At 65.4% G+C, this 55,943-nt stretch carries 50 protein-coding genes and 1 tRNA gene (2 of these 51 running past the window's edge); 20 read left to right on the forward strand and 31 right to left on the reverse strand.

Features of this window, described 5'->3' with window-relative positions:
* The 6 genes from ASE52_RS24880 to ASE52_RS02450 all read right to left on the reverse strand — a co-directional run.
* Positions 1-22, reverse strand: partial view of a DUF3987 domain-containing protein gene (locus ASE52_RS24880; RefSeq protein ID WP_082606732.1) — the beginning only. It extends 2,390 nt beyond the left edge of the window; only the first 22 of its 2,412 coding nucleotides appear in the window; its start codon is at positions 20-22; its stop codon lies off the left edge, out of view.
* Positions 6-308, reverse strand: coding sequence for a helix-turn-helix domain-containing protein (locus tag ASE52_RS02435; RefSeq protein WP_158004137.1), 303 nt, complete (start codon positions 306-308; stop codon positions 6-8). Before ASE52_RS02435 ends, ASE52_RS24880 begins: the two co-directional genes overlap by 17 nt.
* Positions 309-319: 11 nt before the next feature.
* On the reverse strand, positions 320-562 hold the full coding sequence (locus ASE52_RS02440; RefSeq protein WP_057223534.1) for an AlpA family phage regulatory protein: 243 nt from the start codon (positions 560-562) through the stop codon (positions 320-322).
* A gap of 102 nt (positions 563-664) precedes the next feature.
* Positions 665-1,258 carry a hypothetical protein gene (locus ASE52_RS25445; protein ID WP_140426123.1) on the reverse strand — a complete coding sequence of 198 codons (594 nt, stop codon included), beginning with the start codon at positions 1,256-1,258 and terminating at the stop codon, positions 665-667.
* 104 nt (positions 1,259-1,362) lie between these two features.
* Positions 1,363-2,607, reverse strand: a complete 1,245-nt coding sequence (locus ASE52_RS02445; RefSeq protein WP_057223536.1) for an integrase arm-type DNA-binding domain-containing protein — start codon at positions 2,605-2,607, stop codon at positions 1,363-1,365.
* Between the two features lie 175 nt (positions 2,608-2,782).
* Positions 2,783-2,859: transfer RNA gene (locus ASE52_RS02450), tRNA-Arg, on the reverse strand.
* Positions 2,860-3,065: 206 nt separating this feature from the next.
* Here ASE52_RS02450 and ybaL point away from each other — a divergent pair.
* Entirely contained in the window at positions 3,066-4,817 is a 1,752-nt protein-coding gene (gene ybaL, locus ASE52_RS02455; protein ID WP_057223538.1) for a YbaL family putative K(+) efflux transporter, read from the forward strand.
* Positions 4,818-5,099: 282 nt separating this feature from the next.
* Here the strand turns inward: ybaL and ASE52_RS02460 are convergent, their stop codons facing one another.
* From ASE52_RS02460 to ASE52_RS02475, 4 genes are all read right to left on the reverse strand, one after another.
* Positions 5,100-6,896 carry a M14 family metallopeptidase gene (locus ASE52_RS02460; RefSeq protein ID WP_085940287.1) on the reverse strand — a complete coding sequence of 599 codons (1,797 nt, stop codon included), beginning with the start codon at positions 6,894-6,896 and terminating at the stop codon, positions 5,100-5,102.
* Between the two features lie 209 nt (positions 6,897-7,105).
* Positions 7,106-8,215 (reverse strand): endonuclease/exonuclease/phosphatase family protein, encoded by a 1,110-nt coding sequence (locus ASE52_RS02465; RefSeq protein ID WP_057225104.1) that lies wholly within the window; start codon positions 8,213-8,215, stop codon positions 7,106-7,108.
* A 51-nt stretch (positions 8,216-8,266) separates the two neighbouring features.
* Complete coding sequence (locus ASE52_RS02470; RefSeq protein WP_241776899.1) at positions 8,267-8,851, reverse strand: nucleoside-diphosphate sugar epimerase; 585 nt, start codon at positions 8,849-8,851, stop codon at positions 8,267-8,269.
* A gap of 67 nt (positions 8,852-8,918) precedes the next feature.
* Entirely contained in the window at positions 8,919-10,754 is a 1,836-nt protein-coding gene (locus ASE52_RS02475; RefSeq protein ID WP_057225107.1) for a DEAD/DEAH box helicase, read from the reverse strand.
* 243 nt (positions 10,755-10,997) lie between these two features.
* Here ASE52_RS02475 and ettA point away from each other — a divergent pair, with 243 nt between their 5' ends.
* On the forward strand, positions 10,998-12,659 hold the full coding sequence (gene ettA / locus ASE52_RS02480) for an energy-dependent translational throttle protein EttA (protein WP_010460919.1): 1,662 nt from the start codon (positions 10,998-11,000) through the stop codon (positions 12,657-12,659).
* A 60-nt stretch (positions 12,660-12,719) separates the two neighbouring features.
* A complete protein-coding gene (locus ASE52_RS02485) occupies positions 12,720-15,155 on the forward strand; it encodes a DUF1631 family protein (protein WP_057223542.1) in 2,436 nt (811 codons plus the stop codon).
* A 111-nt stretch (positions 15,156-15,266) separates the two neighbouring features.
* On the opposite strand, the gene ASE52_RS02490 is transcribed toward ASE52_RS02485, so the two are convergent.
* From ASE52_RS02490 to ASE52_RS02500, 3 genes are all read right to left on the reverse strand, one after another.
* Positions 15,267-16,589, reverse strand: a complete 1,323-nt coding sequence (locus ASE52_RS02490; protein ID WP_057223545.1) for a TAXI family TRAP transporter solute-binding subunit — start codon at positions 16,587-16,589, stop codon at positions 15,267-15,269.
* A gap of 132 nt (positions 16,590-16,721) precedes the next feature.
* Complete coding sequence (locus ASE52_RS02495) at positions 16,722-17,255, reverse strand: EF-hand domain-containing protein (protein WP_057223547.1); 534 nt, start codon at positions 17,253-17,255, stop codon at positions 16,722-16,724.
* Positions 17,256-17,264: 9 nt separating this feature from the next.
* Positions 17,265-18,062, reverse strand: a complete 798-nt coding sequence (locus ASE52_RS02500; protein WP_057223549.1) for a lectin — start codon at positions 18,060-18,062, stop codon at positions 17,265-17,267.
* Positions 18,063-18,287: 225 nt separating this feature from the next.
* Between ASE52_RS02500 and ASE52_RS02505 the strand changes: the two genes are divergently transcribed.
* Positions 18,288-19,856 carry an EAL domain-containing protein gene (locus tag ASE52_RS02505; protein WP_057223551.1) on the forward strand — a complete coding sequence of 523 codons (1,569 nt, stop codon included), beginning with the start codon at positions 18,288-18,290 and terminating at the stop codon, positions 19,854-19,856.
* A gap of 50 nt (positions 19,857-19,906) precedes the next feature.
* Here the strand turns inward: ASE52_RS02505 and ASE52_RS26390 are convergent, their stop codons facing one another.
* The 9 genes from ASE52_RS26390 to ASE52_RS24890 all read right to left on the reverse strand — a co-directional run bounded on the left by ASE52_RS26390 (position 19,907) and on the right by ASE52_RS24890 (position 30,234).
* Positions 19,907-21,496, reverse strand: a complete 1,590-nt coding sequence (locus ASE52_RS26390) for a methyl-accepting chemotaxis protein (protein WP_057223554.1) — start codon at positions 21,494-21,496, stop codon at positions 19,907-19,909.
* A gap of 371 nt (positions 21,497-21,867) precedes the next feature.
* Positions 21,868-23,418, reverse strand: coding sequence for a methyl-accepting chemotaxis protein (locus ASE52_RS02515; RefSeq protein WP_082606736.1), 1,551 nt, complete (start codon positions 23,416-23,418; stop codon positions 21,868-21,870).
* A 382-nt stretch (positions 23,419-23,800) separates the two neighbouring features.
* A complete protein-coding gene (locus tag ASE52_RS02520; protein ID WP_057223556.1) occupies positions 23,801-24,808 on the reverse strand; it encodes a P1 family peptidase in 1,008 nt (335 codons plus the stop codon).
* Positions 24,809-24,885: 77 nt separating this feature from the next.
* Positions 24,886-25,248 carry a copper-binding protein gene (locus ASE52_RS02525; RefSeq protein WP_057223558.1) on the reverse strand — a complete coding sequence of 121 codons (363 nt, stop codon included), beginning with the start codon at positions 25,246-25,248 and terminating at the stop codon, positions 24,886-24,888.
* Positions 25,245-25,778 carry a DUF411 domain-containing protein gene (locus tag ASE52_RS02530; RefSeq protein WP_140426124.1) on the reverse strand — a complete coding sequence of 178 codons (534 nt, stop codon included), beginning with the start codon at positions 25,776-25,778 and terminating at the stop codon, positions 25,245-25,247. Before ASE52_RS02530 ends, ASE52_RS02525 begins: the two co-directional genes overlap by 4 nt.
* A 29-nt stretch (positions 25,779-25,807) precedes the next feature.
* Positions 25,808-26,305 (reverse strand): cupredoxin family protein, encoded by a 498-nt coding sequence (locus tag ASE52_RS02535; RefSeq protein ID WP_057223560.1) that lies wholly within the window; start codon positions 26,303-26,305, stop codon positions 25,808-25,810.
* Positions 26,306-26,318: 13 nt separating this feature from the next.
* Positions 26,319-27,713 carry a copper oxidase gene (locus ASE52_RS02540; protein WP_057223563.1) on the reverse strand — a complete coding sequence of 465 codons (1,395 nt, stop codon included), beginning with the start codon at positions 27,711-27,713 and terminating at the stop codon, positions 26,319-26,321.
* A gap of 1 nt (position 27,714) precedes the next feature.
* Positions 27,715-29,181 carry a TolC family protein gene (locus ASE52_RS02545; RefSeq protein WP_057223565.1) on the reverse strand — a complete coding sequence of 489 codons (1,467 nt, stop codon included), beginning with the start codon at positions 29,179-29,181 and terminating at the stop codon, positions 27,715-27,717.
* Positions 29,182-29,733: 552 nt separating this feature from the next.
* The gene (locus tag ASE52_RS24890; RefSeq protein ID WP_082606737.1) at positions 29,734-30,234 is read right to left on the reverse strand and encodes a hypothetical protein; all 501 of its coding nucleotides are present in this window, start codon (positions 30,232-30,234) and stop codon (positions 29,734-29,736) included.
* 368 nt (positions 30,235-30,602) lie between these two features.
* On the opposite strand from ASE52_RS24890, the gene ASE52_RS02560 reads away from it, so the two are divergent.
* Positions 30,603-34,151 carry an EAL domain-containing protein gene (locus ASE52_RS02560; RefSeq protein ID WP_057223570.1) on the forward strand — a complete coding sequence of 1,183 codons (3,549 nt, stop codon included), beginning with the start codon at positions 30,603-30,605 and terminating at the stop codon, positions 34,149-34,151.
* A 29-nt stretch (positions 34,152-34,180) separates the two neighbouring features.
* Here ASE52_RS02560 and ASE52_RS02565 read toward each other — a convergent pair whose 3' ends face one another.
* Complete coding sequence (locus ASE52_RS02565) at positions 34,181-34,840, reverse strand: YitT family protein (RefSeq protein ID WP_198928051.1); 660 nt, start codon at positions 34,838-34,840, stop codon at positions 34,181-34,183.
* A gap of 309 nt (positions 34,841-35,149) precedes the next feature.
* Here ASE52_RS02565 and ASE52_RS02570 point away from each other — a divergent pair, with 309 nt between their 5' ends.
* The 4 genes from ASE52_RS02570 to ASE52_RS02585 are packed head-to-tail and all read left to right on the forward strand — an operon-like array spanning position 35,150 to position 39,666.
* Positions 35,150-36,001, forward strand: a complete 852-nt coding sequence (locus tag ASE52_RS02570) for a DUF3348 family protein (protein WP_241776900.1) — start codon at positions 35,150-35,152, stop codon at positions 35,999-36,001.
* Positions 35,998-38,424, forward strand: coding sequence for a DUF802 domain-containing protein (locus tag ASE52_RS02575; protein ID WP_057223574.1), 2,427 nt, complete (start codon positions 35,998-36,000; stop codon positions 38,422-38,424). Before ASE52_RS02570 ends, ASE52_RS02575 begins: the two co-directional genes overlap by 4 nt.
* Positions 38,421-39,080, forward strand: a complete 660-nt coding sequence (locus tag ASE52_RS02580; RefSeq protein WP_057223576.1) for an OmpA family protein — start codon at positions 38,421-38,423, stop codon at positions 39,078-39,080. The genes ASE52_RS02575 and ASE52_RS02580 overlap by 4 nt, the downstream gene beginning before the upstream one ends.
* Positions 39,073-39,666, forward strand: coding sequence for a DUF2894 domain-containing protein (locus ASE52_RS02585; protein WP_057223578.1), 594 nt, complete (start codon positions 39,073-39,075; stop codon positions 39,664-39,666). The genes ASE52_RS02580 and ASE52_RS02585 overlap by 8 nt, the downstream gene beginning before the upstream one ends.
* Before the next feature lie 38 nt (positions 39,667-39,704).
* Here the strand turns inward: ASE52_RS02585 and ASE52_RS26455 are convergent, their stop codons facing one another.
* Together ASE52_RS26455 and ASE52_RS02595 are read right to left on the reverse strand one after the other, a co-directional pair.
* Complete coding sequence (locus tag ASE52_RS26455; RefSeq protein ID WP_347230955.1) at positions 39,705-40,556, reverse strand: DUF3703 domain-containing protein; 852 nt, start codon at positions 40,554-40,556, stop codon at positions 39,705-39,707.
* A gap of 27 nt (positions 40,557-40,583) precedes the next feature.
* On the reverse strand, positions 40,584-41,246 hold the full coding sequence (locus tag ASE52_RS02595; RefSeq protein ID WP_010460960.1) for a cation diffusion facilitator family transporter: 663 nt from the start codon (positions 41,244-41,246) through the stop codon (positions 40,584-40,586).
* A gap of 69 nt (positions 41,247-41,315) precedes the next feature.
* Between ASE52_RS02595 and ASE52_RS02600 the strand changes: the two genes are divergently transcribed.
* The 4 genes from ASE52_RS02600 to ASE52_RS02615 all read left to right on the forward strand — a co-directional run bounded on the left by ASE52_RS02600 (position 41,316) and on the right by ASE52_RS02615 (position 44,580).
* On the forward strand, positions 41,316-41,777 hold the full coding sequence (locus ASE52_RS02600) for a Cd(II)/Pb(II)-responsive transcriptional regulator (RefSeq protein WP_057223580.1): 462 nt from the start codon (positions 41,316-41,318) through the stop codon (positions 41,775-41,777).
* A 195-nt stretch (positions 41,778-41,972) separates the two neighbouring features.
* On the forward strand, positions 41,973-42,773 hold the full coding sequence (locus ASE52_RS02605; RefSeq protein ID WP_010460964.1) for an ABC transporter permease: 801 nt from the start codon (positions 41,973-41,975) through the stop codon (positions 42,771-42,773).
* A gap of 59 nt (positions 42,774-42,832) precedes the next feature.
* Entirely contained in the window at positions 42,833-43,870 is a 1,038-nt protein-coding gene (locus tag ASE52_RS02610; protein WP_057223582.1) for an MlaD family protein, read from the forward strand.
* The gene (locus ASE52_RS02615) at positions 43,867-44,580 is read left to right on the forward strand and encodes a hypothetical protein (RefSeq protein WP_241776901.1); all 714 of its coding nucleotides are present in this window, start codon (positions 43,867-43,869) and stop codon (positions 44,578-44,580) included. Before ASE52_RS02610 ends, ASE52_RS02615 begins: the two co-directional genes overlap by 4 nt.
* Positions 44,581-44,591: 11 nt before the next feature.
* Here the strand turns inward: ASE52_RS02615 and ASE52_RS02620 are convergent, their stop codons facing one another.
* The 3 genes from ASE52_RS02620 to ASE52_RS02630 all read right to left on the reverse strand — a co-directional run bounded on the left by ASE52_RS02620 (position 44,592) and on the right by ASE52_RS02630 (position 45,960).
* Positions 44,592-44,921, reverse strand: a complete 330-nt coding sequence (locus tag ASE52_RS02620) for a hypothetical protein (RefSeq protein WP_057223584.1) — start codon at positions 44,919-44,921, stop codon at positions 44,592-44,594.
* Between the two features lie 175 nt (positions 44,922-45,096).
* Complete coding sequence (locus ASE52_RS02625) at positions 45,097-45,279, reverse strand: hypothetical protein (protein WP_010460972.1); 183 nt, start codon at positions 45,277-45,279, stop codon at positions 45,097-45,099.
* 354 nt (positions 45,280-45,633) lie between these two features.
* Positions 45,634-45,960, reverse strand: coding sequence for a hypothetical protein (locus ASE52_RS02630; protein ID WP_057223586.1), 327 nt, complete (start codon positions 45,958-45,960; stop codon positions 45,634-45,636).
* A 307-nt stretch (positions 45,961-46,267) separates the two neighbouring features.
* Here ASE52_RS02630 and ASE52_RS02635 point away from each other — a divergent pair, with 307 nt between their 5' ends.
* The 3 genes from ASE52_RS02635 to ASE52_RS02645 all read left to right on the forward strand — a co-directional run bounded on the left by ASE52_RS02635 (position 46,268) and on the right by ASE52_RS02645 (position 49,315).
* Complete coding sequence (locus ASE52_RS02635; protein WP_057223588.1) at positions 46,268-46,831, forward strand: hypothetical protein; 564 nt, start codon at positions 46,268-46,270, stop codon at positions 46,829-46,831.
* Positions 46,832-46,934: 103 nt separating this feature from the next.
* Positions 46,935-48,626, forward strand: coding sequence for a HAMP domain-containing sensor histidine kinase (locus ASE52_RS02640; RefSeq protein ID WP_057223589.1), 1,692 nt, complete (start codon positions 46,935-46,937; stop codon positions 48,624-48,626).
* Entirely contained in the window at positions 48,623-49,315 is a 693-nt protein-coding gene (locus ASE52_RS02645) for a response regulator transcription factor (RefSeq protein WP_057223592.1), read from the forward strand. The genes ASE52_RS02640 and ASE52_RS02645 overlap by 4 nt, the downstream gene beginning before the upstream one ends.
* Positions 49,316-49,457: 142 nt before the next feature.
* On the opposite strand, the gene ASE52_RS02650 is transcribed toward ASE52_RS02645, so the two are convergent.
* On the reverse strand, positions 49,458-49,868 hold the full coding sequence (locus tag ASE52_RS02650) for a nuclear transport factor 2 family protein (RefSeq protein ID WP_057223594.1): 411 nt from the start codon (positions 49,866-49,868) through the stop codon (positions 49,458-49,460).
* 77 nt (positions 49,869-49,945) lie between these two features.
* Positions 49,946-51,544: a bifunctional 3-(3-hydroxy-phenyl)propionate/3-hydroxycinnamic acid hydroxylase gene (locus ASE52_RS02655; RefSeq protein ID WP_057223596.1), complete on the reverse strand. Its 1,599-nt coding sequence runs from the start codon at positions 51,542-51,544 to the stop codon at positions 49,946-49,948.
* 136 nt (positions 51,545-51,680) lie between these two features.
* On the opposite strand from ASE52_RS02655, the gene ASE52_RS02660 reads away from it, so the two are divergent.
* Together ASE52_RS02660 and ASE52_RS02665 are read left to right on the forward strand one after the other, a co-directional pair.
* Positions 51,681-52,790 (forward strand): alcohol dehydrogenase catalytic domain-containing protein, encoded by a 1,110-nt coding sequence (locus ASE52_RS02660; protein ID WP_057223598.1) that lies wholly within the window; start codon positions 51,681-51,683, stop codon positions 52,788-52,790.
* 151 nt (positions 52,791-52,941) lie between these two features.
* On the forward strand, positions 52,942-53,484 hold the full coding sequence (locus ASE52_RS02665; RefSeq protein ID WP_029413709.1) for a cupin domain-containing protein: 543 nt from the start codon (positions 52,942-52,944) through the stop codon (positions 53,482-53,484).
* Between the two features lie 43 nt (positions 53,485-53,527).
* On the opposite strand, the gene ASE52_RS02670 is transcribed toward ASE52_RS02665, so the two are convergent.
* The gene (locus ASE52_RS02670; protein ID WP_057223600.1) at positions 53,528-54,115 is read right to left on the reverse strand and encodes an NADPH-dependent FMN reductase; all 588 of its coding nucleotides are present in this window, start codon (positions 54,113-54,115) and stop codon (positions 53,528-53,530) included.
* Positions 54,116-54,149: 34 nt separating this feature from the next.
* Here ASE52_RS02670 and ASE52_RS02675 point away from each other — a divergent pair, with 34 nt between their 5' ends.
* Positions 54,150-54,866, forward strand: a complete 717-nt coding sequence (locus ASE52_RS02675) for an FCD domain-containing protein (protein WP_029413710.1) — start codon at positions 54,150-54,152, stop codon at positions 54,864-54,866.
* Between the two features lie 437 nt (positions 54,867-55,303).
* Positions 55,304-55,943, forward strand: partial view of a fumarylacetoacetate hydrolase family protein gene (locus tag ASE52_RS02680; RefSeq protein ID WP_057223603.1) — the 5' portion only. The gene runs 221 nt beyond the window's last position; the window shows 640 of its 861 coding nt (coding positions 1-640); it begins with the start codon at positions 55,304-55,306; the stop codon falls past the right edge of the window.

Genomic DNA, 55,943 nt, shown 5'->3' on the forward strand with positions numbered 1-55,943 from the left:
ATCCATCAATGGCGCTCTGCATGGTTGCCCCCCTTGGGTTCCAGCACGTAGAGCCCCACGCGGTGTTTACCGCCGCCTTCGGTTTCTACCGTCTGCCAGTGCGTGCGGATCACATCACCGGCATAGCGCAGTTGCATCACCCGTGCGCGCGGGTCGTAGCAGCCCAGATAGCGTGAAGCCTCAAACGTGCTGAGTGCAAAGCGGGCCAGCGCAGCCCGGATGCGTGTGCATTGCGCCGTGGCGTCGGTGCCCGGATGCGCGGCCAGAATCTCGGCCAGTGCCTGCCGCTTGGTTGCGTCGGTGTGCATGGTGTGCACCTTTACGCATCGGCGGTGTGTTGGTTGATCCATGCGCGCACGTCGCCCACCTTCCATGCCGTCACGCGCTCAGACAGGCGGTGCGGCTTAGGGAACGTGCCTGCTTTTACTTTACGCCATAGCGTGGGCGCGCTGAAGGGCAGGGGGGCTGGGTTGTCTGGGCGCTTGGGGCTCTGCACCAGTTGCGCCTCGCGGATGAATGCGCTGTCTGGGAGCTTGTCGAAAGTTGCGATATGGATTGACATTTACTGCCGCCTTATGAAGAAGTGACGGCTTGAATGTCTTTGGATCAAGTCCTAGCTTGAAGTCCTAATGCAGTGCACAGGCTAGCCTCTGCATTGCACCGGCTAACCAGCGGGTGGGGTATTTCTAAGGGCTTTTCTGGCGGATGCATAAGACATCCCAAGTGCCCCGCACTCCTCTTCGGCGCATCTATCGCGGTTTGTATATTTGCCAGACGCCCAAAGCTCGCGCATTTTTTGGGCCTTTTCTCGGGAGCCGCCTGCCTTGTCGTGAAGGGCATTCGCCGCGCGCTGTGCTTTCATTGCTCTTTCCAACTTACTTGCATCTGCGGCTTGCAGCTCTAGCCCTAGGCATTTCCCTGCTGCAGTTTTGATTTGGGCTACCGATTGCCACGCACCAAGCATCACGAATCCAAGATCATGATCTTCTTGCAGGTCACTCAGGATGCGATCTGCGATGAGGTCGGCCAAAGCTACTTGTAGAAGCAGCTGATTTCGCCGGGTGTTGTCGAGTGGTAGCTCTTCGGGCTGAACGCCAAACGCTACGTCCATCATGAGTGCTCTTGCGGTTTGTATCTCGCTCTGAGTTGCGCTGAGGTATCTATAGAGTTCAGCCGCATCGCTTTTGCTGTCGTGGAGTGATCTTTGGATCAATTCATAGAGGTATTTTTTCGTTGATTCGTCTAATGATTCGTTCATGAATAGCGCTCCCTTGTGCTCCCTAAAAAGGTGCCAGCCCAGCCCGTCAGGGGAAACGGTTTTTCGGGGATCAGCCTAGGGCTGGCGAATCGGTCAGCGTTGAATCAGGCCGCGCTATGCAAGGGGATCACATCGGCCCCTTTGCGCAGCTTGTCCAAATAATCCGCCCACTCTTTCATCATCTTGCGCCGCTGCTCCATGAATTCCGCCCGGTCGTAGGCGGTCCCCAGAGGCCCGGATTTGCCGTGCGCCAGTTGGGCTTCGATCACATCGGCGGATATGCCGTGGATGCGCTCAATCATCAGCGTGCGCGCCATGGCCCGGAACCCGTGGGCGCTCATTTCGTCGGAGGCAAAGCCCATGCGCCGAAGGGCTGCATTGATGGTGTTGTCGCTCATGGCCCGTTCGCCCGTGCGCAGGCTGGGGAACACGTAGCGGCCATGGCCGGTGAAGGGCTGCAGCTCTTTCAGGATGGCGATGGCCTGCGGTGCCAGGGGTACAAAGTGCGGCCTGCCGTTGAGCTTCTGGGCCAGCCGCCGCTTCATGTCTTGCGATGGAATGGTCAGCAGGGCTTTGTCGAAGTCGATCCACGCCCATTCCATCTGCCGGATGTTGCCGGGGCGCTGAAAGAGCAGGGCAGACAGCGCCAGCGCCGCCTTGGTCATGGGCTGGCCGGTGTAGCCGTCTATGGCCCGCAGCAGTTCGCCCGCCTTGGCAGGCTCCAGCACGGCGGCCATGTGCTTGACCACGATGGGCTTTAAGGCGCCGTGCAGGTCGGTCACGGGGCTGCGTTCGCAGCGCCCCGTCTGCACACCGTAGCGGAACACCTGCCCGGCGGTTTGGCGCAGGGTGTGGGCGGTTTCGTTGGCGCCGCGCTTTTCCACCTTGCGCAGTGCGTCCAGCAGCACCGGGGCGGTGATGGCGGGTAGTGTCAGCTTGCCAATGTGCGGGAACAGGTCTTTCTCCATGCGCTCGATCCACCGCGCCGCGTAGCGGGGGCTCCAGCCGCTGGCCTGGGTGGCGTGGAATTCACGGGCCACGGCTTCAAAGGTGTTGGCTGCTGCTACGCGGGTTGCCAGCTTTTCGGCCTTCTTGGCTGCGCTGGGGTCGAGTCCTTCGGCCAGGAGTTCGCGGGCGTCGTCACGGCGCTTGCGGGCTTTGGCTAAAGAGACTTCGGGGTACACGCCTAATGCAAGTGTTTTGCGTTTTTCTGCGTGGGTGTAGTCCATCCGCCAATACCTGCCGCTGGCTTTGACCAACAGGTACATGCCCCCGCCATCGGCGTACTTGTCCCCGCTGGCTTTGCCGCTGTGCTTCACCTGCCGAACGAATGTGTCTGTGAGTGCCATTGCTTCCCCTGCTAACGGTATCTGGGGTGCGGTACTTCAGAGATACCGTCAGAGATACCGTTTTTTTGACGGTATCTCATGGTACGTAGTGAAATGGCTTGAGACAACAAAAAACCCGCAACGCTAGGAAACGTGCGGGTTCTGAGAGGGTGTGAGACTGTTTGAAATGCTACTTTGGCCTGCCCGGAGGGACTCGAACCCCCGACCTATAGCTTAGAAGGCTATTGCTCTATCCAGTTGAGCTACGGGCAGTAAACAGGCTTTCGGCGAAGATGTGCTTACTTGCTTTGCGGAGCGTTCCGCAACCGCGCCGTGGCGCAGAGCGCGAATCATAACCTGCGGCCGGAGCCTTCCCTGCGATGACCATCCTGATATTGGCAGTAGCAGAAGCACGGCGGATGCGGGTATAACAAGGTCACATACCCACCAACGGTTTTCCTTGATCCGTCGCCCGCACCATGCCGCACAGCGTCACGCTCATACATACCATCGCTGCCGCGCTCGGGCTGGCCCTGGCGTTGGGTTTTGTGGCGACTCGGTTGCGGTTGCCAGCGTTGATCGGGTATCTGCTGGCGGGCGTGGTCATCGGGCCTTACACACCTGGCTTTGTGGCGGATGCCGCGATGGCCAGCCAGTTGGCCGAAATCGGTGTGATGTTGCTGATGTTCGGCGTCGGTCTGCACTTCTCCTGGGGTGACCTGCTGGCCGTGCGCAAGATTGCGGTGCCTGGGGCCGTAGTGCAGATGATGGTGGCCACGGCGCTGGGCATGGCTTTGGCCACATGGTGGGGCTGGAGTCTGGGCGGGGCTCTGGTGTTTGGCCTGGCGCTCTCGGTGGCCAGCACGGTGGTGCTTTTGCGTGCCCTGGAAACCCTGGGAATTCTGGACAGCCACACAGGCCGGATTGCCGTGGGCTGGCTGGTGGTGGAAGACCTGGCCATGGTGCTGGTGCTGGTATTGCTGCCGCCGCTGGCTGGTTGGCTGGGCGGCAATGGGGGCGAGGGTGCCACGGCCCAGGGCGTGGACGGCACGGCGCTGTGGAAGACTCTGGGATGGACGTTGCTGCAGGTCGGGGGCTTTGTTGCGCTGATGCTGCTGGTGGGGCGCCGCCTGTTTCCCTGGGTGCTCTGGCAGGTGGCGCGCACGGGGTCGCGGGAACTGTTCACGCTGTGCGTCGTGGCGGCTGCGGTGGGCATTGCGTTTGGGTCTGCTGCGCTGTTTGGGGTGTCGTTTGCGCTGGGGGCTTTTTTCGCAGGCATGGTGATGCGCGAGTCGGAGTTCAGTCACCGGGCTGCGCAAGAGTCCTTGCCGCTGCGCGACGCTTTTGCCGTGCTGTTTTTTGTCTCGGTGGGCATGCTGTTTGATCCCGCCGTGCTGTGGGACCGGCCGTTTCAGGTGCTGGCGGTGGTGGCGATCATCATGCTGGGCAAGACGCTGGCGGCTGCCGCGCTGGTGCTGGCATTTCGCTACCCACTCAATACGGCGCTGACGGTTTCCGCAAGCCTGGCCCAGATTGGGGAGTTCTCTTTCATTCTGGTGGCGCTGGGCTCCTCCCTGGGGCTGCTGCCACCCGAAGGGGCCAGCCTGGTGCTGGCAGGGGCGCTGATTTCGATGGCGCTCAATCCGATGCTCTTTCATGCCATTGCACCGTTGCAGGCTTGGCTGCGGGCTCGCTCGGCACTGGCGCGGCGGCTAGAGCAGCGTGACGATCCCCTGGCCGAACTGCCCATGAGCACTGACGCCCGCTATCTTGCACGGCAGGTGGTTTTGGTGGGGTACGGCAGGGTGGGACGCCGCGTTGCCAACCTGCTGGTGGCCAACGACATCCCGTTTGTGGTGGCCGAGCAAAACCGTGAACTGGTGGAGTCGTTGCGGGAGTCTGGCATCGCGGCAGTTTTTGGGGACGCCGTGGACCCTGCCGTCCTGATACAGGCGCATATCGCCCGGGCCGCCATGCTGGTCATTGCAACGCCAGATACCCTGAATGTGCGGCAGATCATCACCACCGCGCGCACACTGAACCCCCATATCGAAACCGTGGTGCGCAGCCACAGTGGAGATGAGGCGCGGCGGCTTGCACAGGAGTGCGACAGCACGGTGTTTCTGGCCGATGAAGCGCTGGCCCAGGCCATGGCCCACCATGTGCTGGAGCGTACCGAAGCACGCCGTGCGCGACACACCAGCCCTGCATCGCTACACAGTCGGGTCTGAATTACAGTATTTTTGGCTGTTGGCGCTTGATAGATAAGCGCTGATAGCTACTAATTTTATAGTGACTGTCGATGGTGACTGTGATTGCACGCTCAATCGGGTCGGCCCAGCTCCTACGCCTTCCCGCGCGCTTGCCGCAACACCTTGCGTGGTTCGTCGGTCAGGGGCGTGCGCAAGTCTTTGGCTACCTCCAGCCCGCGTTGCACGGCGGGGCGCCGCATCAGCACGTCGAGCCATCGGTTGGGCCGCCTGCGTGAAGTTTCAGAAAGCCTCCCGCTAGTCCTAATTGGTATCTTCAAATACCAGGGCTGGGGGCGCCATGACACGTGCGGTATTCGCCAGCTCATCGATCAGGTGGTTGGCGAAGTAGCTGTTCTGCGTGTCGGGTTCGAGCGCGGCCACGGCCAGGTTGGCGCGGGGCTGGTTCAGGGGCACGTAGAAGCTGCCGGCTGGCACGTCGATGGCGCTGCGTACGGGCGACACCTGCACGCGCACGATGCCCGTACCGCCTGCGATGGTGCCGATCACGTCCTGCCGGTCACCGGAATCCCGGCCCGTTTCGCGGTAGATGTCGGCCAGCGCAGACCCTGGCTCGGCCACGCGCATCACCTGCAGGCCCAGCAGCCTCAGACGCTCGACGGCGGCGGTAGAGCTGGCCGACAGCCAGTAGCCACACGGCCGGGCACGGGTTTTTGTCGGGCGCAAGGTGAGGGATGAGTTCCAGTCCACGCGGATCAGGCGGTCTGCGCCTGTCTCTGGGTCGAGGAAATCCAGTTCGCGCTGGGTGGGCGTGGCGGCGGCCTCGACCACCACCTGGTCGCGGCAAGCCTGGGCGCTCACGTCGCGCGCCACAAACGAACGAACCTGCTCCAGGTTGGCCGCCCGCTCGGCGGTGCTGCGCAAGGCGCTGGTGATGGCCGTGACCTGCGAGTGCACGCGTCGCTGGATGTGCATGCGCCCGATGCCCACGCCACGTGTCTCGATCAACAGGCTCACGGTGTTTTTCAGGCCATTCACGTTGCGGCCGGTGTCGGGCTGCGTGCCGCCCATGGAGACGCGCTTGTCGTCTGGAAGGGTGGAGGTGGTGTAGTACCAATCGCTTGTCAGTCCCTGGGTCTTGAGTGCCGCGACCATGGGCTGGTGGTACCACTCCTGCGAAGCCTTGGTCAAAAACTCGGGGTAGTTGGCCGTGGTGGTGTACTGCAGCAGTGCGTCGTAGCGCTGGATGGCGTTGAATTTTTGCAGGTAGCGGCCCACCACCGTGTACTCATGGGCATCCACCACCAGGATAGGGCGGTAGTCGTTCACCACCTTGGCCAGCGCACGGGCCTCGGGGGTGTTCAGCAGCAGGTGGTCGCGGTTCATGTCCACGCCATTCGCTGTGACCCGGGTGCCCACGGCCGCACCATCGGGGTTGGCACGGGGCACCACCACCACGTTGATCCTGTCCAACAAAGGTTCAAGCAGGCCCTGCGTCAGTTCGCGGCTGATCACCAGCAGCGCCTCGCTGCCTGCGGGCTCGTCTCCGTGCTGCTGGCCGATCATGACCACCGTGGGCCGACCGCTTGTGTCCAGGTTGGCGGGCTCGGTGCCCGTGGCGCGGGTGACCAGCAGGCCCAGAATGGGTTCTCCGCGTTGCGACGTGCCTAAGTTGAGCAGCTTCGTGCGCGTGGAGCTGCGGGGCGCAGGGTCGGCCAGCGCATGCAGCCATTGGCCGAGTTCGGCATTGGTGGTGAAGGCCCTGCGGTCCGGCCCCAGGCCGGGCGTGCTGTATGCCATGGGTGGATCGGGGAACCGAGCCGCCACCGCCGCGCCATAGGGGGGCGCCATGGGGCCTTCGTTTTGCACCACCAGCGGGGCGGGCGGCGGCAAGGGGCTGGCTACCGCACCCTGGCGCTGCGCCTGAGCCTGGGGTGCCTGGCCCAAGGGCGCGGGCACTACCGTACCTGGTTGTACGCGGGGCAACGGGGCCGGCGCGCTCGTTCGTGTTGCGGGCGTGGATGGCCATGGGGGCAGCGGAGTGCTGGAGCACGCCGTCAGCAACGCGGCTGCCAGCAGTGCAGATGCCTTCCACGGCATCCGCAGCCGGTGGGCGTGTGGGGGCTGGGCCGAAGAGGCTTCTGGTGAGGCGCTGTGGCGGGTGGAGTGCATGTTCATGGTGATCTTTGCCATTGGGCCCTGGTGGGACGGCTTTGTTACGTGGATGTTACCTGCCCGTCAATGCCATGCCGTGTCAGCGTACATCCCGTTGCAAACCCATGATGAAGGAGCCAAAACCCTCTACAGCGTCACAATTTTGGGGCAGGAGGGAGTGGGCTGGTGGGCTGGGTCGCAGCCGCCGTGGCGGGGGTGGGCGGCGTGGGCAAGGGATTCGTCTGCGGCGCCATCTTCAAGCGCAGCAGTGCGCGCACGAAGCCGTGGTCCGAGCGGGAGCGATCACGCCCTTCGTGGAGGTGGTCGTTGAAATAGTCCACGCGCCTCACATCGCCCACGCTGTTCCTGCCGTTGTGCACGAACTCCTCGCTCACCAGTATCTGGTCGAGCACGCTGGGCGAGCCCTGGTGGATGTGTGAGTACGCCACGTCCTTCTTCAGTGCCGCATCGCCCTGCAGATCGTAGGCATTGAACAGCGCCACATCGCGTGCCGAGCGGTCATAGGCAATCTCATTGGTGGCGCAGATGAGCTGAGTGGTGACGCTGTCGGGCGTGTCATTGAAGTCGCCCATGACCACGAGCGGCACGCTGGTGCGGTGCAGCAGGTCAATGACCAGGCAGCGCAGTGCCATGGCCTCGGCGCCCCGCATGATCAGGGAGCGCAGCGATGCCAGTGCCATGACCTTGCGGTCGTCCCGGTCTTCGGCCGGGTTGCCCTGCGCATCCTGCAGAAACTTGGGTCGCTTGGATTTGAGGTGGGTCGTCAGCACATTCAGGCACTGTCCATGCTTCATGCGCAAGGTGGCAACCAGTGGCGGCCGTTCGAAGCGCGTATGCAGGCCCAGGCCTGGAACGTCCACCTGGAAGCCCGGTGGAAACTCCGCAAACGATTGCAAGGCATCCACTTTGAGCCGTGTGGCGATGCCCACGCGGGGGGTACCCTGTGCACCGCCATGCGTGGCATCGTTCTCCGCCCCGGGAACCTCCACGAAGTCATAGCGCAGGCCGCTGCGGCTGAGGGCGCCCTTGAAGGCGGCGTCGTCCCACACCTCCTGTACGGCCAGCACATCGGCATTGAGCATGCGAAACCGGTCGCCCAGCCAAGTGAGCTTGCGATCAAACTCTGTCTGGCTGTAGAGGTCCTGATTCTCGTAGAACAGGCGGCCGGGATTGGCCAGGTTGAGCACATTGCAGGTGGCCACCATCAGAGTGGCCAGGGGCTGGGGTAGGTCGTTGGGGCGCATGGGCCACAGCATCGCACAAGGAGCTGCTGCAGCCCGGGGCCAGGCTGCAAATCAGAAGGCCTGCAGTGCGCTGCCTGATAGCACGTGCAGCCCGGCCGGGCGTGTCTGTACAGCATGGACCAGGGCTCGGGCCACATCGACACCCGGGCGGGCACGGTAGTTGGCAGGGATCAGTGGGTCCAGCAGCTTGAAGGCCTTGATGGACAAGGACTCTGCGGGGCGCGCGGCCTGGCCCAGGGCTTGGCGTTCGCCCAGTAGGAGGGAGGGGCGTGCGATCACCAGCGTGGTGAAGCCCAGGCTTTGGAGCGCCTGCTCGACCTCGCCCTTGACGCGGTTGTAGAAGATGCGGGAGCGGGCGTCGGCGCCCATGGCGGTCACCACGCCGCAGCGGGAGGCACCAGCCGCCAGAGCCGTGCGCGCGGTGGCGATCACCGCATCCTGGTCCACGGCGCGAAAGGTCTGCTGGCTGCCGGCCGCTGCAATGGTGGTGCCGAGCGTGATGTACACGTCGTCCACATGCGGCAGGCCACGCAGGGCGGGCTTGGCCGCCAGTGCTGCAAAGTCCACGGCGTGCAGGTGCAGCCGTGGGTGTTGGATATCCGGCGTGCGCCGACCCAGGGCATGCAGTGCATGCACCTCAGGCGGCAGCGCCTCGTTGCAGGGCGCTGCGCTTACGTTGATTGTGCTTTCGGATGCTGACGGATCAGCGGCCAAAAGAGCCGCGAGAACCGCCCGGCCCACGAGACCCGTTGCCCCTGCCACCAGAACCACCCGTGCCGCCTCCGCCATAGCCGCCACCTCCACCGTTGCCACCACGATAACCACCGCCACGGCGACCGCCGCCGCCCATGCTGTCCACGCTCGTGCGCATCGGGTCGGGTTGGCCGCCAGCGCCACCGGCGGCATGGCCGGAGTTGCGGTGGCCCGGGTTTGCATGGCCCATGTGCGTGCCCAGGTGGGCATTGGCGCGTGGGGGTTGCGAATCATCGTAGCGGTTGCCGCCTTCATAGCCGCCACCGCCACCGTTGCCACCGCCGCCGGAACGGCCGCGTGCAGGAGCCTGGCCGCCAGCGCGTGCGCCGCCGCCCTGGCCGCCGCCACCCGCACGGCCGCCACGCGGACCATTGGCACCACCACCGCCGCCGGCTGCGGCACCGCCGCCAGCGCGGCCGCCACGGCCACCACCACCATTGCCACCGCCGGCAGGGCGGGGGCCGCGATCACCGCCACCACCTCCGCCAGCACCCTGGCCGGCCTTGTTGGTGCGGATGCGTTCCATCATTTCGCTGCGGGCGGCCTTGGCGGCAGCCTGCATCACGTCGCGGCTCGGGGGCTTGCCTGCGCCGCCCCAGATGGTCTGGCGGCCCATGGCGATGGGCTCGGCCTTCTCACCGGCGTCGGGGCCGAAGCCTTCGATGATCTGGACGGGGATCTGCTGCTTGGTGAAGCGCTCGATGTCCATCATGAAGCCTTCTTCGTCCATGCAGACCAGGCTCACGGCTTCACCGCTGTTGCCGGCACGGCCGGTGCGGCCGATGCGGTGGACGTAGTCTTCCGAGACGTTCGGGATTTCGTAGTTGACGACGTGTGGCAGCTCGTCGATGTCGATGCCGCGTGCCGCGATGTCGGTGGCCACCAGGGCGCGGATGTCACCGCTCTTGAAGCCGGCCAGGGCTTGCGTGCGGGCGCTCTGGCTCTTGTTGCCGTGCAGCGCCATGGCGTTCACGCCGTTCTTGGTCAGGAACTCGGCCACGTTGTTGGCGCCGAACTTGGTGCGGGTGAACACCAGCACTTGGCTCCAGTTGTGCTGCTGGATGATGTGCAGCAGCACCTGCTTTTTCTTGCCGCGGCCCACGGGGTGGATCACCTGGGTGATGCGCTGCACCGTGGTGTTGCTGGGCGTGACCTGGATGCTCTGGGGGTTCTTGAGCAGCGTGTTGGCAAGGTCGCGGATCTCGTCGCTGAAGGTGGCCGAGAACAGCAGGCTCTGCTTTTCGCGGGGCACCAGGGCCAGCACCTTCTTCACGTCGTGGATGAAGCCCATGTCCAGCATGCGGTCGGCTTCGTCGAGCACCAGCACCTGCACGGTCGACAGGTCCAGGAAGCCCTGTTGCTGCAGGTCCAGCAGGCGGCCGGGGGTGGCCACCAGGATGTCCACGCCTCGCTTGATGCGGTCGATCTGCGGGTTCATGCCCACGCCGCCGAAGACGACGGTAGAGTTGATGTCGAGGTACTTGCCGTATTCGCGCACGGACTCTTCCACCTGGGCGGCGAGCTCGCGGGTGGGCGTCAGCACCAGGGCACGGATGCCCTTTCCGCCGAACTTGTTCTTGGGCGCAGCGCTTTGCGAAAGGCGGTGCAGCAGGGGCAGGGTGAACGCGGCGGTCTTGCCGGTGCCAGTCTGCGCGCCGGCCAGCAGGTCGTGGCCTGCGAGCACGGCGGGGATGGCCTGGGCCTGAATGGGCGTGGGGGTTTCGTAGCCCGTTTCGTGCACGGCCTTCAGGATGGCAGGAGCCAGGTTCAGTTCGTCAAATGTCATGTCGTTGAATGCGCCCATCCGGGGCGCTGGGTATCGGCCTGTCGTACAACCGGGGGGTTGCCGAGCCAGTCTCAAGCCGACGAGGTTCAAGGGTGGGAGCCTGGAAGCTGATGCTTCCTTCGTCCCCAGCAGTGTGCTGATGTGGCAGGCAACTGGAGCCCGCTACGGTGGGTATTGTCGCATGGCCCGATAATCTCGGTTTGCACGCAGAATTTCTGCTCACTTTTGCAGGTTTGACACTCAATGGCCCAATACGTTTTTTCCATGAATCGCGTCGGCAAGATCGTGCCCCCTAAGCGGCAGATTTTGAAAGACATTTCCCTGAGCTTTTTCCCAGGTGCCAAGATTGGCGTGTTGGGTACCAACGGTTCGGGCAAGTCCACCCTCCTGAAGATCATGGCGGGCCTTGACAAGGAAATCGAAGGCGAAGCCATCCCCATGGCGGGCCTGAACATCGGTTACCTGCCCCAGGAACCCCAGCTCGACCCCACGCAAACTGTGCGCGAGAGCGTGGAAGCGGGCATGGGCAAGCTATTTGCCGCCAAGGCCCGTCTGGAAGAGGTCTATACCGCCTACGGCGCCGAAGATGCCGACTTCGACGCGCTGGCCGCCGAACAGGCCGAGCTGGAAGCCATCATTGCCACCGCCGGTACCGACTCGGAACACCAGCTTGAAATTGCTGCCGACGCGCTGCGCCTGCCTCCGTGGGACGCCAACATTGGCGTGCTCTCTGGTGGTGAAAAGCGCCGCGTGGCCCTGTGCCGACTGCTGCTGTCCAAGCCTGACATGCTGCTGCTCGACGAGCCAACCAACCACTTGGATGCCGAATCGGTAGACTGGCTGGAACAGTTCCTGCAGCGCTACTCGGGCACCGTGGTGGCCATCACCCACGATCGTTACTTTCTCGACAACGCCGCAGAGTGGATTCTGGAACTGGACCGGGGCTCCGGCATCCCATACAAGGGCAATTACTCCGACTGGTTGACCCAGAAGGGCGCCCGTCTGGAAGCCGAACAAAAGGGTGAAGAAGCCCGCGCCAAGGCCCTGAAGAAGGAGCTGGAGTGGTCGCGCCAGAACCCCAAGGCCCGCCAGGCCAAGAGCAAGGCCCGTCTGGCCCGCTTTGAGGAATTGAGCGACTACGAATACCAGAAGCGCAACGAAACCAACGAAATCTTCATCCCTGTGGCGGACCGCTTGGGCAGCCAGGTGATCGAGTTCAAGAACGTCACCAAATCTTTTGGCGACCGTGTGTTGATCGACAACTTGAGCTTCAACATCCCTGCAGGCGCCATCGTTGGCATCATCGGGCCCAACGGCGCCGGTAAGTCCACGCTGTTCAAGCTGATCGCCGGCAAGGAAAAGCCGGATTCGGGTGAGGTCGTCATTGGCTCCACCGTCAAGATGGCCTTCGTGGACCAGCACCGTGATGACCTGTCCAACGACAAGACAGTGTGGGAAGACGTGTCCGGCGGACTCGATATCCTCAACGTCGGCAAGTTCCAGATGGCGAGCCGCGCCTATTGCGGACGGTTCAACTTCAATGGCGGCGATCAGCAAAAGAAGGTCGGCATGCTCTCCGGGGGGGAGCGCGGTCGCCTGCACTTGGCCAAGACCCTGATTGCCGGCGGTAACGTGCTGATGCTGGATGAACCCTCCAACGATCTGGACGTGGAAACTCTGCGGGCTCTGGAAGATGCGTTGTTGGAATTTGCCGGCACCATGTTGGTAATCAGCCACGATCGCTGGTTCCTGGACCGGATCGCCACACACATCCTGGCCGCCGAAGGTGACAGCCAGTGGACGTTCTTTGACGGCAATTACCAGGAGTACGAGGCTGACAAGAAGAAGCGACTGGGTGAAGAGGGTGCAAAACCCAAGCGAATGAGGTTCAAAGCCCTCAAATAAGGCGTCAGGTCAAGTAGCATTGCATCTGGAAACCTGTCGTCCGATCGATTCCTCCCCACCATGTCCCAGTCCGCTTCTCGTTCGAGAACTGTTTTTCGCGCCTGTGTCGTCAACGCCGTGCGTGGGGGCGAGGCGTTGATGCAGGAGCTGGTCAAGGTTACTCAAGGGGCCTTGACCGGCGAGGAGTCTGTCGTCCGCAATATCCAGCAGCGCAATCTGGTCAGCGACAGCCTGAGGTTTCTGAACCAGCACGAAGCGGCGTTGGTCAAGGGCTATCCCATGGCGCTGCTGGAGATCTTTGCCGAAGGTCCGTCTACGGCCAAAGGCCGCAGTTCGGCCGAAGACACTGGCATGGACTTTGGCGAGCTCTCGCTCATGGATGAGAACGAGATGCAGGCGCAGGTGGAGCTCTCCAAGGCGCAGCAGTCGGCGCTGCATGCCACCGATGCAGTGCTCGCAGAACTCAATACCCTGGTGAGTTCCGCGCAGGGGCTGCGCAGTGTGCAGCCCGAGCGCAATCCACTGCGTCCCGAAAGCTATATCCGCGCCCTTCAGCAGGTTGTCGGCGATACCGGTGTGTCGCCGGAAGTGCGCCAGCTGTGGATGCAGCACATGCGTGACCTTTTGGGCAAGCTGCTGGTGGATGAATACAAGAAGACGGCGGCGAGCCTGCGCGAACACGGGGTGCAACCCGTGGGTTACGCCGTGCTGGGAACTCCCGCTGGCAATTCCGGCCGAGGCGGCGGCTATGGCGGCGCCGGCCCGAATACCGGGATGGGCACCGGCTATGGTGGCGGCTACTCAGGCTATGGCAACTCCATGGCTACGCCAATGGGTGACTATGGCACCACCGGGTACGGTCGGGGCGTCGGCCCGTCGACAGGCTGGAGCGGCGACTCCATGCAATCGCAGATGGGGCCTGGGGCGGCTGCAGAAGAGGCACTGCTGACAGTGGGAATTCTGCGCCAGATGTTGGCAGGCGGCGATCCCTTTGACCCGCGTGCATATGGTGCCATGCCATCACAGCCGGTAGCGCTGCAGCCCGTCTGGGTGGCTCCCGCTGGCGTGGGCGGCGGCGCGCAAGTGGCGGCCCATGGTGGCTATCTTCCTGCGGGGGCTGCTGCAGAAGCCATCGAGGACATGGCCCAGCTCGAACGCCTGGTGGGCAGGCTGGCCAGTGGCAGCCAGGCGGCTTCGCTGTCGGCACCTTTGACGGGGTGGCGGGGACCGGGCGTGGCCCCCGTGGTTTACGCCGCAATGCCGATGGATGCGGCCACCCAGTCACCGGCGATGGCCATGGAAGTGGTCGGCCGCATGATGCAGAACATTGCCCAGGATGCCCGCCTGTTGCCGCCCGTGCAGCAGGCCGTGAAAAGCCTTGAGCCCGCGCTCAAGCAACTGGTGTCACACGACGGGCGGTTTTTCACCGATGGATCTCATCCTGCACGCCGTTTGCTCGACGAACTGACGCAGCGCAGCCTGGCCTTCACTGCCGAGTCCACACCAGGGTTCAGCCGCTTCATGCGACTGGTCCAAGGGGCGGTGGATCACCTGACCGCCAACGAAATCAAGGATGCAGGGCCTTTCGATACCGTACTCAAGGCCCTGCAGTCTGCCTGGGAGACCCAGGAACAGAAGATCAAAGCCCATCAGGAGGCGCAGCAAAAAGCCCTGTTGCAGGCGGAGCAGCGGGAAATGCTGGCCGAAAAAACGGCGGCAGACATCCGCAGGTTGCCAGACCTGGAGAACGTCCCTGCCGACGTGCTCGATTTTGCTGCCGGCCCCTGGGCCGACGTGATCGCTTTGGCGCAGGTGTTGAAGGGGGGCGATGGCCAGGACGAAGATCCCGGGGGTTACCTGGCGCTGGTGCCGGTGCTGCTGTGGAGCTCACAACCCGACCTGACCCGCCAGGAGCCAGATCGCCTGAACGAGGCCATCCCCGGCCTGCTGGCCAAGCTGCGCAAGGGGCTCAAGACCATCAACTACCCCGCAGTTCAAACCAGCGCGTTTCTGCAGCGGCTGGTGGGATTGCACCAGTCGGCCTTTGAAAAGCCTGCCCCCGCGCCAGTGCCGGTGCCACAGCCAGAGCCCGAGGTGGTGGTCGAAGCCGCACCTGCAGAAGCACCATCTTCTGCCGCTGCCCCTGAAGACAGCGCCCAGGTGCCGGTGGATGCACCTGATCCCTATGCTGATTTTGTGATTGGCGCGTGGGTCGAGCTGGTCACCAATGGCAGGGTCGTGCGCACGCAACTCACCTGGGCAAGCCCGCACGGCACGTTGTTCCTTTTCACCGCACCCGATGCAAGCACGCAGTCCATGACCCGGCGCATGCGAGATAAGCTGGCTGCGGATGGCTCCTTGCGGGTGGTTCCGGCTGTGCCCACGACAGCCCGTGTTCTGGACGCTGTTGCAGCAGGATCATCCCGGAAGGGGGCCAGCGGCGCTCCTTCCTCCAAAGTGGCCTCGCTGGGCTCCAAGTCTTCCAAGACCCGCTAGTGCGGGCGCCCTCCAGGCGTTCCGAAATCACGTTGACGGTTCGCCCCACCTGCTGTCCCGTAGAAAAGAGGCGCTCAATCCACCGATGCACCTTGGTGCGCCCAGGTGCACTCAGCTGCGGAGCAACTTTTTGCGGACCAGGTGGATGTGATTGCGCAGCGCGTACAGCTCGTCGGCGTAGGACAACGGTACGCTCACCTTTTCGGCCTGTGCCTCCAGTGCATTGAGGGCCTTGAGCAGTTCTGCGGAATCTGCCTTGCCAGCCTCCATGTCGTTTTCAATCTCACGAAGCCGGCCATACCAGCGGAAAACGCGTGATCGCACCCTGAACTGGTACAGCGGTGGCACGACGCGCGACAGTGGCAGCATGATCGCCAGCAGGATGCCCAGCACCAGCCACATGCGCTCGATCAGGTTTGCCATCCAGAACGGCAGGTAGCGCTGCAGCATCGGCACCGGCTCGTTCATGGCCCGGTCGCCTTCCTTGGCCATTGGCAGCTCGCTGTTGCGTGAGTTGGGGAACTCCCGGGCCCGGTTGAACCAACCCGATCCGCCATGCAGCTTCTGCGCGTTTTGCGCAAACAGCGTAAGCAGGGCCGGATGTGTGGCATCGCGTGCCAGCAGCGAGGTGGTGGATGCCACCAGCCGCACATCCCGTGCAGGCACGTTGGTGGCCAGATCCACCACGCCGCGAGGCAGCGTGACGGGCGTCAGGAACGGAAAGCGCCGTGCATAGGCCTCGTGCTGGGCAAAGTCCAGCAACTGCACGCCGGGTGTCTGCAGCAGCATCTGCACCATCAGCGACTCCGGGGCCGATGCAAACACCAGCGCATCGAGCTTGCCTGCCAGAAAATCCACGGTGGCGGGCGTTTGCTCCAGCCGGAACATCTGCACGGAGCCTGGCGACACCTTGTTGGCGTCGAGCAGGCGCTCCATCAATTTGGGCACGCCACTGCCGTCCGAGCCTACATTGACCCGCCAGCCACGCAGCTGCCGCAGGCTGTCGATGCGCGGTGTGTTGTACGCACGTTCGGCGGAATCTGTGCGGTAAAACAGCCACACGGGTTCTACAAAGAGGCTGCCCAGGGATACCAGCTGGTCGGCGTCATCGGGCTGCAATTCGGCTGTGCCTCCCTGCACAAACGCCACATCGGCCTTGCCTTCCCGCAGTAACTGGAGATTGTGCGAAGAGCCATCGCTGGGCAGTAGCCGCACTTCGATGCCGTCCACGGCCAGCGCTTTCTGGTACCGCTTGCCAAATTCCTCGTAGGCGCTTTGCGCCGGGCCCGTGGCCAGTGTCACGGTTTTTGGCGGATTGGGGTTGAGCCACCAGTAAGCCAGCACCAGCAAACCCACTGCCAGAAATGCGAGAGGACCGGCTGACACGATCAGATCGCGCAGAGAAAGCAGTGTGTTGCGGAAAGCCTGGGACATGGGACGGGTATTGAACATGGGATGGAGCAAACCCGGGCCTCGGCGACCGCGCCGAGACCAGTGTGTTTGCTCATGCTGTGGTGGTGTGCGTTTCTGGCCAATGCGGCCAGGAACGAAAAAATGGCTCCCGGCCTATGGCTTGCTGCTGCGCCGCTGGCGCTCGTAGGCCACGCATTCCTGTAGGGAGAGCTGATCGTTCTGGTCCGCATCTGCCGCCTCAAAATAGGCCATGCGGGTCCCCACCACCTCCTTGAACGACAGCTTGCCATCGCCGTCCTTGTCAATGGCGGCAAGCCGCCTCAGGCGACCTTTGCCCATGCGTGGCACCTGGGCCAGGTCGGCGAGCTGGACATAGCCAGTCGCATCGGGCGAGAGGCTGTGCCAGCTTTGCACGATGTCCTGATGAAACTCTTCCAACGACACACTTCCATCGTGGTTCAGGTCGGCAGACGAGCAGATCGCCTGGAGCCGGTCGGTGCGCGAGGGGCGTGCCGGTTTCTGGCTGGCTGCAGTCGCGGCTTTGGGTGGAGATGTGGGCGAGGACACTGGAGCGTCTGCCGCCTGGGCGGCTGTGGTGAGCCCCAGGGTGAAGGCGCCTGCCACGGCAGCGCCGCAAAGCAGGTGCATGGCGCGCAGAGCATGCTGGGTCATTGTCTTGATCATCATTGGACCCCCTTACCACCACCAGCGCTGGCTGGGGCTGCGGTTGCAGGGCCAGACCATGGTGTGTGCGCCCGGGCGAACTTGGCCGGCCTCCACATCCAGGCATTTGCCGGTGAGCTGGCTCACGATCTGCCCGCCCCGGGTGCTCCAGCTCTGGCTGCGCGAGCCCGAGCAGGACCACAGCACCACCCGCGCGCCATCGCGCGGGTCGCCCCGGTCTACGTCCACGCACAGGTCGCGCACCCGGATCTCACCGCCGCGCCCCACGGCAAACCGTTGAGACGCCGTGCCGTTGCATTCATACACTTGCAGCGTCGTGCCGGGCTGGAACTTGCCGCCGCGTACATCCAGGCACAGGCCGCCTCCCGCACGGATCTCGCGGCCCCAGTCGCCACCCTGATGGGGGTAATCCGGGTACTCGGGGCGCCGGTCGTTGTCGTGCCGGTTGTGGTTGGCCAGCAGGGCAATCCCCGCGATGGCTGCCACTGCTGCCACAGCCGCTCCAGCGTTGGAGCCACTGTTGTTGCCGGGGGCGTAGCTGCGCGTGACCTTGAAGCGCCCGCCGCAGCCGCCGTTGGTCCACAGCTCGCGGTTGGTCAGGTCATAGCCCCAGGTGCGGTTGAAACGACAGACGCCCTGCGTCTGCTCCACCAGATCGACCTGGGTCACATCGTCCGCCAGGCGGTAGGAGGTATAGCCGCCGCTGGACTGCAAATCCACCACCTGGTCCTGCGCCTGCACTGCCTGGACGCTCATGAGCAATGGCAGGCACAGCAGCCACGCGGGTTTCCGAAAGGCCGGGTCTTTCATGGTTTTCTCTCCTCGTTGCGATAAGGGGCGGGGGGCTGGCAGGGCTCGCCGCAGGGCGCCACCCTCTGTCTGCATCATAGGATGGCCTGCAGCCATCGCGTTCGGTTGTAGTTCGCGCCATCGGTTGAAATCCCGTTGGCCCCACGGCGCCGGTTCGTGCATGATGGCACCGCGCCAGGGCAAGACTGTGTCTGCCTGTGTCATTCCCAACCACTGCCGTGCCCGATGAAACGCTTCTATGTCGTTGCCTCCATCCCACTGCTGCTGGCGGCGCTGATTCCGATTGCGGCCTCGCTGTGGGTAGCCCATCGCAAAGCCAAGGACGATCAGATCACCTACCTGACGTCGTTGGCGGACGAAGTGCTGCGGCGCGGCGTGGCCTCGCGCCAGCAGCTGGTGGCCGCGCTCAACGCGCTGGACCGGGACCCGCACCCACCCTGCAGCCAGGCCAGCCTCACGCGCATGCAGCAGCTCGTGGGCACCTCGTTCTACCTGCAAGGCATGGGGTCGGTGATGGACGGCACCCTGGTCTGCAGCACGCTCACCCAGGGCAGTGACCTGGTGCCGCTCACCGGGAACCACATGGTCACCGCCACCGGGATTGCCAGCTGGATTGGCGCCCGCCCGCCTTTTGCGCCTGATCAGCCCTTCAACATCTACGCCCGCAACGGCCACGCGGTGATCATCCACCCCGGCATCGTGATCGACATGCCGGTGCTTCACGCCGATGTCTCGCTGGGGTTGCTGATCAGCGCGCCGCAGGCGCTGATACGGTCCAAGGGCCCGCTGGATGCGCAGTGGCTGGCTTTGTACACCCCCCATGCCAGCAGCCAGGTCGAAAGCGACACCCACCACATCGTTTTCCGGGCATCGAAAGACAACAACATTGCAGCCATTGCCGCAGCCCCCAAGGCCCAGGCCTACGGCGGGCTCTGGGCCCAGGCGCTGATCCTTGCGCCGCTGGGCCTGGTCGCCAGTGCCCTGTTTGCACTGGGCGTGGCGGTGCTGACCCGGTGGCAGCTGTCGCCGCGTGTGCGGCTGCGGGCAGCCCTGCGTCGGCGCGAGTTTTTCATCCTCTACCAGCCCATCGTCGATCTGCAAACGGACCAATGGGTGGGGGCAGAGGCGCTGCTGCGCTGGCGCCGCCGCAATGGCACCCTGGTACCGCCCGACGAGTTCATTGCCGAAGCCGAGAAGGCCGGGGTCATCGCTCCCATCACGCGCTACGTGATCGACATGGTGCTGGCCGACCTGCCTGAGCTGCTCAAGGCCCGCCCGGGTTTTCATGTGAGCCTGAACCTCTCTCCCCAGGACCTGGTGGCCGACGGGCCCGTGCAATACCTGCAGCGGCGTTTCAGCGCCATGGAGTTTCCGGCAGGCGCGCTGATGCTGGAAGTCACCGAGCGGGGGCTGGTGGACATCGAAGCAGCGCGTCCCGCGCTGCTGGCGGCGCGGCAGATCGGGGCGTCGATTGCGCTGGATGACTTCGGCACGGGCTACTCCAGCCTGTCCATGCTGGAGTCCATCGACATCGACACCCTCAAGATCGACCGCATCTTCATCGCCAGCATCGGCGCGCAGGCTGCCATCAGCCCGGTTACCACCCACATCATCGAAATGGCCCACACGCTCAAACTGGCGCTGATTGCCGAGGGTGTGGAGACGCAGGACCAGGTGGACTTCCTGATCGCGCGCGGCGTGCGCCAGGCCCAGGGCTGGAAGTTCGCCCGCGCAATGCCCTTGGAGGAACTGCTGGTGGGGCTGCGCGCGGCACCGCCCTCCCACACGCAGTAACGCCACCCAACCCCCCTCCCAACCTGCGCCAGGTTTTCAGCAGCGCCTGTTCACTTGAGCATTAGTGCCGACCCGCTGCCGTGAATCCGAAAGACCGCCACGGCATTCACGAGGTCGTCGGCCTGCCCGCGCAGGCTCGATGCGGCGGCCGCCATTTCCTCCACCAGTGCGGCATTCTGCTGGGTCGCCTGGTCCATCAGCGTGACCGCTTCACCCACCTGCGTGACCCCCGCGCTCTGTTCAGAGCTGGCAGCGCTGATCTCGCCCATGATGTGCGTCACATTGCGGATGCTGGCCACCACCTCGGTCATGGTTTGGCCTGCCTTGTCCACCAGGGCAGTGCCGTGCTCCACGCGCCCCACGCTTTCGGTGATCAGTTGCTTGATCTCTTTGGCGGCAGCGGCGCTGCGCTGGGCCAGGTTGCGCACCTCGCTGGCCACCACGGCAAAGCCCCGGCCCTGCTCGCCTGCGCGGGCGGCTTCCACGGCGGCATTCAGCGCAAGGATGTTCGTCTGGAAGGCGATGCCGTCGATCACGCTGATGATGTCGTTGATCTTGCGGCTGGAGTCGTTGATGTCCTTCATGGTGGCAACCACCATGGCCACCACTTCGCCCCCCTGCTGCGCGACGGTCGAGGCCGAATGCGCGAGCCGGTTGGCACTCACCGCGTTGTCCGCGTTCTGCCTCACGGTCGAACCCAGCTGCTCCATCGACGCTGCGGTTTGCTGCAGCGCACTGGCCTGCTGTTCGGTGCGCATCGACAGGTTGTGGTTGCCCTGCGCGATCTCGGCGCTGGCGGTAGAGACACTCTCCGACCCCTGGCGCACCCCCGCCACCAGATTCGACAGACTTTGGCGCATGGCCTCCATCGAGGCAACCACAGTGGCGATTTCGTCCTTGCCCTGCGCTACAAGTGGCGTTGCTAGGTTGCCCCGTGCAAACTCCTGCGTGGCCCGGCTGGCCTCGTTCAGGGGCCTGACGATGGAGCGCATGGTGGCGATGCCCAGTACGCAGGCAAACACCACCATCGCCACACTCAGCACAATTAGCTGCAGGCGCAGCGATTCAAACTGGCGCACCGACTGCTCGCTGGCCCGTTTGCTGATGGCGTCACTCTCGGCCAGAAATGTGCCGATGTTGCCCACCAGCTTGGTCAGCAGGGGGCGGCATTCCGTGTTGATCTTCTGGATCGCTGCGTCCTTCTCGCCCTGGCTGCCCAGCCGCGTGATCTCCAGCGCGATCGGCCCATAGGCGGCTTCCGTCTCCTTGATCTGGGCCAGCAGGCTGCGCAGGGGCGCTGTTTCGGGCGGGGCGGTCTGGAGGGCCTGTTCCACGCTCTTCAGGGCCCGCCCCATGCTGTCGTGCGCTGCCCCGATGAGCCGGAGTTCGGCGGCGGCATCTTCTTTCGACCCCGCAATCATCAGGTTGCGGGCCGAGATGGCCCGCGCGTTAGCCGCATCCAGCACCTGGATGCCCAGGCTCTTGACCACATTCAGGTGATTGACCTGGTTGTCCAGGCTCTCCTGCGTCTTCGCTTCTCCGTGCAGGCCCATGATGGCCACCAGGATCAAGGCACCGGTGATAACCACATAACCAATGCCAAGTCGCGTCTTGATGCTCAGGTTTTGCAGGACATTCATGCCATGGGCCCTCCAGCTGGTGATAACGATGATGCACTTTTGCGGGCTCAAGCGTCACGTTCTTAGGCTTTTGTGAACCAGCAGCCACATGTGCTCAGGCAACGCGGGGCGCCACGGCGGGTCACTGCTGAAGCCGGTGGCGTGTCGTGGTGATTGATGTTGAGCGACTTTCCAGTCCAGTCAAGGTTTTTTTGACCGCGCACAGGAGGCCCCGCAAGCCATGCGCTGCGCTGCTGAATCTCTTCGTTGCATCGCCGCGCCAAGCCAGTGGTGGAGCTGCTGGTTGGGTGGTCGGGCTAGTCAGAATGGATGGCCCCAATCACCCATCGATTGCCCCGTGCATAGGATGACGGAATGGCATCTTTCCCGGCTCAACCTGCCTTGAGTCTGAAGCGCGCCACGACCTCGATCAGCCGCCCAGCCTGGTCGCGCAGCGACTCAGAGGCGGCAGCAGATTGCTCCACCAGTGCGGCATTCTGTTGGGTCATGCTGTCCAGTTGAGAGATGGCTGTGTTGACCTCGACCACGCTCTGGGTCTGTTCTTTGATGGCGCTGGCGATTTCGCCAATCAAATGGCTTACCTGCTGTACCGAGCCCACCACTTCATCCATTGTTCGGCCAGCTTCGCCGACCAACTGCGCTCCGCCTTCCACTTGATCGACCGAGCTTGAGATCAGCTCTTTAATCTCCCGTGCTGCCTGCGCGCTGCGCTGCGCGAGCGTTCGCACCTCGGTGGCCACCACTGCAAACCCGCGCCCTTGCTCCCCGGCCCGTGCCGCCTCCACTGCTGCATTCAATGCCAGGATGTTGGTCTGAAACGCAATGCCATCAATCACACCAATGATGTCTCCAATCTTGCGCGACGAGGATTGAATGCCGTCCATGGTGCTCACCACGCGTGCCACCACTTCGCCGCCCCTGACCGCCACGGTCGAGGCTGCCGACGCCAACTGGTGAGCCTGCTGCGCAGACGTTGAGCTGTGGCGCACTGTTTCGGTGACTTGCTGCAGCGCTGCAGATGTCTCCTCGATGCTGGCGGCCGCCGCCTCGGTGCGTACTGACAAGTCCTGCCCGCCGTTGCTCACCTCTTCACTGGCAGTCGCGATGCTGTCGGCGCTGCGACGCACGTTCGTGACGGATTCGTTCAGGGCCTGTTGCATGCGGGCAAGGGCGCGCAACAGGTCACCCAACTCATCGCCGCGCGACGAATGCACTTCACCCGTCAGGTCGCCATCAGCGATGCGATCGGCCGTGCCCGCTGCAAAACTCAGGGGGATGGTGAGCGAACGTGTCAGCACCCAGCCAATTGCGGCACCGAGGGCCAAGGCCACTGCAACCATCAGCCAGATGCCCCAAAGCACCGCGCGATAACTCTCGGTGCCTTTTTGCTGTGCCTTTTCCACCCCTTCATCGTTGCGCTGGTTGAGCTTGCCAATGGCGTCGGTGGTTGCGCGAAACGCCTGCCGTGAATCACCCCGCAGGTACGCCAGGGCCTCTTCACCCTTGCCGTCCCGCACCAGGGCCAGCAGTTGGCTCTGGGTACCTTTGTAGCGTTCGACCGCAGCTTTGAAGGTGTCAAAAAGCTTGCGCTCTGCGTCGTCGTCCAGGGTGTTTGCGTAGGCCTGCAGCAGCTTGGGTACCAGGGTCCACTGCTTGTCTATGCGCGCACTTTCTTCTTGCAGGGCTTTGTCACCGCCACCAAGCAGCACCTGCAGCTCCGCACGGCGCATTTGATTGAGCGCTTCGTTGAGGCCTGCCAACTGCTGGGTGCTGGGCAACCAGTTGGTGGCGAGGTCCTCCACGCTGCCTTGCACCCGATTGACGCGGTTCACGGCAAACAACCCCATGGCCAGCACCAATGTCAGCAAAAGGCCAAAACCCAGGCCCATGCGCAAACCGACTCGCAGATTTGACAGTCGCATGCTTTTCTCCTCAAAAAAATTGGCTAGAGTCAGATCGAGAACATGTTCCTAACAAGTAAGTAGCAAGTAGCGCAAGCACCGAGGGCCTCGGTGCTTACCGCGCAGGGAATGCGCGCTCCGTGCATGAAAAGGCCTGCGAGGAAAAGCGCCCACAGCCGCAGCTATTGAGAGCATCCGCAGCGCCGCAGATCACCCCATGCCCCGATTGAACTCGGAACAGCGATATGCGCAAAGTTGTTTTGCGCACAGTATCCGCCGGCCAGATGGTTTTGGATAGGTGTGGAGGCGTGGGCGCAAAGCAGCAGCCCATGGCCCCTGCTGGATCTGAGGCTGAATAGGGAAGAGGTGGCGTTCAGCGCGAAGGCGACGCCATCGTCGCGGCCTACCGCAGGTCGGCGGCAGCGGGGAGATACAGGCCTTCGGCGGTGGTGATCGCCCGTGCCGCCCGTGCCGCCCGCGCCGTGGCGATGGCCGTGGCCTCGGCCGCCATGGTGGCCAGCACCATCATGCCCAGGCTCTTGCCGCTGCGGCCCGTGCCCAGGCTGAAGAGGGTGTCGCCGTCGGACATGGTGTGCACCGGGTTGATGCTGCGCGCCAGCCCGTCGTGGGCGGCCACGGCCAGGCGGTGGGCCTGCACCTTGGTGATCACGGCATCGGTGGCCACGACGCCGATGGTGGTGTTGGTGCCCGCCAGTAGCGGCTGGGGCGGGTCGCCGCGCAGCAGGGCGCGGCGCGTGTCGCGCAGGCGCAGGCCGTCGTCGGTGCGGGCCCCGGCGATGACTTGCGCGGTATCAGGGTCGATCACATCGCCCAGTGCATTGCAGGCGATGAGGGCGCCCACCGTGACGCCGTCCACGGTGACGGACGCCGTGCCAATGCCGCCCTTCATGGCGCGCTGGATGCCGAAAATCTTGCCCAGGGCCGCGCCGGTGCCCGCGCCCACGTTGCCTTCGGCGGGGTCAGCGGAGGAGGCGGCCTCGCACGCCGCATAGCCTGCTGCCGCATCGGGGCGCACGCGCATGTCGCCTACCAGCAGGTCGAACAGCACGGCGGCGGGCACGATGGGCAGGCGGCCCACGGCCACGTCAAAGCCCACGCCGCGCTCTTCGAGCCAGCGCACGGCGCCTGTGGCGGCGTCCAGCCCCCAGGCGCTGCCTCCGGCCAGCATGATGGCGTGCACCTGGTCCACCAGGTTGGAGGGGTGCAGCAGGTCCGTCTCGCGTGTGCCGGGGGCGGCGCCGCGCACATCCACGCCGGCCACGGCGCCTTCGCGGGTGATGATGACGGTGCAGCCCGTGGGGCGGCGGGTTTCGGTGAAGTGGCCGACCTCGATGCCGGCCACGCGGGTGATGCTGCCAGCGTCGCCAGCCAGTGCGTTGGAGGAACTCATGGCCGTTGATTATGGTGCCCGGGCGCAGTGCCCTGCTTGCGCAGCATCAGTGGCCTGATGCTGCGTTTGGAACCGCATCAGGGCGCTTTCTCAATCTGTTGGACGTGGTAGGCGCCGTTGACCTGCTCGGCCCGGAAACGCACCTTGTCACCCGGTTTCAGATCGCCCACCACGCTGGCGTCCGCCACGCGGAACACCATGGTCATGGGCGGCATCTCCAGGTTCTTGATCTCGCCGTGCTTCAGCGTGAGGCGCAGGGTGCGCGGGTCCCAGCGGGTGATTTCGCCTTCGCTCAGCTCTGCTTGTGGTGCGGGTGCTGCAGGGTGGTGGCTGCTGTGGCTGTCCGATGCGTTTGCGGCCGGGGCTTGCGCCAGCGCGGGCCCTGCGGCCAGCAGAACCAGGCTGGCCGCCAGCGGGATGGAGAGAAGTGCCTTCTTCATGTCGATGCCTTCTTGTTATAGCTGTTGAACACGCGCGTGCTGCCGTCGTGGGCCACCAGCAGCACGTCGTATGGGTCGCGCCGGTCGCCATACACGGCGCCGTCCATGCCCGGGGATCCCACGGGCATGCCCGGCACCGCCAGGCCCAGTGCCTTGGGTTTCTGCTGCAGCAGCTTGCGCACGTCGCTGGCGGGCACATGGCCTTCGACCACATAGCCGCCGACCAGCGCGGTGTGGCACGAACCCAGTTTTTGCGGCAGGCCCAGGCGGGCGCGCACCGCGTTGTTGCCGGTGGCGTGCACCTTCACGGCAAAGCCGTTGGCCTGCATGTGGTCCACCCAGTCCTGGCAGCAGCCGCAGTTCGGGTCTTTCCAGACCTCGACGGACGTGGTGGCCGCCGTGCCTGGCGTGGCGCGGGCGGTGGTGGGCAGCAGGGCGATGGCCAGGCCCGCGCCCGCCACGGGCAGGGCGGCGGCCAGCCATTGGCGGCGGGTGGGCTGGGCAGGTGTGGTGCGTGGTGTGGGTGTCATGGTGTTGCTCCGGCGTGGATGGGTGCGGGTCATGGTTTGCGCGGGCGAACGGTGATGGTGCCCGTCATGCCCGCCTGGTAGTGGCCCGCGATCAGGCAGGCAAAGTCGAACTGGCCCGCGCGGTTGAACTGCCACACGATGTCGCCCTTCTTGCCCGCGCCCACGTGGGCCATGTAGGGCTCGTCGTGTTCCATGCCGGGGTGCTTGACCATCATCTCGGCGTGCGCGTCCAGCTCGGCCTTGGTGCCGATCACGATCTCGTGCAGCACTTGGCCCTTGTTCTCTGCGCGCAGCCGCACGGTCTCGCCCTCACGCACTTCGATGTGGCGGGGCGTGAAGCGCATGTCGTCCGTCATGCGGATGGTGATGGCGCGGGCCACGGTCTGGGTGTCGCCTGCCATGCCCCAAGGCTTTTGTTCCTTCACCACCGGGGCATTGCGGTTGTGATGGGGCATGTTTTCATGACCAAAAGAGGCGTTTCCGCCCGCTAGTAAAGCGCAAATAGCTATCAATTTAATAGTATTCATGGTGTGTCCTGTCTCAGTGCTGGTGGCCGCTGGCGGCGGGTTTGCGGGCGCTGGCTGCGCCTGGGGCGGTGCCCGGCGCCGTGGTGCGCGCGGGGCGGGGTGTGCTGGCAGGGGCGCCTTGCCATTCGTAGGCCTGCGTGCCCGCTGGCTGGATGTAGTCGCCGGGGTCGCGGTAGTCGCCTGCCGCCAGCCCCGCACGCACCTTGAAGGTGGTGAACATGCCGCCCATCTCCAGCGGGCCATAGGGGCCGGTGCCGGTCATCATGGGGAAGGTGTTGTCGGGCAGGGGCATCTCCATGGCACCCATGTCGGCCATGCCGCGCTCGCCCATCACCATGTAGTCGGGCACGATCTTCTGGATCTTGCCTACCAGGCCCCGGTGATCCACGCCGATCATGGTGGGCACGTCGTGCCCCATGGCGCCCATGGTGTGGTGGCTCTTGTGGCAGTGCAGGGCCCAGTCGCCGGGCTCGTCGGCCATCAGCTCGATCTGCCGCATCTGGCCCACGGCCACATCGGTGGTCACCTCCGGCCAGCGCGCGCTTTTGGGCACAGGGCCGCCGTCGGTGCCGGTCACCTCGAACTCATGGCCGTGGATGTGGATGGGGTGGTTGGTCATGGTGAGGTTGCCCACGCGGATGCGCACGCGCTCGCCCTGGCGCGCCACCAGCGGGCTGATGGCGGGGAACACGCGGCTGTTCCAGCACCAGATGTTGTGGTCCAGCATGGTGTTGACCTTGGGGGTCTTGCTGCCGGGTTCCACATCAAAGGCGTTGAGCAAAAAGGCGTAGTCGCGCTGCACCTTGGAAATCTGGGGGTGCGTTGCCCCCTTGCCCACATTCGGGTGGGTGATCCACAGGCCCATCATGCCCATGGCCATCTGCACCATCTCGTCGGCATGCGGGTGGTACATGAAGGTGCCGGGGCGGCGTGCCATAAACTCGTACACGAAGGTCTTGCCGGGCTGGATGGCGGGCTGGGTGAGGCCGCCAACGCCGTCCATGCCGTTGGGCAGGCGCTGGCCGTGCCAGTGGATGGTGGTGTGCTCGGGCAGGCGGTTGGTGACGAAGATGCGCACGCGGTCGCCTTCGACCACCTCGATGGTGGGGCCGGGGCTTTGGCCGTTGTAGCCCCACATGTTGACCAGGAAGCCGGGCGCCACCTCGCGCACCACGGGTTCGGCCACCAGGTGGAATTCCTTGACGCCTGCATTCATGCGCCAAGGGGCGGTCCAGCCGTTCAGGGTGACCACGGGGTGGTAGGGGCGGCCCGTGGGCGGGTGCAGCGGCGGGGCGGTGTCGGCGCTGGTCTGCATGGCGGGCTCGGGCAGCGCGGCCAGGGCCACGCGGCTCACGGAAGCAGCGGCCACGGCCGTGGCGGCGCCGGAGAAGAAATTGCGGCGGTTCATGTCAATGGCCTTGTGGGGTGGAGGAGGCTGCTGCGCCCGAGGTGAGGCCCTGCAGGGCGCCCGGCGATGTGCCGGTGAGGGCCAATTGCAGGTCGGTTTCGGCCAGCCAGAAGTCGCGTTGCGCTTCGATGGCGTTGGCCACGGCCTGGGTGCTGTTGCGGGCTTCGGCCAGCATGTCCCACACGCTGGCCAGCATGCCGTTGTAGCGCAGCGTGGTCTCGTCGCTGATGAGCTGGCGCAGGGGCACGACCTCGGCCTGCTGCTGGCGCGCCAGGTCGAGCGCGGTGCGGTAGGTGAGCCAGGCGGCGCGTACCTCACCGCGGGCGCGTACGGCGGTGTCTTGCAGCTGGGCGGCGCTTTGCTCGACCTCGGAATGGGCACGGGTGCGGGCTGCGCCGCCCCAGTCGAACAGGGGCAGGGGCAGTTCCAGCTCCCAACCGCGTGTGATCTCGCGGTGGCCACTGTCGCGCTCGGTGGTGGTGTTCCGGCTGTACGCCAGGCCGATGTCGCCAAACATGGCGCCTGCACGGCTCCAGCCCTGGCGGGTGGCCAGGGTGTCGAGTTGGCGGCGCGCCGCCTGCACATCCAGCCGTTCGCGCAGCGCGGTGGCCTCAATACCGTCTGCGGGCAAGGCGGTGGTGGGCAGTGGCGGCAGCTGGTTGGCCAGCTGGTATTGCGTCTGCAGCCCCCACACGCCCATGCGGCGGTTGAGCTGTTCGCGTTCGGTGGCGGCGGCCAGCCGGGCGCGGGCGCGCTGGCGGGTGGCCTCTTGCAGCACGGCCTGTTCGCGGGCCTGCTGCAGGCGGCTCCAGTTGCCCACCTGCACCATGCGGCGGGCCAGTTCGGCCCCGGCCTCTGCGGCTTCGACCATACGGTCATGCGTGGCAGCCACCTGCTCGGCGGCCACGGCCCGCACCCAGGCGCGGCGGGTATCTGCGGCGAGTGACACCACGTCTTGCGCGGCTTGTAGCGTGGCGATCTGCAGGCGCTCGGCCTGCCGGGCGGTGCGCCAGGGCAGGGTGATGAGGTCGAGCAGGCTGAAGGCCAGGGTGCGCTCGATTTCGCGCTCGTGGCCGTTCGTGAATCGGCCCAGCGCAAGGTGCGGGTTGGGCAGGGTGATGGCCTGCACGCGCTCGGCATCGGCCACACCCAGTGCGGCCAGGCGGGCTTGCAGGCCGGGGTTGTTGAGCAGGGCAATACGCACGGCCGCGTCCTGCGTGAGGGGTTGGGCCAGCCAGCCATCAACAGACTGCTGGGCTTTCTCACGGGCACCCGTATGGGTGGCTGGCAGGGCAGCTTCGATGCCTGCGGTGCGACCTGCGGTGAGTGCGGCCACGTCGCTGCGCAGACCGTCGGGGGAAACGCTGGCGCACCCTGCCAGCACCACTGCCGCGCCCAGCAGAGACAGACGCAGGGGACGGTGCAGCGGCCTGCTGCCCGGTGCGACAGGGCATTGCAATGTGTTCATGGCTTGCTCCCTGCTTCCGGGGGGTGGTGCGGAGGATTTCCGGGCTTGCCACCTCGGACCTCATGGCTGCCGTGGTGGTCTTGATGCGCATGACCTGGCATGGCCCCGCGCGGTATGCCTGCGGTGGGCGGCTTGGTGCCTTGACGGGTTCCCCGCGCCAGGATGTCGGCATGGCCGCGCGGGAAGGCCGCGACGGATTCATTGGCTTCGTGCCAGGTGTGGGGCGAAGGCTTGGAGTCGGCCTGAGGAACGGGCAATGCCACCGGCGGGTGAGTCAGCTGGGCCGTAGGTGCCGCGGGATTTGCAGCGTCAGTCCCGATGACCAGACGGCCTGCTTGATTGGGGGCCTGGGCCAGCGAGGGCAGGGGTGAAAGCGCAGGCGTCAGCAGCGCAAGGCATGCAGCTCTCCGCCGCAATGACAATAGGAAAGGTGAGACAGGGGCGCGCACGGCGATCTCCAGACAACGAACGAACAGGACATGGCGTTGCGGCCTGAAAGCCCCTTGATCGAGGGGGTTCAGGCGACGGCAGACGCACTTCGGGCGTCGGAGGTCAGGCGATGGGTGGTTTGATGGCCAGCGCCGCAGGGGCACTGTCAAACTGCGCGGCGGCCAGGGGCTGCGGGGCCGCTGTGGAGAGGTGGGTTGGTGTCAGCGCGGCAGGCGCGTCCAGCATGGAAGAGTGGCAGATTTCGCAAGCCGAGCAGGCTGCGGAGTGGTGGTCGTGCGCGGTACAACCTTCCACGCTGCCATCGCACGGGGACGCTGCCGCAGCATGCTCGGCATGGTCATGGTCATGGTCATGGTCATGGTCCGAAGCGGGTGTATGTCCACTGTCCGGTATTCCCGCATCCATGGCCAGTGTGGACTGGAGAGTTCCCTGCATGGGTGGGGTGGCGTGCGCCTCGCCAGGGACTGGGTGGTGGCTGTGTTCTTGCGACTGCAGCACCTCGATGGGCTGTAGAGGAGGCAATACCCCGGCGGCCATGGCGGAGCCAGCAAGGCCTCTGAGGACCAGCACCACCATCAACATGAAATACAAGCCGCGACGCATACCTCCATGATACGGCGGCAGGCGACAAGGTTCCCTGCAGGTTGTCTACCCCGCGTCTGACGGCATTGCCCACGTCGCTGGGCACTCCGGGCAAATAGGGAGGCGGGCTGGGGCAGATCGGCTTACGATGTAACAATGCGTTAGGTGCACCCCTCGGCCCGGTGGTGCACCGGTATGACTGTGTAGGGCTGGATGGCCAGCGTAGCTCGCTGCGGTCGGTGGTGTGCGGCCTCTGGTGGCCCCCCGCGTTGCTTTTCTTGCCCATGGCTCAGTGATAGGGTGCAAAAAATGACGCCTTGTGGCCACCCCATCCGCGCTGCCGCTGGTGTGGGCGGGTTGTACAGGCCATCCCAAGACGAAAGGTCGGTATGCCTTCCTGGCTGGTGGGAACCTGGAGTACGTTGTCTGCGCGTATCCGCTGGCTGGTCCTGGTGGCGACGCTGCCTGCTGTGCTGCTCGCGGTCTACCAGGCGCGGGCGCACCGCATGGACGCCATTGCCGCTGCCGAAAATCAAGCCTTGAGCACGTTGCGGGCCGTGGCAGCCAGCCAGCAGCGCCTGATACAGAGCACGCGCGATTTCCTGCAAAAACTCGCCGCCATGCCCCAGGTGCACCGGCCGGGTGACCAGGATTGCGGAAAGTACCTGGCCGAGGTGCTCTCGCTCAACGCCACTTACGTGAACATCGGCGTGCCGCAGGCCAATGGGGAACTGCTGTGCAATGCGCGGCCGCTGAAGGCCCCCGTGAACGTGGCGAACCGGCCTTATTTTCAGCATGCCATCACCGCCCGGGAGTTTTCGGTCGGGGCTTTTCAGATCGACCGGGCTGCCCAGGTGGCCAGCGTCAATTTCGCGGTCCCGGTCATACCACCGGGTGGCCAGGAGGTGGTGGGTGCCGCAGTGGCCGTGGTGTCGCTCGAGTGGTGGAGCCTGCGGCTTGCAGACCTGAGCCTGCCCCCAGGTGCCGTGGCGCGTGTGACCGACCCCGATGGGCGCGTGGTGGCGCGTTTTCCGCCCGATGCGGGTGAGCTGGGAACCCAGTTGGCCGATGCCGATTTCAGCGCCGCGCTGCAACGCTCTGCCGAAGGGGTTTTGCAGCGCAGCAATGCCGCAGGCTCGCACCAGCTGATGGTGTTCCAGCCCCTGATCGAGTCGGGGGGGAAAACGGTGGCCACCATGAGCCTGACCGTGCCCTTGGACCAGCTCTACGCCACCGCCAACCGCAACATGTGGACCGAGGTGGCTTTTTTGCTGGCGGGCCTTGCGCTGTCCTTCCTGTTGGCCCAGCAGGGTGTGCGGCGTGGGGTGATGAAGCCGTTGCGGCGCCTGTTGGCTGCTACGGACGAACTGGCCCAGGGTCACTATGCGCCCCAGGCCCCGGCGACCGGCCTGGCAGAGCTGACCGAGCTGGGCCGGCGTTTTGACCGCATGGCGCTCACCCGCCAAAGTGCCGAGGCACAGTTGCGCGAAAGCGAGGAAAACCTAGCCATCACCCTGCATTCCATTGGCGACGGGGTGGTGGCCACGGATGCGCAGGGCTTCGTCACGCGCATGAATGCGGTGGCCGAGCGCCTGACGGGCTGGCCGTTGCCCGAAGCACGTGGCAAGCCGCTGACCGACGTGTTTCGCATCGTCAATGCCAGCACGCGGGCACCCGTGGTCGACCCGGTGCGGATGGTGGTGGCCAAGGGCGAGGTGGTGGGGCTGAGCAACCACACCACCTTGCTCGCACGGGACGGGGCGGAGTACCAGATCGCCGACAGTGCGGCGCCCATTCGCAACGCACAAGGACAGATCGTGGGTGTTGTGCTGGTGTTCAGCGATGTATCGGAGTCGTACCGGGTGCGCAAGCAGCTGGAGGACAACGAAGCGCGCTTTCGCACCCTGACCGTCCTGTCGTCTGACTGGTACTGGGAGCAGGATGCCCAGTTCCGCCTGACCCATGTGGACGGTAGCGACAAGGACCGCTTGCTGCAGGAGGCGGCGGTGCACATGGGCAAGACACGTTGGGAGCTGGCGGCGCCTGGGGTGAGCGAAGCGCGCTGGAAAGAGCACCGCGAACTGCTGGAGCGCCACCAGGAGTTCCGCGATTTCGAGTTTCAGCGCAAGGACCTTTCCGGCCGGCTTCACTGGTTGTCGGTGAGCGGCACGCCGATCTTTGACCTGAGCGGCACATTCTGCGGTTACCGGGGTGTGGGCAAAGACATCACGGCGCGCAAGCGCGATGAAAACGAATTGCGCATTGCCGCGATTGCCTTCGAGTCGCAGGAAGGCATGGTTGTGACCGACCGCGAAACCGTCATCTTGCGCACCAATCGGGCGTTCGCCAAGATCACAGGCTACAGCGCCGAAGAAGCGGTGGGCAAGCGCTCCAGCCTGCTCGCCTCCGGCCACCATGACAAGGTTTTTTTCGATGCCATGTGGGACAGCCTCGCAAGCACCGGTGAATGGAAGGGTGAGATATGGAACCGCTGCAGAAGTGGCGAGGTCAACCTGCACTTCATGAGCATTACCGCCGTCACCGATGGCGGAGGCGAAGTCACGCACTATGTTGGTACGCTGAGTGATATCACCCAGAGCGCCCAGGCTGCGCGCGAGATCGAGCACCTGGCCTTCTACGACCCGCTGACGCACCTGCCCAACCGCCGCCTGATGCTGGACCGCCTGCAGCAGGCGTTTGCCACCAGCGCGCGCACCGGCCTGCACGGTGCGCTGTTGTGCCTGGACCTGGACCATTTCAAGACCTTGAACGACACACTGGGCCACGACATGGGCGACGTGCTGCTGCAGCAGGTTGCGCAGCGGCTGGCGGGTTGCGTGCGCGAAGGCGATACCGTGGCCCGCCTGGGGGGGGATGAGTTTCTGGTGCTGCTGGAAGATCTGGATGAACTTGCCACCGATGCCGCAGAGCAGACCCAGAACGTGTCCGAGAAGATACTGGCCGCGTTGAACCAGCCCTATCAGCTGGCGTTGCACCATGTGCACAGCACAACCAGCGTGGGGGCGGTACTGTTCAGCGGCCAGAGCCAGACGGTGGAAGACGTTGTCAAGCATGCTGACCTGGCCATGTATGCCGCCAAGACAGCGGGGCGCAATGCGATCCGCTTTTTTGACCCTATGATGCAGGCCGCCATCTCGGCCCGCGCGGCATTGGAGAACGACCTGCGTACGGCGCTGGCGGACGGGCAATTTCTGCTGCACTACCAGATCCAGGTGGGATGTGGTGCACGCACCGTGGGAGCCGAGGCACTCATCCGCTGGAGACACCCGCAGCGTGGCATGGTGTCGCCTTGTGAATTCATTCCGCTGGCCGAAGAGACGGGGCTGATCCTGCCTATTGGCCTGTGGGTCCTGCAAACTGCCTGTGCCCAGTTGCGCCGTTGGCAGGGCAACCCCGACATGGAGCAGCTGCAGTTGTCCGTGAATGTGAGCGCGCGGCAGTTCCGCCAGCCCGACTTCATGGAACAGGTCCGCACCGTGTTGCTGCAAACCGGCGCACGGCCCGACCGCTTGAAGCTGGAGCTGACGGAAAGCCTGGCGCTGGACAACGTGGATGACACCATTGCCAAGATGAGCGCACTGCGTGCACTGGGCCTGAGTTTTTCGCTGGATGACTTTGGGACGGGTCAGTCATCGCTGTCCTACCTCACGCGCCTGCCGCTGGACCAGCTCAAGATCGACCAGAGCTTTGTGCGCAACATTGGCATTCAGCACACCGATGCGCTGATCGTGCAGACCATCATCGGCATGGCGCAGAGCCTGGGCATCGACGTGATCGCCGAAGGCGTAGAGACCGACGCGCAGCGGGCGTTTCTGGAGCGGCACGGTTGCATGCTCTGGCAAGGTTATCTGTTCAGCCGGCCCGTGCCGATCGAGGAACTGGAGCAGTACCTGCTGGCAAGGGCAACATCGGCCTGAGGTCAGCACTGGGGTCGGTTGACTCCGGCTCACACCGCCATGTAGCGCCCGGGCCGGTGGTTCATCGCCAGGACCAGGTTGAGCGCCACGGCCCCGGCGATGGACCAGGCAACGCGCAAGGGTTCCACCGTCCACAGCGCCAGCAGCACGATGCAGCAGTCCACCGCCATCTGGACCTTGCCCGCGCGCCATCCGTACCGGTCTTGCAGGTAGAGCGCTGCAATTCCCACGCCGCCCAGACTGCAGCGATGGCGGAATAACACCAGAAACCCCGTGCCCGTGATCAGACCCCCTGCGATGGCTGCATACAAGGGTTGCAATTGCGCAAACTGCAGAAACTGCGACTGCAGTTCGGTCAGCAGCGACAAAAGCAGCACGGCAAGAAAGGTCTTCACCGTGAATGCCCGTCCCAGCTTGCGCAAGGCCAGCCAGTAGAAAGGCAGGTTCAACACAAAGAAAATCTTGCCAAAGCCGATGCCGGTGGCGTAGTGCAGCAGGAAAGCCAGGCCTGCCGTCCCGCCGGTCAGCAGACCTGCGCTGGTGAAAAAAGCCACACCCACGGAAATCAGCAGTACACCTGTGAAGATGGCCACCGCGTCTTCCGTGTGCGTGTGTGGAATGGCCACAGGGGCTGCGCCAAGCGCGGGGTTTGGGGCAGCGGGGGCGGAAATGGCGGGCGGGGTGGACATGGTGACAACAGGCGGGCAGGGCGATGGCGCATGCGCCAAGGAGGGAGCGCGAAGTCCATTGAACCATGCAAACTCCGTGCCGGACTTGTCCGCCGTCAAGAAGGCGAGGAATCCGCAGGGCGTTCTCCCCAAGGGCAACCCCCCGAAATGCCCTTTGTCGGTGGTGCCTTCCACTAGCTGCAGATGTAACACCTGCAACGCGGGGCGCCGTGGGGCGGAGGCGGCGGCGTTCCTGCGAAAATAGTCGGTTTTGCCCATTGCGGGGAGCTGCTCCCTGAAACCTGTGCCTGCCTCAAGGACGCAGCTGCAATGGGATGGCCCAGACCGATGTACCAGCACCACCGACTCAACAGCTCCAGACTTGTTCTCCTGCTCCAGCAATGGGCGCAGGCGCACAGCGGGCCGGTGCGCCTGGATGTGGCGGAGCAGCTGAGCCAATGGCTGAGCACGGTGGATGCGGTCAAGCTCAGCCGGGCGCTGCACGCCCTGGAGGCCAGCCAAATCCCGTCCGCATCGGTGGGGCTCGGCGCAGGGGCGGTCGATGTCCGCGCCCTGCAAGCCAGCCTTCAGACCGCCAGGGCCGACTTGACGGACCTGGTCACGGCCAAGGCAGCGCCCACCAAGCCCATGCGTGAGCGCGCCGACAACACCCCTGTCGACGCCCCGGACCCCGAGGCCGGTGCGGATTTCGCAGCCCACGCAGCGCGTTATCTGGCGCTGCAAAAGCAGATGGATACCCGGCTGGCTACCTTGCGCGCGCAGGTTCGGCAGACCTTGTCGGTGGGCCCAGAGGGGCTGCGCCGCCTTGCCATGCTGGACGCGGTGATGGAGCAGATGCTGGGTGTGCGCGAGCAAAGGCTGTGGGCGTCTCTGCCCGGCCATCTGGAGCGGCGGATGACCCATTTGCGCGCAGCCCACCAGCAGCAGCTGGCGGCTGCAGGGCGCGACGATGAGCCGCAGCGCTGGGCTTTGCCTGGCGGCTGGCTGTTTGCTTTCGAGCAGGACCTGCGTGCGCTGCTGCTGGCCGAGCTGCAGGTGCGTCTGGAGCCCCTTGCGGGTTTGCTGGAGGCGGCCCAAAGCCATGAACACCATCCCAGCACCCCCCACCGCCCCCCTAAAACCAACATGAGCCCGGAACAGGTAACAGGAATGATCGAATGAACAAGAGTGTGATGGCCGCCATCTTTGCGGTGGGCCTGGCGGTGGTGGGCTGGGTGGGGTGGGGGTTTGTCGGGTCCAGCCCCCTGGCGCTCGCCATGACGGCCGTGATCGCCGCCGTCTACGTGCTGGGGGCCTATGAACTGATGCAGTTTCGGGCCGCGACTTCCTCACTGTCCATAGCGCTGGCTGGGCTGCCACAGCAGCCCCTGGAGAACCTGGGCAGCTGGCTGGAGCGCCTGCATCTGTCCCTGCGCAACCCGGTTCGCCAGCGGATTGATGGGGAGCGTGTGCCCCTGCCGGGGCCTGCGCTGGCGCCGTACCTGGTGGGGCTTCTGGTCATGCTGGGCATGCTCGGCACCTTTCTGGGCATGGTGGTGACCTTCAATGGCGCGGTGTTCGCGCTGGAGGCCTCGTCCAGCCTGGAGTCGATCCGGGCTGCGCTGGCGGCACCCATCAAGGGGCTGGGCCTGTCGTTTGGCACCTCGGTGGCCGGGGTGGCTTCGTCGGCCATGCTGGGGCTGATGTCGGCCCTGTGCCGCCGTGAGCGATTGGCGGCGTTGCGCGTGCTGGATGCCCGCATCGCTGGCGTGCTGCGTCCCTTCTCGGCGGCCCACCGGCGCCAGGAGATGTTCGAGGCCCTGCAGGCCCAGGCGCAGGCCATGCCGCTGATTGCGGAGCGCCTGCAGGGGCTGATGGAGGGGCTGGAGCACCGCCACGCGCAGTTGAACGGCCAGCTGCAAGATCAGCAGCAGGTGTTTCACCGCGAGGCGGCGGCGGCCTACACCCAGCTGGCCACCAGCGTGGGGGCATCCCTGCACGACAGCCTGGGCGCCAGCGCCCGCATGGCGGGTGAGACGATCCGCCCGGTGGTGGAACAGGCCATGGCAACGTTGGCGCAAGAGGCCGAGCGCACGCACCAGCAGCTGCGCGAGGCCACCGGCGCACAGATACACGCACTCACGGCCCAATGGGAAGGCACAGCCCGCCAGGTGGCTGACACCTGGACGGAGGCCCTGCACCGCCATGCGCAGACGCAGGACCAGCAGGCGGTGCAGCTGGGCAGCGCGCTGCAGTCCATCACGCAGACGCTGGACCAGCGCACCACGGCGCTGATGGCCACGTTGCAAGAGACGGTGGCCCAATCGCAGGCGGCCCAGCTGGCAGCCGACCAGCAGCGCCTTGCAGGCTGGAGCCAGTCCATGGAAGGAATGGCCAGCACATTGGCGGAGCAATGGCGGCTTGCGGGTGAACAAACGGCGCAGCAGCAGCGCGGCGTCTGCCAGGCGCTGGAAGGCGCTGCCACCCAGCTCGACCAGTCACTGCAGACGGTGTCGCAGGCCTTCGAGCAGCGCACCACGGCGCTGCTGGCCTCCTTGCAGGAGACGGTGGAGAAATCACAGGCGGACGAGGCGACGGCTGACCAGCAGCGCCTTGCGGGCTGGACCCGGTCCATGGAGGGCATGGCGAGCACGCTCGCGCAGCAATGGCAGCGTGTGGGCGAACAAACGGTGCAGCAGCAGCGCGGCGTGTGCCAGGCGCTGGAGGGCGCTGCGGCGCAGCTCACCGAGCGCATGACCGAGCAGGTCCACCAGGCCCTGGGCGGTGCCGCCCGGTTGATGGACCAGTCGGACGCACTGTTGCACACGCGCATCGAGGCCGAAGCCCAATGGGCGGAAACCCAGTCCCAGCGCATGGAAGCGTTGGCGGGCGTGTGGCGCACGGAGTTGGTGGCACTGCGGGATGCAGAGGCGGCACGCGGTCAGGCTGCTGTAGAGCGGCTCGATGCGCTGCAGGCCGCCGTGGCCGGACACCTGGCCACGCTGGGGTCTGCGCTGGAAGCCCCGCTCACGCGATTGCTGCAGACGGCTTCGGATGTGCCGCAGGCCGCTGCCGAGGTGATCACCCAACTGCGCCAGGAGATGGCCCACCTGAGCGAACGCGACAACGCGGCCCTGGCAGAACGCACGGCCATGATGGAACAGCTGGGTGTGCTGCTCCATTCGGTGAACGAAGCCGCCGGGCAGCAGCGTGCGGCCATTGAATCGCTGGTGGGGTCTGCGGCCTCGGTGCTGGAGCAGGCCGGGCAGGAGTTTTCCCAGGCGCTTGGCGCGCAGGCGGGCAAGGTGGATGAAGTTTCGGCGCACGTGGCAGCCAGCGCGGTGGAGCTGTCCAGCCTGGGTGAATCCTTTGGCCACGGCGTGGGGCTGTTCACGGCCAGCAACGAGAAGCTGATGGACAGCCTGCAGCGCATCGAAGGTGCCATTGGCCAGTCGATGAGCCGCAGCGATGAGCAGCTTGCCTACTACGTGGCGCAGGCCCGTGAAGTGATCGACCTGAGCATTGCCTCGCAGCAGGGCATCGTGGAAGACCTGCGTCGCCTCAATGGGCAAATGGCCGCTGCGGTGCAGGGGGTTGCTGCGTGACCGGCTTGGACGACACGCTGGACGATGCGACCGAGCAAACGGCCCCGGTGTGGGCTGTGTTTGGCGACCTCATGGCGGGCCTGCTGGGCGCGTTTGTGCTGATTCTGGTGGGCGTGCTGGTGGTGCAGATCGACCTGGTTGCCAGCCTCAAGCAGGAAGTGGAAAAGCGGCAGATGGAAGAAAAGCGCCGGATGGCGCTGGAAAAAGCGCTGGCGATTCCGCTGGCCAGTGGCCGCGTCACGGTCAATGAAGGCCGCATTGGCATCAGCGGCAGCGTGCTGTTTGCGGCAGGCTCTGCCGAGTTGCGCCCTGAAGGCCGGCAACTGCTCCAAAGCCTGGTGCAGCCGCTGCAGGTGTACCTGCGCGAACGCGATGAAATGCTGATGGTGAGTGGCTTTACCGACAACACCACGCTGTTGCAAGGGCGCCACCAGCGTTTTGCCGACAACCTGGAACTGTCGGCCCAGCGCGCGTTGACCGTCACGCGCGCCCTGATCGAAGAGGACATGCCCTCGTCCCAGGTGTTTGCAGCGGCCTTTGGTGCTGAGCAGCCGGTGGCGGACAACGCCGACGAAAGGGGGCGGGCACAGAACCGCCGTGTGGAGATGGCCCCTGTACCCCGCGCTGCGCAAGCCAAGCCCGTCCGCAATGAGTGAGCCAACCCTGGAGTCCCTGCGGGCAGAAGGCGCGCAGCACCACGACCCGGTGCGCTTTCGGTACCTTGAGGTGCTGGCCACACGCCTGCCTGCGCAGCCAGAGGCTGTCCAGCAGGTGCTGGCAGGCAGATTGCAAACCGCCATGCGGGACTACGCCGGGCGTGCCCGGCCAGCTGCCCCCCGGCCACTGGCTGGTGCGGTGGTGGCCGGGACGCCATCCCCTCTGGCGCAGCTGAACCGCGATCTGAGTGCCCGCGCCCAGGCAGATGCAGACAGCGTACTGGTGGGTGGTGGCGCCAGCGTGTCGGACATGAAGAGCGTGCGCCGCTTCAGTGAAGTCTGGTCCAAAATTTCTGCAGAACAGCAGGTGGCCCAGGCCTTCACGCGTGGGCCTGAAAACGCAGGGCCGCTGAATGCGCACCGGCTCATGCTGCGCTCCCTGGCCCTGATGCGGACCCTGTCACCCGACTACTTGCGGCATTTTTTGTCGCAGATGGACAGCCTGTTGTGGCTGGAGCAGGCCGCCGCGAAGCCAGCCAGGGCACCTCTCAAGCCGGGTCGCGCGGGTCGCTCCTCCAAACTCTGAGTGCACAGGCTGCGACCGGGGTACGCGGCGCGCAGTTTTCAGACGCCGTGGTCGTCCGGCTGCACGGGGCGGATCGCCGTTTCCTCCAGCGCCTGGTCCATGAGCACAGTGACTTCAGCCGCAGGCACCATGGGCCGGAAGGCGCTCACATGGGACCGCCCGATATTGCCCAACGGCAACCGTGCCAGCAGGTGGCCCAGGGGCACCAGGGCCAGCCGCAGGAGCTGGCCGGTGGCCTCGCGCGCATCCCCCCGAACCAGGGCATAACGCAGCATGGCAGTGTGTGACCGCCAGTGCAGCGGCAACGATGTCTGCCCCAGCACATGGGCAGCCTCCAGCCAGCGCCAGCGCTGGGCGGGGGGTACGTCGGGCTGGTGTGCAAAGCCGGCCAGCAGGTGGTCGAACGCGGCGCGCCTGTGCAGCGCGGTGGGGGCGGTGCCCCCTGCGGCGTGCTGGGCGGCCAACTGGCGCCAGCGCCTTTGGCGGTGCCGGTAGAACATCTGGGCAAACAGGGCGCTCAACGGTGTCATCAGCCAGGGCAGGTGGCGTGCAAGCACCTCGATGTCATCGGTGTACAGCGTACGGCCATCGGGCAGGGGCTGCAGGGTGATGCGGTGGTCCCAGCGGCGCATGAGCACGCCTTCTCCGTTGTCGCGCAGCGTGGGCCAGCCTCCCGCCTGTGCGGGTGGCTCGATAGAGATGCGTACGGTCTGGGGGCCCATGGGCAATACGCCGAGTAACCGCATGTGCAGTGCCAGCTCGCCGGGTGCCCAGTGCGTGGGCCATTCCTTGCCCCGCGCTGGCCGGAACCGGATAAGCGGTGCGGTGATATGGCGGAACACGGCGGTGCTTTGCAGCTGGGCAGCCACCCATTCAGGCGGCGCGCTCAAGGGGGTAGACAGGTGCACGCGCATGGATCAGCGCCCCTGAGGTTGCGGTTGGGCAGCGGAGCCGGCCAGCTCGTGCCGTGCCTGGCGAATCACGCTCAAGCCCCCGCTGATGGCCAGGCCCGCCATGACGGCGGCCACTGCCAGATCGGGCCAGGCAGTGCCAGTGCCCAGAACGCCCAGGGCCGCACCCATCACCGCCAGATTGCCCAAGGCATCGTTGCGGGTGCACAGCCACACGCCGCGCATGTTGGCGTCGCCCTCCCGGTAGGCATAGAGCAGGGCGGCCACGCCCAGGTTGGCCGCCAGCGCCAGGAGGCCCACGCCACCCATGGTGAAGGGCTCGGGCGGTGTGCCTTGCCACGCACCCCAGGCCACGCGCCCGATCACGAACACGCCAAACGCCAGCATGCTGGCCCCCTTGACCAGGGCAGCGCGCGCGCGCCAGGTGAGGGCCATGGCAAGCACCCAGAGCGACAGGCCGTAGTTGGCGGCGTCCCCCAGAAAGTCGATGGCGTCAGCCAGCAGCGATGCCGAGCCCGAGCGGGTGCCCGCCCCCAGCTCCACCACAAACATGGCGGCGTTGACGACCAGCGCGATCCACAGGATGCGGCGGTAGCGCGGGTCGGCGGTGGCAGGGGCGCCATGCTGATGGCCGTTGGCGCCGTGGTCGTGGTGGCAGTGGGCAGACATGAGTTCTTCTCCGGTTCTTTGAAAGCAATGGCATGATTGGAAACCTTAAAGTCACTTGAAGGTCAAGCCATGGATCAAAACGTTGTGCAGTTCCGCATTGGCGAGGCCGCCCTGCAGTCCGGGGTGTCGGCTGCCAATATCCGCTACTACGAGAAGGAGGGGCTGTTGCCCCCTGGAGCGCGGGGCGACAACAGCTACCGTCTGTACAGCGGCGCGGATGTGCACCAGCTGCGTTTTATCCGCCTGTGCCGCGCCATGGACATGTCGCTGCATGAAGTGCGCACCTTGCTGGCACTGGACTGGAGCCGCAAGGAAGACTGCGACGCTGCACGCGATACGCTGGATGACCATTTGCAGCATGTGCGTGCCCGTCTGGCAGAGCTGCAGACGCTGGAGGCCGACCTGCTGGCGTTGCGCAACCGCTGCGATGGGTCGGATGACCGCTGCCACATCATCGAAGCCCTGCATGCGCGCGCGGATGCGCAGCCCGCCATGCCTTCAGCCACCGCTGCGGGAAAGCGGCATGTGTAGTCCGGTGTGCCGTCGGCGCTTGCCGCCACCAGTTTTCGCGAGGATGTGAGGAGCTGTTTCCTCTGCATCCAAGAATGCTATTTAAATGATAGCTGTCTGCACTTATCTATCAAGCGCTAGAGCGAAAAACATGCAAAAAATTCCATGACGACCCACCGTGAACGCTTGCTGTGAGTGCGCCGCTATGATCCGGCCATGATTTCGCGCTTGCCCGGCCTCTCCCTGCCCGAACGTGTGTGGAACACCGCGCGGCGCTGGGCGGTCGCCTGGTGGCGCATCCTGTACCTCGGAGCTGTGGTGCTGGTGCTGGTGCTGTCGCCGTCCAGCTATGGCAAGGGCACGCGCAGGGCGCTGGCGCGCCATCTTTACCTCGACACCGCCCCGGTGCTGCTCGGCTTTACGGTGCTGGCAGCGCTGCTCAGCCTGGTGCTCACGCGCATCGTGGTGGTCACGGCGCTCAGCTATGGCCTGTCGCGCTATGCGCTGGAGATGGTGATCCGCGTGCTGGTGCTGGAGCTGATCCCGCTCACGGCGGCGCTGTTTGTGGCCATGCGCTGCACCATCCCCAATGGCTCGCAAATCACGCGCCTGCGGCAGACCGGCCGGTTCGACACGCTGCGCGCCCATGGCTCGGACCCGGTGCGCATCGAGCTTCTGCCGCGCGTGATCGCGGGCGTGTTCGCCTGCATCACGCTCGCCGCGCTCAGCTGCGTGGTGGCCCTGGTGCTGGCGTACCTGGGGGTGTATGGTTTCAACTTGGCGGGGCTGCCCAGCTACACGCGCATGTTTGGCCAGGTGTTCACGCCCAGCGTGACGATGGTGTTCGCTCTCAAGACGGTGTTCTTCAGCCTGGCCGTGGCGCTCATCCCTATGGCGGCGGGCCTGTACGACACGGGAGACCGCACCCAGCCCGATTCGGAATTGGGCGGCCTGGCCCGCATGTTTGCCGTGCTGCTGATGATCGAGGTGGCCTCGCTCATGGGCAACTATTACTGACCGATGTCTGCTGACACCCGACCACCCCACCTCCTTTCAGCGACCCACCTTCCGGCACCATGAACGACGAGAACCACAACGCCCGCCCAACGCCGCCCCCAGGACCCGCTCCGACTTCTTCGGCCGCCGATGTGCCGCCCGTGGAAACCTTGCGTCCGGTGGCCTACCTGGAGATCAAGGCGGCGGCGTTGCTGCTGTTCACGGTGGCCCTCATCGTAGGCTCGGGCCTGTACCTGCTGTACGCGCGCGGCGCGTTCGAGCCCACGCAGACCCTGGTGCTGACGGCGGACGATTCCGAAGGCGTGGTGGTGGGCATGGACATGACGTTCTCGGGTTTCCCCATCGGCCGCGTGCGCCGCATTGAGCTGGCCGAAACCGGCAATGCCCGCATCATCGTGGACGTGCCCCGCAAGGATGCGCACTGGCTGCGCGAATCCAGCGTGTTCACCCTGGTGCGGGGCATCGTGGGGGGCACCAATATCCGAGCCTACACCGGCATGCTGAACGACAAGCTCCTGCCCGATGGTTCCGTGCGCCCGGTGCTGCGCGGCGACGCCACCGCCGAAATCCCGCAGCTCATGGCCTCGGCGCGCGAACTGCTGTCCAACCTCAATGCGCTTACGGCGCAGGACGCTGCCCTGGGCGGCAGTCTGGCCAACGTGCGGGCGCTGACCGACCGCATCAACGGACCGGGGGGTGTGCTGGGCGTGCTGATGGGCAACGAGGCCGATGCGAAGAAGATCGTGGCCACGCTCGAACGCACCAACGCCTTGCTTGCGCGCCTGGACGGCATGGCCGCACGCGCCGACAAGCAGGTGTTTGGCAGTGAGGGCAGCAAGGATGCGCTGGTGCCCGAGGTGCGTGCCACGGTGGCCCAGCTCAATGGCCTGCTGGCCGACACCCGCACCAGCCTCAAGAAGGTGGATGCGGTGCTGGTGGAGGCTCAGGCCATTGGCGCCAATGCCCGCGAAGCCTCCACCGACCTGGGGGCCCTGCGCGCCGAGGTGGAAAGCAATCTGCGCAAGGTGGAAAGCCTGGTCAACGAAATCAACCGCAAATGGCCTTTCGCGCGGGATACGGAACTCAAGCTGCCATGAAGCCATTTGCCGCACTGTCCTTCAAGCCCCAGCGCCCTGCCATGTCCCTGCGGATGCCCTTCTTCGGCGCCATGGTGGTCGCGGCGGTGCTGCTGGCCGCATGCTCCAGCAAACCCCCCGTGCCCGACTGGCAGATGAACGCCCAGGGTTCTGCGCAAAAGGCCATCGATGCTTATCTGTCGGGCAATGCACGCGTGGACAAGCTCGAATGGGACCGTGCCCGTGCTGAAGTGGCCCGCACGGGCCGCCCGGACCTGCTGGCCCGGCTGGAACTGATGCGCTGCGCCGCGCAGACCGCCAGTCTGGTGCCCGGCCCCTGCGAAGGCTTTGAACGGCTGCGTGCCGACGCCGCCGCGCCCGAGCGCGCCTATGCTGACTATTTGGCGGGCCGGGTGCAGCCCCAGGATCTGGGTTTGCTGCCCGAAGCCCAGCGCAAAGTGGCCGCATCAGGCGATGCGTCGGCCCTGTCTGCCTTGGAGGACCCGCTCTCGCGGCTGGTGGCCGCAGGGGTGTTGTTTCAGTCCGGGCGCTCCAGCCCGGCGGTGATCACGATCGCTGCCGACACCGCTTCTGCCCAGGGATGGCGCAGGCCGCTGATGGCGTGGCTCAATTTGCAGGCGCAACGCGCCGAAGCTGCGGGCGACCAGCAGGCTGCAGCCGCGCTGCGTCGGCGCATGGCCATCGTGGAGCAAGGTGCACCGCTGCGCTGAGGTGTGCCTGGCTAGCGCAGGCGAGCCTGCAACTGGGTCTCTATGTGCTCCCGCTCCAGCGCAAACTCCTGGGCGTCGATTTCATTGGCCTCGTACTTGCGTGCGGTGGACAGCAGCAGCACGGTGTTTTCCAGCCGCGTGTCTTGCTGCAAGGAAGGGGGCAGGGCGGTGAGGCGATCAAAACTTTGTTTGTAGAGCTCGCTCCAGCTGAGCGCACCCGCCTGGGCCTGGGCACGCGCGCCATCGTGCCAGCGCGCGAATTCTTCGAGGGAGCCGTCCCTGGGGCTGGTGCAGCCCGTCAGCGCTGCCAGAAGCGCCGTGGTCGCCAAAGGCCACGCCATGAAGTGAGAAGAAAACTGGCCTGCAGAGATTCGAAAACGTGTGGTCACGATCGTCCTCCATTCTTGAATGCCACCGAAAATCCCGGTGCGCAGCGCCAGATGGTACTCCGATGCTATGTTTTTTACTACCAAGGCGGCAAGAGTGCCGCCGCGATCTGACCGAGGTAAGTCCAGATCATTCCAAAAAGCTGGAGGGGAGGATCTGGTCCAACCCACTGGGCAAGAGCGACATCGAATCCACCGACTGTACGGTCACATCGGGCATCAACAACGATGCCGCAGCCAGTACCGCCAGCACAACCGTGCCGGCAAACGCAGCCAGTGCGCGGGTTCCGGGTGTCAAAGGGTGGCGCTTCATGATGGATCCTGTGTCAAAAAGGGGTGGGAGTCCCAATGAGCTCCCAAGCCAGCCTCAATGGCTGCTGGAAAGGATTTCAGCAAAGCATGCGCCTAGCGTCTGTCAGACAAGTGCGATATCGAGGGTTGTTTTCGGAATGTTGCTTTTGGTTGCATGTGTGCTGCCGCGTGCTGCGCAGTTGGCGGCGCATAGGGTTGCTTGGGATAGACCACAGGCAACGCCGCAAGCAAACCTCATGCGGACCACGCCTTCTCTCCGTCATCGCAGCGAAAGCGGGGGATCGAAGCACCTGAAGAGGCAAGACCTCGATTCCTTTGTATTTCTGAACGCTTGCTGCGAGCTGTTTCCCCGGGGCTAGGAATCCAGCGTTGTTCTGGTTGTGTCGCGCTGCATGTGGCAAACGTCCAGGGAAGGGAGCCAGTCGGGAATGAGTGACCCCTGCGGGGACTGGACGGCTGCGAACTTGAAGTGGTGACGGGGATAAGTGGTTGCCAGCGCTGCCCGTCCTTGCGGCGAAATAGCGAAAACCTCTGCTTTTTGCGCAGGGGCGTCAACATTGGGAAGTCGGGCTTCCACGAGCTGGGCAGCCGCCAGTACGCGAAGCTTGTCAACGTCGCAGGGCTTCTCGATCATCATGGGCAGCTTGCTCTGTGCAAGGACGAACAGTAGCTCCATGGGCATGGGGGCACTCCTTCGGGATGGAGACACTTATTTTGAACAGGGCACTTTGGTGTGACAACCAATCACACGTTTTGCAACAAATTCACTGACTTTGTAGCAAAGCCTGAGTCCTTCGTAGCTGGGGGGTGTGAGTCCATCCAGTCGCCCTGGGCGGCTGCCTGACCTTGGTTCGTCGAATGTTCATGTTCCGCTCACGTTCGGCTCATCAAGAAGTCAGAACCCATCCATGTTGCTTTGGTGAACTCTAGTTCTCGCAGGCAGCCGCTCCGGCAACTGCGAGATCAAACCACTTCAACCAAAGAAAATCATGAAAAAAACCACCTGCATCGCCGTCGCCAGCCTCCTGATCGGCGCAGCTGCACTGCCCGCTTTGGCCAAGGGCCCGGTCGTCAACCACGCCATCTCCGAAAGCGAAGTGCTGGCGGCTCAGCAAGCCTGGTGCAAGGCGCTGATTGATATCAGCAACGCCAACACCTCCGGCGGCCAAGCGGCTGCCAAGGCGCTCGCTGAAAAGGTGATCGACAGCGCCTACGGCTACCAGATGGGGGCGGTGCTTTTCAAGCCGACACTTACCGAGGTGCCTCAGACCTTTCGCGTCACTCGCGAGGGCGCGCTTTCGTACTTCGTGGGGGGCAATCCGGCGTTCCCCAAGGACACCGGCTTTGCACTGAAGGGCTGGACAAAGTGCGAGATCGCCAATAGTGCCGTGTTCATCGCCGGTGACTCGGCCAACACCATGGGCAATGTGATGTTCACGGGCAAGGACGGCAAGGTGACCACGGTGGACAAGACCTGGGCGTTCGTCAAGGATGACGCGGGCAAGCTGCGCATCATGGTGCACCATTCGTCCTTGCCATTCACCGGCAACTGACCGGCCCTGGCGTGGGGGCAGCAGCTTCGTACGCAAAGGCCACAGGCGCACTGCGAGTGCGCCTGCCCGGCTTCATAATCCGGGGCTTCCTCCCTTGCCCGCCATGTACCGCGCACGACTCTCTCTGGCCTTTGCCGCCCTGGTGGCCCTGGTCTGCATCCAGGCCGCCTTTGTGTACTGGGGCGCCAACCGCGTCAACGACTACGCCCAGCACAGCCGGCTGGCCAGCGACATCCAGGCGGAGCTGCTGGACCTGTCAGCCAACAAGCAGCGGCTGCGCGTGTGGGCCCTGCAGCGCCTGATGAACACCGATGCCCAGCCCGAGCAGCGCGAACGCCTGGTGGCCAGCATGTACACCAGCGCTGCCAACCTCGACGATCTGGTGCGGCGCGACCTGGCGCTGTGGACCGAGCTCGTGCGCCGCGAAGGCGTGAGCATGCCCGCCGAGGTGCCCCAGCTGGTGGGGGTGACGGAGCTGCTGCGCGACAACATTCAGGCCGTGGAGGCACGGCTGGCGCAACTGGTGCCGCTGGAGCGGGGCGCCGACTTTCCGGCCCTGTGGAGCGAGCTCACCCAGGTGTTCGATATGGCGCGCGGGCGCGACCTGCGCGAGCTGATCAATGGTGCCATCGCGCACCAGCGCGCGGCCGTGCCGGTGGCGCGCGCCGCCACCGAGCGCGGGCTCGACGTGCTGCGTGCGCAGGCCATCGGCATGGCCCTCGTCACGCTGGCCGTGGCCGTGGTGCTGGCGTTACACCTCAAGCGGCGCCTGCAGCGCCCGCTGGACCGGCTGCTCGAAGGCACACAGGCCCTGCAGGCCGGGGCACTGGACCACCGCGTGGCCACCGGCTCCAACGACGAATTCGACCGCGTGGCCCAGCATTTCAACGCCATGGCGGCCGAGCTGCAGCAGCACCGTGCGCGCGCCGATGCCGCGCGCCGCGGGCTGGAAGACGCCGTGCAGGCCCGCACCCAGGAGCTGAGTGCCGCACACGACACCCTGCAGCGCCTGGACCAGCGCCGCCGCCAGCTGTTCGCCGACCTGGGCCACGAGCTGCGCACCCCCGCCACCTCCATCCGCGGCGAAGCCGAGATCGCGCTGCGCGGCGGCGACAAACCGGCCGACGAATACCGCCAGACCCTGGCGCGCATCGTGGGCGGGGTAGACCAGCTCACCCGCGTCATCCATGACCTGCTGCTCATCGCCAAGGCCGAGGCCGACCAGCTGGTGATGCACCCGGCACCGGTGGACCTGCGCGCCCTGCTGGGCGATGCCGCAGAGCAGGCCGCCACCTTGGGCGCACCGCAGGGTGTGCAGGTGCAATTGCTGCTGGACGGCACCGAAGGGGATGGCGATGCCAGCGGCGCACTGCCCACCGGACAGGTCACTGTGCTGGCCGACGCCGACCGCCTGCGCCAGGCGCTGGTGATCGTGCTGGACAACGCGGTGCGCTATTCAGCGCGCGGCACCACCGTGCGCATCGGCCTGCAGGGCGTGGCGGGGGCGAATGGTGTGGGGGAGGTCGCGGTAGTGGTGCGCGATGAAGGCATCGGCATCGACGCGGACGAACTGCCCCGCGTGTTCGAGCGCTTCGTGCGCGGGCGCCGGGCGCGCGCCCACCGGGCCGACGGCACGGGCATCGGCCTGTCTATCGCCCAGGCCATCGTGCAGGCGCACCAGGGCCGTATCGCCATCGCCAGCGTGCCGCAGCAGGGCACGGTGGTGCGCATCGAACTGCCGCTGTTGATGGCACCCCCGCAGCAGATTGGCGCACAGCAGGGAGTGCTGGCATGAACAAGCACATCCTGGTGGTGGAAGACGATGCGCGCGTGGCCGACTTCCTGGTGCGCGGTCTAAAGGCCGAGGGCTACCGCGTGGAGCTCGCCCGCACGGGGCCCGAAGGCCTGGCCCTGGCGCGCGGCGCCGAGCCCGGCGTGCTGTTGCTCCTGGACCTGATGCTGCCGGGCCTGAGCGGCCTGGAGCTCTGCCAGACCCTGCGCGCCGAAGGCCGCCACATGCCCATGCTGATGCTCAGCGCGCTGAGCAATACCGAAGACAAGGTCAACGGCCTGCGCCTGGGCGCAGACGACTACCTCACCAAGCCCTTTGCCTTCGAGGAGCTGCTGGCCCGCATCGAGGCCCTGCTGCGGCGGGGCCGCGAGCAGCGTCCGCGCGCCAGCACCCTGCAGGTGGCCGACCTGGTGTTGGACCTGGAACGCATGCAGGCCAGCCGGGCGGGCCAGTCCATCGCGCTCACCGCGCGCGAGCTCGCCTTTCTGGAGCTGCTGATAAGCTCACCGGGCCGCGTGTACAGCCGCGAACGGATCCTCTCCAACGTCTGGGGCACCAACGAGGACCCGCTGACCAACGTGGTCGATGTGTACGTGCGCCGCCTGCGCAGCAAGATCGACGAAGGCCATGCCCTCGCGCTGATCAAGACCGTGCGGGGGTTTGGGTACCGGCTGGATGCGATGGCAGATTGAGCCAAGGCAAGGCGAGTTTTGGGTGACAGCGCCGAAGTGCGCGCACCAGCGTCGCGCTGCATTGACGGAGGCTGCCTCCGCAGCGCCCAAGTGGTCCAGGCCGGCCACAGCCTGCAAGGACTTGTTGCGAACGCGCACGAGATCAGGTGATGCTCATCGCCAGCGGCGTGGTCTGGAACGCAATCTGCCGCCACGCTCCGCCGTCCGCTTGCGTCCACACCTGCAGCACGCGCGAGTCGATGCGCACGGTGCCGGTGCCGTCCTTGCGCAGGGCCACCAGCAGCTGGCGGCCGGTCATGACGGCGCTGGTGCCGAGCACCTGCACCTTCAAGTCGGACCGGTCGATCTGCTCGTAGTCGACGTGCGTGCCGCCGGAGCGGGAGTAGCTTTCGTAGTCGTCGGTCTGCCCCTTGGCATGCACATGGGTCAGGCCAGGGTGCAGGATCTCGCGCAGCCGTGCAAAGTCGGCGCGCTTCATGGCGTCGCAGCGCTGGGCCTCCAGGTCCAGCAGCAGGGCTTCGGCGCCGGAGGGGGAATCGGTGGGGGATGTCATGGGAACCTGTTGTGTTCAAAGCCCGGAGGGCGGTGGCGGTACTGTTCAGCGGGACGCTGCGGAATGCTGCGGCGTTGTCACGAGACGGTTGCTGCCGGCACTGTGAGGTGCTCACAGGCGCGCTGCAGCAGCTCGGTGGTCTGTGGCGTGCCTTGCGCCACGCCGTAGACGATGTGATCGGGCCGCACCAGGGCTGCGCTGCATCCGTGCTGGCCGAACCAGTGCGCAAGGATGTCGTCGGCCTCATGCAATGCCTGCACGCCGGCCACCGCGCGCGCGGTGATGTCGATGCACTCCACCTGCGCCTGCAAGCGCTGCAGCGTGTCGGTCCATTGCGCCAACTGTTCTGCCGAGGGTGCATCGCGCAGGACCAGTACGAAACCATGCCCCAGCAGGTCGTCCATCATTTGTTCATGGCCTGCCGTGCCGATCTGACAGACCGGCTGCGGGAACGGTGTTCCCATCGGTGCTTCATCGCGGTCGATGAGGCCATGGTGCACCCCGGGCAGCAGACTCTGGCGCAACTGCATGCGCACCTGGTGGCCTTGCTGGGCGCGCAGGTGCTCGTCGCGCTCGCAGGCACGGGTGGGGTCGCGCTCGCAAATGATCTTCCCCAGGCGCTTGACGGTGGCGGTGACCGCCTCCACCTGCGGGCCGCGCTCGGTGCCGTAGCTGTCCAGCAGCGCCTCACCCGCACGGCCCTTGAGCACCCAGTCGAGCTTCCACGCCAGGTTGGCGGCATCGCGCAGGCCCTGGCACATGCCCTGGGCCAGAAAGGGCGGCATTTGGTGGGCGCTGTCGCCCGCCAGCAGCACCGAACCCTGTCGCCACTGCTCCAGCACCACGGCGTGGAAGCGGTAGGTGGCGGCGCGCCAGATGGTCGCTTCCCCTGGTGTGAGCCAGGGCTCCAGCAGTTGCCAGATGGCGTCGGGCGGCATCTCGCGCTGCTCGGCCTCGTGCGGCAGCAGCAAAAACTCCCAGCGCCGGTGCGTGCCCGGACCGACGACATAGGTGCAGGGCCGTGCCGGGTTGCAATACTGGATGTTGGTGTCGGGCAGCCGGGCCAGCACGGATTCGTTCACATGCATGTCCACCACGATCCAGGGCTCGTCGAAATCCAGGCTCTTGAGGCGCAGGCCCAGGCGCTTGCGGGCAGGGCTGGTGCCGCCGTCGCAGGCCACCACATAGCGCGCATGCACTTCGCGCGGACTGCCGCCGGCTGCCTGCACCGTGAGCGCCGCGCCCCCATACGCCTCCTGGACATCGGTGACCTCGTGGCCCAGATGCACCTGCACGTTGGGCAGCGCGCCCACGGCCGCACGCAGAGCGGTCTCCAGCGCCGGCTGGTTGAAGGTATACGACGGTGCCCAGGCCAGCGGGTAGGGCGCAGGTCCCATGTCGAAATGCTGGATGGGCTGGCCGTCAGCGCCCTGGTAGATGGTGGGGCGGTAGGGCGTGATGTGCGCCGCCAGCGCGCCGGCAATGCCGATCTGCTGGAAGGTGCGCATGGCCTCATGGTCCAGCGCAAAGGCGCGGGGCAGGGGGTAGATCTGCTCGGACTTGTCAAAGACTGCCACGCGGCACCCGCGCTGCCCCAGCAGGGCGGCCAGGGATGCGCCCACGGGCCCGAAGCCGATGATGGCGACGTCTACAGAAGATGGGGTGTGGCTGGTCATGGTATTTTTAATGCAATAAATGTGAATTGTGCATAAAAAAATAAAATGTGCATTAGAGGTTGATCCCGATGCCGATGTTCTTGCTTCCGTCAAAAAATGCACAAAGTTTGATTTGTGCATTTAACAAGGAGACGACATGTCGATGATGAAAGCGGCCCGCCTGCACCAGGTCGGCGCCCCCATGGAGATCGAGCAATTGCCCATCCCCCAGCCAGCGGCCAATGACGTGCAGGTGCGTGTCAGGGCCTGCGGCATCGTGCCCAACCTGGGCAACATATTGGCCAACTGGACCACCTGGTTTCCCGAGCTGCCGCTGCCCCCGCTGCCGGCCGTCTTCGGGCTCGACCCCGCGGGCGAAGTGACGGCAGTAGGCTCCCACGTGCATGCCTGGAAACCGGGCGACCGCGTGTACGTGAACCCCAGTCTGTACTGCGGCGGCTGCCGCGCCTGCCGCAACGGCGACCTGATCAACTGCACGCACTATGCGTTCAGCGGCTACTTCGGCTTCTCGCAGAACTCGCTCAAGCTCTATGAGAACTACCCCAACGGCGGGCTGGCCGAGTACATGATCGCTCCGCAGTACGCGCTGGTGAAGCTGCCCGACAACGTGGGCTTCAATGAGGCGGCGCGCTTCGGCTACCTGGGCACCATGTACTCGGCCATGCGCAAGGCAGGCGTGGGGCCGGGCAAGAGCGTGCTCATCAACGGCATCAGCGGCACGCTGGGCATCGGCGGCGCACTGTTCGGGCTGGCCATGGGCGCCACCCGCATCCTGGGCACGGGCCGCAACCAGGAGCTGCTGGATCGCGTCAAGGCGCTCGCGCCCGGCCGCATCGAGGTGTTCTCGAATGCCGATGGCGGCGCCATCGATACCTGGGTGAAGTCGCGCACCGAGGGTCTGGGGGTCGATGCCTTCTTCGACGCGCTGGGCCCCGGCGCCTCGCACGAGACGCTGCAGCAGGGTGTGCGCGCCCTCAAGCGCGGCGGGCGGGCCTACAACATCGGCGCCATTGCCGGCATGGTGGGCATGGACCTGCACACCATGATGGACGAGCAGCAATCCATCGAAGGCTCGGCCTGGTTCACCGCGGGCGAGGGCCAGGACATTGCGGACATGGCCGAGGCGGGAACGCTCGACCTGTCGGTCTTCGAGCATGTGTGCTATCCGCTGGACCGCATCAACGAGGCGATCTCGGGCATTGCGGGGCGCAATGGCGGGTTCAGTAATTTCGTCATAAATCCTTGACGACCCCCTGAGTCGCTTCGCGCCTTCCCCCTTGAGGGGGGACGCCGCCCCTGCGGCGGGGCGGCCCTTGCACGGCGGCACTGGCTGGGGCCGTGCGCTTTCAGGGCCCTGCGCACGGAGCTTTGGTATCGGATAACTGGAGGTAGCTGCTATGCAAATCAGACGAATCGTCGCGGGGGTCGGTGCCAACGGCCGCTCGCAGGTGTTCACGGACGGCGTGGCGCCGCGTGCCGTGGAGTTCGAGAGCGCACAGGGCTTTGCCGCTGCCTTGCTGTGGGCCACCTCGGCCGGCGAAGTGCTGGGCCAGGGGGCGGTGGCCGACCGCACTGGGCAGACCGGTTTCGTGCCGGCAGCGGGCGAGACGCTGCTGATGTTCGTCACCTTCCCGCCGGACGCGGTGATGATGCGCGCGGATTTCGACGGTGCGGCCTTTGGTGCGGAGTTTGCGCAGAAGGTGCCGGGCCTGGCCGAGCGATTCGAGCAGGATCACCCGGGCATGCACACCACCGAGAGCATCGACTACGACGTGGTGCTGGAGGGCGAGATCACGCTGGAGCTGGACGACGGCGCCCAGGTGCTGCTGCGCCGGCACGACGTGGCGGTGCAGCACGGCAACCGGCACGCCTGGCGCAACCACACCGACCAGCCTGCCACCATGCTCTTCGTGCTGATGGGGGCGCGGCGGCCAGGTTGAAGGCCATGACGGGGCTTGCAGGGGCGGCAGGTCCCTGCGTGCATCACGCCTGCTGGCGCGCGGCCTGGAGCCAGCGGATCTCGCCGAGCAGGTCCACCAGGCCGGCCTGGATGAAGCCCAGGGTCGGCTCGTCCACCAGGCGGCCGTCTTGGATGCGGCTGGCCACGCCTGCGATGGCGATGTGCTGGCGCACCAGCGGCCGGGCCAGCGTGGCGGCCAGGGCATCGCGGATCTGGGCCTGCGCGCGCACGCCGCCGGCCGTGCCGGGCGATGCGGTCATGACCAGCACCGGCTTGCCCTTGAGCGGCGAGGCGAAGCCCGGGCGCGATGCCCAGTCGATGGCGTTCTTGAGCACGCCGGGGATGCCGTAGTTGTACTCGGGCGAGCAGATCACCAGGCCGTCCGCAGCCGCGATGGCAGCCTTGAGCTGCGCGACTGCGGCCGGCGGGCTGTCGCCATCGAGGTCGGCGTTGTACATGGGCACGTCGTCCAGCGGGAACAACTCCAGCGTGGCCGTGGGTGGCAGCAGCGGTGTGAGGCTGCGCAGCACAGCCGTGCAGTGCGATGCGCGGCGGATGCTGCCCGATATGGCAACGAGGCGGGTGGGGGCGGCGTTCGGGTTGGCGGTCACTGGGGTTTGCTCCTTCTTTCAATTGTTTGAGTTTATGCATAAAATTCAAAACATGTACAAAAAAGAAACGCCCACGCGCACACCGCCCCTGGTTGACCAGGCGTTTGCACAACTGCGCCACGATGTGCTCAGCGGTACCTACGGTGCCGGTGCCAAGCTCAAGCTCGACGAACTGCAGACGGCGTATGGCTTTTCCAGCAGCCCGCTGCGCGAGGCCCTGAGCCGCCTGGCCCAGGAAGGCCTGATCCGGGCCGACGAGCGGCGCGGCTTTCGGGTGGCCGCCATTTCGGAGGAAGACCTGGCCGACATCACCCGCATGCGCGTGATGCTGGACGTGCAGGCGCTGCGCGAATCCATCGCCCATGGCGACGATGCATGGGAGGCATCTGTGGTGGGTGCCTACCACCGGCTTGAAAAAGTGGAAGGCCGCCTGGGCGATGGGCCGGTCATCCTGGACAACGATTGGACCGAACTGCACACCGCCTTCCATACCGCGCTGATCTCCGCCAGCCCGTCGGAGCGCCTGCGCACCTGGAGCGCCAGCCTGTTCGACCAGGCCGAGCGTTACCGCCGCTACTCGGCCCGCTTTCGCAAGACCTCGCGGCGCAAGTCGAACGAGCACCGCAAGCTCATGGACGCCACGCTGCGCCGCGATGCGGACACCGCCTGCGCGCTGCTTGAAGAGCACATCCTGAGCACCCAGCGCAATGTGATGGCGGTGCTGGCCCAGGTCGAGCAGCAGGACGGCTGATCCAGCTGCCTCCACCAGGGCTGAAGGGCTCCTGGCTGTCCCGTCATCCAACTGACCGGTAGCGGCTGCACGCACCGCCTACATGCCCTGGCGGCCATCGCGGCCCCGTGCATCCTTTTCAGCCTTTCTCTTCGCGCACCCCCAGCGCATCCGCGCCCACGCAGCCCAGGCGGCACGCCGCTGCGGGCTTGCCCCTGCCTGCCTGGCGCACGCGGGGTTGGGTGCCGGCCACCCGCAACTTTCCCCCTGTTGATTACCTGAGGCGCCGCCGCTGGCAGGCTCTTTCGCGCCCCTTCAGTTTTGTGCTTGGTGTAAACCACTATGCATTTACAATGTTTTATGCATAAAAATAACTTCATGCACCAATTCGTGCGGCTGGAAAAATTCACTCCGGGTCGCCGTTCTTTTCACCTCTCCCATCCCTTTGAAGGAAACCCATGAAACTGATGTCCTACTCGATCGCCGGCCGTGAAACCTGGGGCGTTGTCGTCGACGATGGCGTGGCCGAACTGGCGGCGCGCACGGGCCATGCCACGCTGGCCGACTTCATCGCCAGCCCCGACTTCGCGCGCCGCGATGCGCTGGTGGCCGGGCTGGGTGCCGATGCGAAGCTGGCCGACGTGGTGTACCTGCCCGTGATCCCCCGCCCCGAGAAGATCGTCTGCGCGGTGCGCAACTACATGGACCACCACCAGGAGGTGCTGGCCGCCGGCATGCACCGCGAGCTGTCCGAGCAGCCGCCGATCTTTTTGCGCGTATGGCGCTCGCAGACGCCGCACCAGGGCCCCATCGTGCGCCCGCACGTGTCGGAGTCGCTGGATTGGGAGGGCGAGCTGGCCGTCATCATCGGCAAGGAGGGGCGCGGCATCAGCGAGGTGGATGCCTGGGCGCACATCGCGGGCTACAGCTGCTACAACGATGCCAGCGTGCGCGAATGGCAGTTCCACGCCAAGCAGATCGCGTCGGGCAAGAACTTCGAATCCACCGGCGCCTTCGGCCCCTGGATGGTGACGGCCGACGAGATCGCCCCCGGCCGCGAGCTCAAGCTGGAGACGCGGCTGAACGGAGCCGTGGTGC

Origin of the sequence: Acidovorax sp. Root275, assembly GCF_001428965.1 — a bacterium.
GTDB classification, from domain to species: Bacteria; Pseudomonadota; Gammaproteobacteria; order Burkholderiales; family Burkholderiaceae_C; genus Acidovorax; species Acidovorax radicis.

What these genes read in the sequence shown, in the direction of transcription:
- ASE52_RS02435 (WP_158004137.1), bottom strand. Translation starts at nt 308, where the DNA reads ATGCACACCGACGCAACCAAGCGGCAGGCACTGGCCGAGATTCTGGCC.
- ASE52_RS02440 (WP_057223534.1), bottom strand. Translation starts at nt 562, where the DNA reads ATGTCAATCCATATCGCAACTTTCGACAAGCTCCCAGACAGCGCATTC.
- ASE52_RS25445 (WP_140426123.1), bottom strand. Translation starts at nt 1,258, where the DNA reads ATGAACGAATCATTAGACGAATCAACGAAAAAATACCTCTATGAATTG.
- ASE52_RS02445 (WP_057223536.1), bottom strand. Translation starts at nt 2,607, where the DNA reads ATGGCACTCACAGACACATTCGTTCGGCAGGTGAAGCACAGCGGCAAA.
- ybaL (WP_057223538.1), top strand. Translation starts at nt 3,066, where the DNA reads ATGCCGCACAGCGTCACGCTCATACATACCATCGCTGCCGCGCTCGGG.
- ASE52_RS02460 (WP_085940287.1), bottom strand. Translation starts at nt 6,896, where the DNA reads ATGCCGTGGAAGGCATCTGCACTGCTGGCAGCCGCGTTGCTGACGGCG.
- ASE52_RS02465 (WP_057225104.1), bottom strand. Translation starts at nt 8,215, where the DNA reads ATGCGCCCCAACGACCTACCCCAGCCCCTGGCCACTCTGATGGTGGCC.
- ASE52_RS02475 (WP_057225107.1), bottom strand. Translation starts at nt 10,754, where the DNA reads ATGACATTTGACGAACTGAACCTGGCTCCTGCCATCCTGAAGGCCGTG.
- ettA (WP_010460919.1), top strand. Translation starts at nt 10,998, where the DNA reads ATGGCCCAATACGTTTTTTCCATGAATCGCGTCGGCAAGATCGTGCCC.
- ASE52_RS02485 (WP_057223542.1), top strand. Translation starts at nt 12,720, where the DNA reads ATGTCCCAGTCCGCTTCTCGTTCGAGAACTGTTTTTCGCGCCTGTGTC.
- ASE52_RS02490 (WP_057223545.1), bottom strand. Translation starts at nt 16,589, where the DNA reads ATGTCCCAGGCTTTCCGCAACACACTGCTTTCTCTGCGCGATCTGATC.
- ASE52_RS02495 (WP_057223547.1), bottom strand. Translation starts at nt 17,255, where the DNA reads ATGATGATCAAGACAATGACCCAGCATGCTCTGCGCGCCATGCACCTG.
- ASE52_RS02500 (WP_057223549.1), bottom strand. Translation starts at nt 18,062, where the DNA reads ATGAAAGACCCGGCCTTTCGGAAACCCGCGTGGCTGCTGTGCCTGCCA.
- ASE52_RS02505 (WP_057223551.1), top strand. Translation starts at nt 18,288, where the DNA reads ATGAAACGCTTCTATGTCGTTGCCTCCATCCCACTGCTGCTGGCGGCG.
- ASE52_RS26390 (WP_057223554.1), bottom strand. Translation starts at nt 21,496, where the DNA reads ATGAATGTCCTGCAAAACCTGAGCATCAAGACGCGACTTGGCATTGGT.
- ASE52_RS02515 (WP_082606736.1), bottom strand. Translation starts at nt 23,418, where the DNA reads ATGCGACTGTCAAATCTGCGAGTCGGTTTGCGCATGGGCCTGGGTTTT.
- ASE52_RS02520 (WP_057223556.1), bottom strand. Translation starts at nt 24,808, where the DNA reads ATGAGTTCCTCCAACGCACTGGCTGGCGACGCTGGCAGCATCACCCGC.
- ASE52_RS02525 (WP_057223558.1), bottom strand. Translation starts at nt 25,248, where the DNA reads ATGAAGAAGGCACTTCTCTCCATCCCGCTGGCGGCCAGCCTGGTTCTG.
- ASE52_RS02530 (WP_140426124.1), bottom strand. Translation starts at nt 25,778, where the DNA reads ATGACACCCACACCACGCACCACACCTGCCCAGCCCACCCGCCGCCAA.
- ASE52_RS02535 (WP_057223560.1), bottom strand. Translation starts at nt 26,305, where the DNA reads ATGAATACTATTAAATTGATAGCTATTTGCGCTTTACTAGCGGGCGGA.
- ASE52_RS02540 (WP_057223563.1), bottom strand. Translation starts at nt 27,713, where the DNA reads ATGAACCGCCGCAATTTCTTCTCCGGCGCCGCCACGGCCGTGGCCGCT.
- ASE52_RS02545 (WP_057223565.1), bottom strand. Translation starts at nt 29,181, where the DNA reads ATGAACACATTGCAATGCCCTGTCGCACCGGGCAGCAGGCCGCTGCAC.
- ASE52_RS24890 (WP_082606737.1), bottom strand. Translation starts at nt 30,234, where the DNA reads ATGCGTCGCGGCTTGTATTTCATGTTGATGGTGGTGCTGGTCCTCAGA.
- ASE52_RS02560 (WP_057223570.1), top strand. Translation starts at nt 30,603, where the DNA reads ATGCCTTCCTGGCTGGTGGGAACCTGGAGTACGTTGTCTGCGCGTATC.
- ASE52_RS02565 (WP_198928051.1), bottom strand. Translation starts at nt 34,840, where the DNA reads ATGTCCACCCCGCCCGCCATTTCCGCCCCCGCTGCCCCAAACCCCGCG.
- ASE52_RS02570 (WP_241776900.1), top strand. Translation starts at nt 35,150, where the DNA reads ATGGGATGGCCCAGACCGATGTACCAGCACCACCGACTCAACAGCTCC.
- ASE52_RS02575 (WP_057223574.1), top strand. Translation starts at nt 35,998, where the DNA reads ATGAACAAGAGTGTGATGGCCGCCATCTTTGCGGTGGGCCTGGCGGTG.
- ASE52_RS02585 (WP_057223578.1), top strand. Translation starts at nt 39,073, where the DNA reads ATGAGTGAGCCAACCCTGGAGTCCCTGCGGGCAGAAGGCGCGCAGCAC.
- ASE52_RS02595 (WP_010460960.1), bottom strand. Translation starts at nt 41,246, where the DNA reads ATGTCTGCCCACTGCCACCACGACCACGGCGCCAACGGCCATCAGCAT.
- ASE52_RS02600 (WP_057223580.1), top strand. Translation starts at nt 41,316, where the DNA reads ATGGATCAAAACGTTGTGCAGTTCCGCATTGGCGAGGCCGCCCTGCAG.
- ASE52_RS02605 (WP_010460964.1), top strand. Translation starts at nt 41,973, where the DNA reads ATGATTTCGCGCTTGCCCGGCCTCTCCCTGCCCGAACGTGTGTGGAAC.
- ASE52_RS02610 (WP_057223582.1), top strand. Translation starts at nt 42,833, where the DNA reads ATGAACGACGAGAACCACAACGCCCGCCCAACGCCGCCCCCAGGACCC.
- ASE52_RS02615 (WP_241776901.1), top strand. Translation starts at nt 43,867, where the DNA reads ATGAAGCCATTTGCCGCACTGTCCTTCAAGCCCCAGCGCCCTGCCATG.
- ASE52_RS02620 (WP_057223584.1), bottom strand. Translation starts at nt 44,921, where the DNA reads ATGGCGTGGCCTTTGGCGACCACGGCGCTTCTGGCAGCGCTGACGGGC.
- ASE52_RS02625 (WP_010460972.1), bottom strand. Translation starts at nt 45,279, where the DNA reads ATGAAGCGCCACCCTTTGACACCCGGAACCCGCGCACTGGCTGCGTTT.
- ASE52_RS02630 (WP_057223586.1), bottom strand. Translation starts at nt 45,960, where the DNA reads ATGCCCATGGAGCTACTGTTCGTCCTTGCACAGAGCAAGCTGCCCATG.
- ASE52_RS02635 (WP_057223588.1), top strand. Translation starts at nt 46,268, where the DNA reads ATGAAAAAAACCACCTGCATCGCCGTCGCCAGCCTCCTGATCGGCGCA.
- ASE52_RS02640 (WP_057223589.1), top strand. Translation starts at nt 46,935, where the DNA reads ATGTACCGCGCACGACTCTCTCTGGCCTTTGCCGCCCTGGTGGCCCTG.
- ASE52_RS02645 (WP_057223592.1), top strand. Translation starts at nt 48,623, where the DNA reads ATGAACAAGCACATCCTGGTGGTGGAAGACGATGCGCGCGTGGCCGAC.
- ASE52_RS02650 (WP_057223594.1), bottom strand. Translation starts at nt 49,868, where the DNA reads ATGACATCCCCCACCGATTCCCCCTCCGGCGCCGAAGCCCTGCTGCTG.
- ASE52_RS02655 (WP_057223596.1), bottom strand. Translation starts at nt 51,544, where the DNA reads ATGACCAGCCACACCCCATCTTCTGTAGACGTCGCCATCATCGGCTTC.
- ASE52_RS02660 (WP_057223598.1), top strand. Translation starts at nt 51,681, where the DNA reads ATGTCGATGATGAAAGCGGCCCGCCTGCACCAGGTCGGCGCCCCCATG.
- ASE52_RS02665 (WP_029413709.1), top strand. Translation starts at nt 52,942, where the DNA reads ATGCAAATCAGACGAATCGTCGCGGGGGTCGGTGCCAACGGCCGCTCG.
- ASE52_RS02675 (WP_029413710.1), top strand. Translation starts at nt 54,150, where the DNA reads ATGCATAAAATTCAAAACATGTACAAAAAAGAAACGCCCACGCGCACA.